Source organism: Gammaproteobacteria bacterium, assembly GCA_013214945.1.
Classification (GTDB): domain Bacteria; phylum Pseudomonadota; class Gammaproteobacteria; order Enterobacterales; family Psychrobiaceae; genus Psychrobium.
Map to the genome: position 1 here is coordinate 1 of JABSRT010000029.1, position 52,132 is coordinate 52,132.

Annotated in this window: 49 protein-coding genes and 1 tRNA gene; 24 read left to right on the top strand and 26 right to left on the bottom strand. The window is 42.8% G+C overall.

Annotation, left to right across the window (positions count from 1 at the left end):
* Window positions 1-777: 777 nt before the first annotated feature.
* Together HRU23_17825 and HRU23_17830 are read left to right on the top strand one after the other, a co-directional pair.
* Complete coding sequence (locus HRU23_17825) at window positions 778-1,755, top strand: rhodanese-related sulfurtransferase (GenBank protein ID NRA56001.1); 978 nt, start codon at window positions 778-780, stop codon at window positions 1,753-1,755.
* Window positions 1,756-1,987: 232 nt separating this feature from the next.
* On the top strand, window positions 1,988-2,878 hold the full coding sequence (locus tag HRU23_17830) for a DMT family transporter (protein ID NRA56002.1): 891 nt from the start codon (window positions 1,988-1,990) through the stop codon (window positions 2,876-2,878).
* Here the strand turns inward: HRU23_17830 and HRU23_17835 are convergent.
* The gene (locus HRU23_17835) at window positions 2,868-3,272 is read right to left on the bottom strand and encodes an STAS/SEC14 domain-containing protein (protein ID NRA56003.1); all 405 of its coding nucleotides are present in this window, start codon (window positions 3,270-3,272) and stop codon (window positions 2,868-2,870) included. The two genes, HRU23_17830 and HRU23_17835, sit on opposite strands and share 11 nt — an antisense overlap.
* A gap of 99 nt (window positions 3,273-3,371) precedes the next feature.
* Here HRU23_17835 and HRU23_17840 point away from each other — a divergent pair, with 99 nt between their 5' ends.
* Together HRU23_17840 and HRU23_17845 are read left to right on the top strand one after the other, a co-directional pair.
* Window positions 3,372-4,091 (top strand): sirtuin, encoded by a 720-nt coding sequence (locus tag HRU23_17840; GenBank protein ID NRA56004.1) that lies wholly within the window; start codon window positions 3,372-3,374, stop codon window positions 4,089-4,091.
* A 245-nt stretch (window positions 4,092-4,336) separates the two neighbouring features.
* Window positions 4,337-5,638, top strand: a complete 1,302-nt coding sequence (locus HRU23_17845; GenBank protein NRA56005.1) for an NAD(P)/FAD-dependent oxidoreductase — start codon at window positions 4,337-4,339, stop codon at window positions 5,636-5,638.
* Between the two features lie 15 nt (window positions 5,639-5,653).
* Here HRU23_17845 and HRU23_17850 read toward each other — a convergent pair whose 3' ends face one another.
* A complete protein-coding gene (locus HRU23_17850) occupies window positions 5,654-6,028 on the bottom strand; it encodes a DUF393 domain-containing protein (GenBank protein NRA56006.1) in 375 nt (124 codons plus the stop codon).
* Between the two features lie 198 nt (window positions 6,029-6,226).
* Between HRU23_17850 and HRU23_17855 the strand changes: the two genes are divergently transcribed.
* From HRU23_17855 to rlmF, 3 genes are read left to right on the top strand one after another with little or no spacing between them, the layout of a single operon-like run.
* A complete protein-coding gene (locus HRU23_17855) occupies window positions 6,227-6,823 on the top strand; it encodes a lytic transglycosylase domain-containing protein (protein NRA56007.1) in 597 nt (198 codons plus the stop codon).
* Between the two features lie 50 nt (window positions 6,824-6,873).
* Window positions 6,874-7,344, top strand: coding sequence for a DUF2947 domain-containing protein (locus HRU23_17860; protein NRA56008.1), 471 nt, complete (start codon window positions 6,874-6,876; stop codon window positions 7,342-7,344).
* Window positions 7,344-8,279, top strand: coding sequence for a 23S rRNA (adenine(1618)-N(6))-methyltransferase RlmF (rlmF, locus tag HRU23_17865; protein NRA56009.1), 936 nt, complete (start codon window positions 7,344-7,346; stop codon window positions 8,277-8,279). Before HRU23_17860 ends, rlmF begins: the two co-directional genes overlap by 1 nt.
* Window positions 8,280-8,603: 324 nt before the next feature.
* Here rlmF and tkt read toward each other — a convergent pair whose 3' ends face one another.
* The 8 genes from tkt to HRU23_17905 all read right to left on the bottom strand — a co-directional run bounded on the left by tkt (window position 8,604) and on the right by HRU23_17905 (window position 19,521).
* Window positions 8,604-10,613: a transketolase gene (gene tkt / locus HRU23_17870; protein ID NRA56010.1), complete on the bottom strand. Its 2,010-nt coding sequence runs from the start codon at window positions 10,611-10,613 to the stop codon at window positions 8,604-8,606.
* Window positions 10,614-10,741: 128 nt separating this feature from the next.
* Window positions 10,742-11,701 (bottom strand): transaldolase, encoded by a 960-nt coding sequence (gene tal, locus HRU23_17875; protein ID NRA56011.1) that lies wholly within the window; start codon window positions 11,699-11,701, stop codon window positions 10,742-10,744.
* 163 nt (window positions 11,702-11,864) lie between these two features.
* Window positions 11,865-13,322 (bottom strand): xylulokinase, encoded by a 1,458-nt coding sequence (xylB, locus tag HRU23_17880; protein ID NRA56012.1) that lies wholly within the window; start codon window positions 13,320-13,322, stop codon window positions 11,865-11,867.
* 125 nt (window positions 13,323-13,447) lie between these two features.
* Complete coding sequence (hxpB, locus tag HRU23_17885) at window positions 13,448-14,101, bottom strand: hexitol phosphatase HxpB (protein NRA56013.1); 654 nt, start codon at window positions 14,099-14,101, stop codon at window positions 13,448-13,450.
* A gap of 420 nt (window positions 14,102-14,521) precedes the next feature.
* The gene (locus tag HRU23_17890; GenBank protein ID NRA56014.1) at window positions 14,522-15,451 is read right to left on the bottom strand and encodes an ABC transporter permease; all 930 of its coding nucleotides are present in this window, start codon (window positions 15,449-15,451) and stop codon (window positions 14,522-14,524) included.
* Between the two features lie 59 nt (window positions 15,452-15,510).
* Window positions 15,511-17,013: a sugar ABC transporter ATP-binding protein gene (locus HRU23_17895; GenBank protein NRA56015.1), complete on the bottom strand. Its 1,503-nt coding sequence runs from the start codon at window positions 17,011-17,013 to the stop codon at window positions 15,511-15,513.
* Window positions 17,014-17,102: 89 nt separating this feature from the next.
* Window positions 17,103-18,059 (bottom strand): substrate-binding domain-containing protein, encoded by a 957-nt coding sequence (locus HRU23_17900; GenBank protein ID NRA56016.1) that lies wholly within the window; start codon window positions 18,057-18,059, stop codon window positions 17,103-17,105.
* Window positions 18,060-18,108: 49 nt separating this feature from the next.
* Window positions 18,109-19,521, bottom strand: coding sequence for a mannitol dehydrogenase family protein (locus HRU23_17905; GenBank protein NRA56017.1), 1,413 nt, complete (start codon window positions 19,519-19,521; stop codon window positions 18,109-18,111).
* 458 nt (window positions 19,522-19,979) lie between these two features.
* Between HRU23_17905 and HRU23_17910 the strand changes: the two genes are divergently transcribed.
* From HRU23_17910 to HRU23_17930, 5 genes are all read left to right on the top strand, one after another.
* On the top strand, window positions 19,980-20,927 hold the full coding sequence (locus HRU23_17910; GenBank protein NRA56018.1) for a sugar-binding transcriptional regulator: 948 nt from the start codon (window positions 19,980-19,982) through the stop codon (window positions 20,925-20,927).
* Between the two features lie 156 nt (window positions 20,928-21,083).
* Entirely contained in the window at window positions 21,084-22,148 is a 1,065-nt protein-coding gene (locus HRU23_17915) for a TRAP transporter substrate-binding protein (protein ID NRA56019.1), read from the top strand.
* 116 nt (window positions 22,149-22,264) lie between these two features.
* Window positions 22,265-23,686, top strand: a complete 1,422-nt coding sequence (locus HRU23_17920) for a cache domain-containing protein (protein ID NRA56020.1) — start codon at window positions 22,265-22,267, stop codon at window positions 23,684-23,686.
* Window positions 23,676-24,308, top strand: a complete 633-nt coding sequence (locus tag HRU23_17925) for a response regulator transcription factor (GenBank protein NRA56021.1) — start codon at window positions 23,676-23,678, stop codon at window positions 24,306-24,308. The genes HRU23_17920 and HRU23_17925 overlap by 11 nt, the downstream gene beginning before the upstream one ends.
* Before the next feature lie 160 nt (window positions 24,309-24,468).
* Window positions 24,469-25,125: a response regulator transcription factor gene (locus HRU23_17930; protein NRA56022.1), complete on the top strand. Its 657-nt coding sequence runs from the start codon at window positions 24,469-24,471 to the stop codon at window positions 25,123-25,125.
* Between the two features lie 40 nt (window positions 25,126-25,165).
* On the opposite strand, the gene HRU23_17935 is transcribed toward HRU23_17930, so the two are convergent.
* The 5 genes from HRU23_17935 to rplU all read right to left on the bottom strand — a co-directional run bounded on the left by HRU23_17935 (window position 25,166) and on the right by rplU (window position 28,750).
* Window positions 25,166-26,041 carry an acyltransferase gene (locus tag HRU23_17935; protein NRA56023.1) on the bottom strand — a complete coding sequence of 292 codons (876 nt, stop codon included), beginning with the start codon at window positions 26,039-26,041 and terminating at the stop codon, window positions 25,166-25,168.
* Window positions 26,042-26,134: 93 nt separating this feature from the next.
* A complete protein-coding gene (folA, locus tag HRU23_17940; GenBank protein ID NRA56024.1) occupies window positions 26,135-26,617 on the bottom strand; it encodes a type 3 dihydrofolate reductase in 483 nt (160 codons plus the stop codon).
* A gap of 72 nt (window positions 26,618-26,689) precedes the next feature.
* Window positions 26,690-27,862: an Obg family GTPase CgtA gene (cgtA, locus tag HRU23_17945; protein NRA56025.1), complete on the bottom strand. Its 1,173-nt coding sequence runs from the start codon at window positions 27,860-27,862 to the stop codon at window positions 26,690-26,692.
* 306 nt (window positions 27,863-28,168) lie between these two features.
* Complete coding sequence (gene rpmA, locus HRU23_17950) at window positions 28,169-28,426, bottom strand: 50S ribosomal protein L27 (GenBank protein ID NRA56026.1); 258 nt, start codon at window positions 28,424-28,426, stop codon at window positions 28,169-28,171.
* 12 nt (window positions 28,427-28,438) lie between these two features.
* Window positions 28,439-28,750, bottom strand: coding sequence for a 50S ribosomal protein L21 (rplU, locus tag HRU23_17955; GenBank protein ID NRA56027.1), 312 nt, complete (start codon window positions 28,748-28,750; stop codon window positions 28,439-28,441).
* A gap of 292 nt (window positions 28,751-29,042) precedes the next feature.
* Between rplU and ispB the strand changes: the two genes are divergently transcribed.
* The gene (gene ispB / locus HRU23_17960) at window positions 29,043-30,014 is read left to right on the top strand and encodes an octaprenyl diphosphate synthase (protein ID NRA56028.1); all 972 of its coding nucleotides are present in this window, start codon (window positions 29,043-29,045) and stop codon (window positions 30,012-30,014) included.
* 145 nt (window positions 30,015-30,159) lie between these two features.
* Here the strand turns inward: ispB and mdh are convergent, their stop codons facing one another.
* Entirely contained in the window at window positions 30,160-31,095 is a 936-nt protein-coding gene (gene mdh, locus HRU23_17965) for a malate dehydrogenase (protein NRA56029.1), read from the bottom strand.
* Window positions 31,096-31,447: 352 nt separating this feature from the next.
* On the opposite strand from mdh, the gene argR reads away from it, so the two are divergent.
* Window positions 31,448-31,918 carry a transcriptional regulator ArgR gene (gene argR / locus HRU23_17970; protein ID NRA56030.1) on the top strand — a complete coding sequence of 157 codons (471 nt, stop codon included), beginning with the start codon at window positions 31,448-31,450 and terminating at the stop codon, window positions 31,916-31,918.
* 16 nt (window positions 31,919-31,934) lie between these two features.
* On the opposite strand, the gene HRU23_17975 is transcribed toward argR, so the two are convergent.
* The 5 genes from HRU23_17975 to HRU23_17995 all read right to left on the bottom strand — a co-directional run bounded on the left by HRU23_17975 (window position 31,935) and on the right by HRU23_17995 (window position 39,197).
* Window positions 31,935-32,858: a Dyp-type peroxidase gene (locus HRU23_17975; protein ID NRA56031.1), complete on the bottom strand. Its 924-nt coding sequence runs from the start codon at window positions 32,856-32,858 to the stop codon at window positions 31,935-31,937.
* Window positions 32,859-33,059: 201 nt separating this feature from the next.
* Window positions 33,060-34,094, bottom strand: a complete 1,035-nt coding sequence (locus tag HRU23_17980; protein NRA56032.1) for an ABC transporter ATP-binding protein — start codon at window positions 34,092-34,094, stop codon at window positions 33,060-33,062.
* Window position 34,095: 1 nt separating this feature from the next.
* Complete coding sequence (locus HRU23_17985) at window positions 34,096-35,727, bottom strand: iron ABC transporter permease (GenBank protein ID NRA56033.1); 1,632 nt, start codon at window positions 35,725-35,727, stop codon at window positions 34,096-34,098.
* A 47-nt stretch (window positions 35,728-35,774) separates the two neighbouring features.
* Window positions 35,775-36,785, bottom strand: coding sequence for a Fe(3+) ABC transporter substrate-binding protein (locus HRU23_17990; protein NRA56034.1), 1,011 nt, complete (start codon window positions 36,783-36,785; stop codon window positions 35,775-35,777).
* A 168-nt stretch (window positions 36,786-36,953) separates the two neighbouring features.
* Window positions 36,954-39,197, bottom strand: coding sequence for an AAA family ATPase (locus tag HRU23_17995; GenBank protein NRA56035.1), 2,244 nt, complete (start codon window positions 39,195-39,197; stop codon window positions 36,954-36,956).
* A gap of 140 nt (window positions 39,198-39,337) precedes the next feature.
* On the opposite strand from HRU23_17995, the gene HRU23_18000 reads away from it, so the two are divergent.
* A complete protein-coding gene (locus HRU23_18000) occupies window positions 39,338-40,543 on the top strand; it encodes a multifunctional CCA addition/repair protein (protein ID NRA56036.1) in 1,206 nt (401 codons plus the stop codon).
* A 43-nt stretch (window positions 40,544-40,586) separates the two neighbouring features.
* Here HRU23_18000 and HRU23_18005 read toward each other — a convergent pair whose 3' ends face one another.
* Genes HRU23_18005 through folB form a run of 3 tightly spaced genes read right to left on the bottom strand, consistent with a single transcriptional unit; the run spans window position 40,587 to window position 42,241 of the window.
* Window positions 40,587-41,384, bottom strand: coding sequence for an undecaprenyl-diphosphate phosphatase (locus HRU23_18005; protein NRA56037.1), 798 nt, complete (start codon window positions 41,382-41,384; stop codon window positions 40,587-40,589).
* A complete protein-coding gene (gene folK / locus HRU23_18010) occupies window positions 41,385-41,885 on the bottom strand; it encodes a 2-amino-4-hydroxy-6-hydroxymethyldihydropteridine diphosphokinase (protein ID NRA56038.1) in 501 nt (166 codons plus the stop codon).
* The gene (gene folB, locus HRU23_18015) at window positions 41,885-42,241 is read right to left on the bottom strand and encodes a dihydroneopterin aldolase (protein NRA56039.1); all 357 of its coding nucleotides are present in this window, start codon (window positions 42,239-42,241) and stop codon (window positions 41,885-41,887) included. The genes folK and folB overlap by 1 nt, the downstream gene beginning before the upstream one ends.
* Before the next feature lie 223 nt (window positions 42,242-42,464).
* Here folB and plsY point away from each other — a divergent pair, with 223 nt between their 5' ends.
* Window positions 42,465-43,067 carry a glycerol-3-phosphate 1-O-acyltransferase PlsY gene (gene plsY, locus HRU23_18020; protein ID NRA56040.1) on the top strand — a complete coding sequence of 201 codons (603 nt, stop codon included), beginning with the start codon at window positions 42,465-42,467 and terminating at the stop codon, window positions 43,065-43,067.
* Between the two features lie 43 nt (window positions 43,068-43,110).
* On the opposite strand, the gene tsaD is transcribed toward plsY, so the two are convergent.
* Complete coding sequence (gene tsaD / locus HRU23_18025) at window positions 43,111-44,139, bottom strand: tRNA (adenosine(37)-N6)-threonylcarbamoyltransferase complex transferase subunit TsaD (protein NRA56041.1); 1,029 nt, start codon at window positions 44,137-44,139, stop codon at window positions 43,111-43,113.
* A 192-nt stretch (window positions 44,140-44,331) separates the two neighbouring features.
* On the opposite strand from tsaD, the gene rpsU reads away from it, so the two are divergent.
* From rpsU to rpoD, 4 genes are all read left to right on the top strand, one after another.
* Entirely contained in the window at window positions 44,332-44,547 is a 216-nt protein-coding gene (gene rpsU / locus HRU23_18030) for a 30S ribosomal protein S21 (GenBank protein ID NRA56042.1), read from the top strand.
* A 14-nt stretch (window positions 44,548-44,561) separates the two neighbouring features.
* Entirely contained in the window at window positions 44,562-45,008 is a 447-nt protein-coding gene (locus HRU23_18035; GenBank protein NRA56043.1) for a GatB/YqeY domain-containing protein, read from the top strand.
* Window positions 45,009-45,204: 196 nt separating this feature from the next.
* On the top strand, window positions 45,205-46,965 hold the full coding sequence (gene dnaG, locus HRU23_18040; protein NRA56044.1) for a DNA primase: 1,761 nt from the start codon (window positions 45,205-45,207) through the stop codon (window positions 46,963-46,965).
* Between the two features lie 94 nt (window positions 46,966-47,059).
* Window positions 47,060-48,907, top strand: coding sequence for an RNA polymerase sigma factor RpoD (gene rpoD / locus HRU23_18045; protein NRA56045.1), 1,848 nt, complete (start codon window positions 47,060-47,062; stop codon window positions 48,905-48,907).
* Between the two features lie 57 nt (window positions 48,908-48,964).
* Here rpoD and soxR read toward each other — a convergent pair whose 3' ends face one another.
* Window positions 48,965-49,420, bottom strand: a complete 456-nt coding sequence (soxR, locus tag HRU23_18050; GenBank protein NRA56046.1) for a redox-sensitive transcriptional activator SoxR — start codon at window positions 49,418-49,420, stop codon at window positions 48,965-48,967.
* Between the two features lie 114 nt (window positions 49,421-49,534).
* On the opposite strand from soxR, the gene HRU23_18055 reads away from it, so the two are divergent.
* The 4 genes from HRU23_18055 (at window position 49,535) to HRU23_18070 (ending at window position 52,084) form a co-directional block, all read left to right on the top strand.
* A complete protein-coding gene (locus HRU23_18055; GenBank protein NRA56047.1) occupies window positions 49,535-49,954 on the top strand; it encodes a VOC family protein in 420 nt (139 codons plus the stop codon).
* A 170-nt stretch (window positions 49,955-50,124) separates the two neighbouring features.
* A tRNA-Ile gene (locus HRU23_18060) sits at window positions 50,125-50,201 on the top strand.
* A 178-nt stretch (window positions 50,202-50,379) separates the two neighbouring features.
* Window positions 50,380-51,630, top strand: a complete 1,251-nt coding sequence (locus HRU23_18065; protein ID NRA56048.1) for a tyrosine-type recombinase/integrase — start codon at window positions 50,380-50,382, stop codon at window positions 51,628-51,630.
* A gap of 262 nt (window positions 51,631-51,892) precedes the next feature.
* Window positions 51,893-52,084, top strand: coding sequence for an AlpA family phage regulatory protein (locus HRU23_18070; protein ID NRA56049.1), 192 nt, complete (start codon window positions 51,893-51,895; stop codon window positions 52,082-52,084).
* The last annotated feature ends 48 nt before the right edge of the window (window positions 52,085-52,132 follow it).

The window sequence follows — 52,132 nt, forward strand, 5'->3', positions numbered from 1 at the left end:
CGTTCGTTAGAACGACTCAATGAATACTAGCTTAACCTCTCATTACCCGAAGATAACAAGTGTTACGCTTTTCATAACTTCAAACTATTTCTAGTTTGTTGCATGAGCATATCCATAAAGTATTTTTCGATACTTACGTCAAATGCCCACACAGTTTATTTGAATACTAATTGTTAAAGAACGTTTTAGCTCAACTAACTCGATGGTTAGGAGCAGCGCTTGGAACCCTGTGGTTCGTTGCGTTGGGAGGCATATAATACGCTTTCCCGATTCGAAGTCAACACTTAATTTCAAACTCTTTTTAAACAACGTTTTAAAAGAAAGTGAAGAAGTTGTTTTCTTCTCTAACCCGCTTCAGCGCTTGCTTTCGTAAGCTGCTTCTCCGTGTCAGTGAGGCAGCATTATAGAGATCATTTACATCTTGGCAAGGGCTTTTTTACAGATCAATTCTGTTTGGTTACTTATAATACAACCCAAAAGTTAACTGTGATGAATATCACTAAATATATCGACTTTAGCTACTATAAATAGCCATCTCGTCCTTATTATTAGTCGTTAGGCTTTATTTTTAGTGAAATGGCTCGCAGCTCCGTACTTACGTGCTTCAAAGAATTCTGATCTTTGGTGGTTTCTGCTATGATGCGCTTCTAATTCCTTAGCTACTTATATAGTAGTTATCTATTAGTAGTTATCTATTAGTAGTTAACTAATAGTCGCTAGGGGCAATCTAAAGCACCGGGTTTACGATTCGGCCAGTTCAATGGGTAATTTTGAAATATGAGTAATATCACTGTTTGTGCAATGTATAAGTTCGTTCGTCTTGAAAATTTCGAGAAGCTACAGCAACCTCTACTAGATGTCATGAAAGAACATGATGTTTACGGCACCTTACTATTAGCTTACGAAGGCATTAACGGTACTATTGCAGGAACACAGCAAGCAATTGAAGCAATATTGAGTTTTCTTGCTCAAGACGAACGTCTAAATAGCATCTCTTATAAAGTATCCTTTAATAGTGAAAACCCATTCCAACGGACTAAGGTTAAATTAAAGAAAGAGATCGTAACAATGGGCGTTGAGGGTGTTGATCCTAACCAAGTCGTTGGGACCTACGTTAAACCACAAGATTGGAATGCGCTAATTTCTGATCCCGATGTGATCTTGGTCGATACTCGTAATGATTATGAAGTGGAAATTGGCACATTCAAAAATGCTATCAACCCTAACACCAAAACCTTCCGTGAATTCCCACAATATGTTGCTGACAACTTAGATAAAACTAAGCATAAGAAAGTGGCGATGTATTGTACTGGCGGCATTCGCTGTGAAAAGTCGACTGCTTATCTTAAAGACCAAGGTTTTGAAGAGGTTTACCATCTTGAAGGTGGCATTTTAAAATATCTCGAGGAAGTACCTGCGACAGAATCAATGTGGGAAGGTGAATGTTTCGTGTTTGACAGCCGAGTAGCAGTAAACCACGATTTAGAGCAAGGTCAATACGACCAGTGTTTCGCGTGCCGTTTCCCGCTGACCGAACCAGAAAAGCAAAGCCCTCACTATGTAAAAGGCGTTAGCTGTCATCGCTGTATTGATAAATTCACTGATGAGCAACGTAGTCGTTTTGAAGAACGCGAACGCCAAATGATGCTAGCGCAAGCGCGTGGTGAAGATCATATTGGTGGTAACGTTGAGCAATTAATTGGTGAACGCCGCCAACAGAAAATCGATCGTAAAAATGTTGATAAAGTGAGTTAAGCTCTTTTAATACAACATGACGATTTAATAAAGCGACTAATTGTAACCACGATTAGTCGCTTTTTGTTATCCCTGCTTTAAATGTTGTGTTATCAACTTGATAAAAATACTCCCGCCAATACTATCGGGTTATTGACTTGGTAGCGCCAAGTCAACACTATGTCATTACCAAGCCACTATATTGATTTTTCGGCTTTTTTGTAAACTACTAGCTATAAATTTGGAGTAAAAGATGTCTGTGGTCATTGCCTACCTAATCGTTGTGTTAATTTGGTCAACAACACCATTGGGTATTGTTTGGAGCAGTGAGTCGGTTAGCCCAACACTGGCGGTATTAAGTCGAATGGTGATTGGCGTTATTATTGGCTGCACTATTTTGGCTATCACCAAAACCAAACTCCCCCGCAACCGGCAGGCCTTACGTTTATATGCTTACTCAGGCGGCGGGATTTTCACGGGCATGTTGTTCGCTTACCAAGCTTCGAGCCATATCGCCTCTGGCATGATGTCGTTAATTTTTGGCTTGGCTCCTATTATTTCAGGTTTGCTCGGCCAAAAAATTCTTAACGAAGCTAAGTTTAGTAAGATCAAAAAAATAGCACTGGTATTATCATTGTTAGGATTAGCGTTTGTCTGCTCAGATAGTTTGTCACTGAGCGGTGATAACGCCATTGGGCTACTGCTGGTGATGGTTTCGGTGTGTTGTTTTAGCTTTAGTGCAGTCATGGTTAAGAGCATTGATATTTGCATTAACCCAATGGCGACCACGCTCGGCGCTTTATTATTTGCGACCCCGTTATTTTTGCTATCGTGGTTACTCAGCGACGGCACGCTGCCAATTCAAGATTGGCAACCGAGATCTTTGTGGGCTATTTTGTATTTGGGGATATTTGGCTCGTTAATTGGGTTTATTGCGTATTATTATGTGTTACAAAAACTTACTGCGAGCACGGTTTCATTAATTACCTTAATTACGCCGATCTTTGCCTTAACATTGGGGGCTTATCTCAATAACGAGACGATCAGTGTCAACTTAGTAATGGGTGCAGTATTAGTACTGGCGGGCTTAACCTCATTCATCTGGGGTGATAAGTTTGTTAAACGGATGCAACTCAACAACTAATATAACGTACAAGTGACTTCATTGAGCCAAACTGTTGCGACGTCTTTATTTTCGAAATAATGCACGTCGCCAGTGATAAACCAATCTCCAACTTTACTGAACATTTGTTGCCAACTTTGATTGCCAATAATCGCAATTTTTTAAATTCGCGCCGATGCTGAAGCCCTAATTGAAAATCATCCCACGCGGTATCTATAATCCAGCTTTCCAAATCAGTAATATCAACTAATACATTAATTGGACGATGGTCGGCCTGCTCTAAAATCGCGTCTAACATAGGGATTAATTGCACGTAATCTTGGTGGCATAAATTGCCGTGGATTGTTAATGACAGAAAAACGTCACTACCACTAGGTTCAACTAAAACTGCAATATTATTTAGCTCGGTTGACATTAACGGCCTCTTGCTGAGTCTGGTGATATATTTATATAACGCTAATATCCTGATAAGATCATCATTAATATTAATATAAATATAAGAGAAATTATCTTAATGAATACACTCTATATTACCGGAGCAGGCGTTAGCGTTCAGAGCGGCATTCCAACCTTTCGCGGCGAAGATGGTTTGTGGACGATAGGCAGTAAAAACTATACACCGCAGCAAATGGCCACTCGGGGGATGTATCACAATAATCCCGAACAATTTTTACGCTGGTATTATTCACGCTTTGCCACTTACCGTAATCACGGGCCGAACGATGTTCATTACTGGCTGAGTAATAAAAATTTAATCACTCAAAACATCGATGGTCTCGACGGTAAAGCTGGCAACAAAAACTATATTGCAATTCATGGCCGTCTTGACCAAATGACCCCCTATCATCAGCAAAGTGATGATGTTGTTGTGCCAGTCTCCACACCGTGGGACGAGGTCGATCCCGACAATTTAACCAACTCATTATTAGCTATCTTTAAAATTAAAGACAAACCGCAGTTCAACTATTCATTAAAACCTTATGTATTACTTTTTGATGAGTATTACACCGAGCTTTATCGAATTAGCGAAGCGCAACAACGGATGCTCAACGCTGATCGCATTATATTTATCGGCACTTCATTTAGCGTCAACATTACCCAAATGGCACTAGATATAGCTCAATCGCAAGCGACCCCGATTGAAATAGTCGACCCTAATCCAGTGTTAATCGATTACGCTCTAGTGACTTACCACAAAATGACTGCTTTAGAATATATTAAGCAGTTTTCTTAACCTGCTGAGCTATATATTATTTTGTTAGCTCCGCGGGTTAATTACCTGCAGCGATAACGGAGAATTAAACTCTACAACCCACAATAGGCCGTTATTTTGTCATGCGATATCAATAAATAATTGTCCGCTGTTGTCAGTTTATTGATGACATAAATCCTTATCTATATCACTATGGATTAGCGATGTAATAGGGCTAGGCACTTGGTTGTCGTACCTAGCCCTATTATATTATTAAGGATTTTACCATGACAACAACGATACCTAACATCGTCATTATCGGTGGAGGAGCCGGTGGTTTAGAACTAGCAACGCAATTAGGCCATCAACTAGGACGAAAAAATCGCGCCAATATATTACTAATAGATAAAAATCGCAGTCACATATGGAAACCGCTATTACATGAAGTAGCGACAGGCTCGCTTGACTCCAACCTTGACGGCGTTGTGTACTCTGCTCATGCTGCTAAACATGGTTACCAATTCCAACTCGGTACCTTCTGTGGTTTAAATCCTGATACAAAACAGCTCACTGTTGCCGCCCAGCTCGATGATGAGGACCGCCAAATATTGCCGCAGCGCCAGATAAACTATGACACTTTAGTTATCGCCATTGGCAGCATCAGCAATGACTTTAATACCCCAGGGGTTAAAGAGCATTGCTATTTTCTTGATTCCCACAAGCAAGCCGACCGTTTTCACCACGCGCTGTTAGACAGCTTTACTCGGGTTCATCAATCGGACAACGACAAGCCACTGGATATTTCAATTGTCGGCGCAGGGGCAACCGGCGTTGAATTATCAGCAGAGCTTTATCATGTGGCTGATTTATTAAAGATATATGGCCTAAGCAACATGACCTCAAAAAAATTAAATATCAATTTAATTGAGGCTGGACCAAATATTTTACCGGCTTTACCACTGCGGATATCACAATCAGCCCGACGAGAGTTAATAGCACTTGGGGTTAATGTTTGCGAAAACACTCGTATAGACCAAGCAACAACAGCTGGGTTTGTCACTGCCAAGGGCGACATAATTGAGTCGGATTTAATGTTATGGGCCGCCGGAGTAAAGGCGCCAGACTTTATCAAAGATCTTAATGTCTTTGAGCTTAACCGAGCCAATCAAATATTAGTAAAACCAACATTACAAAGTAACCAGCACGACAATATCTATGTCATTGGTGACTGCTGCGCCTGCAAATTAGGTGAAGATAAGTGGGTACCGCCACGTGCGCAATCAGCTCATCAAATGGCTAAAGCAGTGCAGCACAATATTATCCGTGGCCTTAATCAACAACCTTTGCGAGATTATCAATATGTTGATTACGGTTCTTTAGTCAATTTGTCGCGGTTTAGTACGGTTGGAAGTTTAATGGGTAATCTGACTAAAAACAGCATGTTTATTGAAGGACGGATCGCCAAATTAGTGTATATCTCGCTGTATCGCATGCACCAGCGCGCGATACATGGCACCGCAAAAACACTGGCACTATGGTTTGCAGAAAAAGTAATGAAAATTGTCAGACCACGAATGAAGCTACACTAGAGGTTACCAGAAAATCTACTTAAGCCGGTCTTGTTTAGCCAAGCGCCGAGTAACCAGTTTGTGATAACAAAACGCCAAAATTGGTCGAATAACGGGTAAGCCGATCAACCAAGCGACCGGCTTAAGGACTGCAACGGGTTGCATCAAGGCAATATAAGCATCGAGCTCTGAGATAATCTGCCCAGTGGCAGTTTTAAGATGGAGCTCGGTTAATGCTTTCGCAGGATCAATGCCCAAGCGCCGTAATTCTTGTTCTTGATCTGTTATGTCAAACCAGCAGACATTATCTGCCGCCGCACCAGCCATTTTTTGATAATTGGCGCGATCTTTAATGCAGCTAGGACAGGCACCATCGTAATAGACGGTGATTTTATCGTTGTGATCTTGCATGCTTAGCTCCTCTACTCAATTCCTCTACTCGATCTTAATGCCAGTGTTACAAGTAACCTATGTACCGAATAAGTATACTGCGCTAATCACCGCAATTAAAATAACCAACCACGACGCAATTCAACAAAGCATATACAATGGTTTTATCGCGGTACAATATCCGCTAAGCTTAATAAAACCAGTCAGCGATGGGCGATTATGTTCAAATTAATGATGTTCTTGATGTTACTTTGTTATCACCTAACACTTGAAGCAGCAACAACCACAGTATTCCAATATATAAATGCCAATGGTTCGGTGACCTATTCGGATCAAAAACCGGCCACTAAGCGCTATAAAACGTTGCATTTCACTTGTTTTGCCTGCGAAGTTAATTCCTCGGTTAATTGGCATAACATCCCGTTATTTCATAAAAAATATCAAACAGAAATCGTCGCAGCGAGCCAGTCTCATCAGGTATCAGCGGCATTAATCCGTGCGGTCATTCATGCTGAATCAGCTTTCAAAGCCAACGCTATTTCAAAAAAAGGCGCGGTTGGTTTAATGCAGCTAATGCCGGCCACAGCCAAACAGCTTGGGGTAGAAAAACCACAGCAAGTCGCTGCTAATATTAATGGTGGCACCTTATATTTAGCCAAAATGCTCAAACGTTTTAATGGCAATATCAGCTTAGCAACCGCCGCCTATAATTCAGGCCCTAGTACCGTTGAAAAATATAATGGCGTTCCCCCTTATCCTGAAACCAAAGCTTATGTCGAACGGGTAAGAATTCTCCATCAGCGTTATCGCCTGTAAGTAAATCTTGCTATAATCACCGCCATTAATTAATAGTTGGCCGCACAGTCATGTCATATATCCCATTAGAACAACACCCAAAATCTTGGATCTTTCGTCACCAGAGCTTGCCGATCAATGAACTCGACAGTGTTCAAATAAAGCCAATGACCTCTCCCCGCGCCATCACGTTATGGGGCGGCTTCATCAGCAACCAAGTTGATCATCCTGACTTTTTCAAAAAAGGTGATTGGGCTTTTGATCCAAATACTTGGTCAAATCAGGGACCATGGGAAGCAACCTGGGACAGTGAAGAACCAGACTTACCAGCGCAAATTCTTGAACATTTAGATTGGGCCAACAACACCACCGTTTATTACTGCAACGATCGCCACCATGTGATCGAAACAAACTGGGGTGTATTTAAACGTTGCTGGAAAAACTTTTTGTTTATGGATGATGGCTCGTTATTAATCGGTAAAAAACGCGACCAAGTCGTGCAATTTCTGTCTAATGGCACTTACCGTATTGGCACCAAATAATGTCAAAGCAACAGCTGCATCCACGAAATCGTCATAACCAAGGTTATGACTTTGATAACTTATGCCAGATCCATCCACCCCTAGCTGAATTTGTCAGTGTGAATCAATATGACAATAAGTCGATTGATTTTGCTAATGCGAACGCGGTAAAGCAACTCAACCTGGCCTTATTAAAGCAAGATTATCGGATTGATTTTTGGGATATTCCCGATAATTATCTGTGCCCGCCTATTCCGGGGCGCGTCGACTATATTCATTATCTGGCTGACTTATTAACCCAAACCAATAATGGCAAACCGCCAGCGGGCCAAAAAGTTTCAGTGCTCGACATCGGCACTGGTGCCAGCTGCATTTACCCCATTTTAGGCCAGCGCAGTTATCGCTGGAATTTCGTGGCCTCTGATATAGATCCTGTTTCAATCAAAACAGCCAACCACATTATCGACGCAAACAAAGGGTTAAAATCAGCGATTGATTGTCGTTTACAAAATAATCCGAAAAAGATCTTCGATGGTATTATTAAAGCCAATGAATATTTTGATTTAACCATGTCCAATCCACCATTTCATCAGTCGCAGGCCGAAGCAACTAAAGGCTCGCAACGCAAATGGCGCAATTTGGGTAAACAAGTTACAGATAAAGACATGCTCAACTTCGGTGGTCAAAAAGCCGAGTTATGGTGCCCCGGTGGCGAACTTAGTTTCATCCGTAATATGATTAAAGAAAGTCAGGACTATCGCTTTCAGGTATTGTGGTTTAGTTCATTGGTCTCTAAAAAAGCAAACCTCAGCGCATTGCAACAGAGCCTAACTCAAGCAAACGCCGCGCAAGTAAAAGTTGTGACGATGAGCCAAGGCAACAAAGTAAGTCATTTTATTGCTTGGAGCTTTTTGACCGACAGCCAACAAAATAACTGGTGTAAAACCCGCTATTAATAATCGGCAATATCGAGCTGATTGGTTATGTTCATCTTAACTGTAGTTATGCTTCGAATTAATTGAAAGGGTTGGTATTTGATAAAGCAAGCTTGAGCAGCATGTTCTTACACGGATGTAAGATATTAGGACAATACAGGAGCAATTGTCGAGATGCTGCTCCAGAGCCCCCATGGACGGGTTTACGGCGACTTGCTGTTCAAATGGCAACTCTTTAGCACAACAAAGCCAAGCTTATTACTATTAAACTGCCGAATCAGCAAGTGCAATGACAGATCGTAGCGCACCATTGCCTACGATCTACCTTCTCACAAAAATTGTGGGTTAAGCATTTACTCTTAACAATGTTTTCGCCGTATCAACTACATTGGCGACCGTAAACCCAAAGTAGTTAAGTAGTTCGCCACCCGGAGCTGACTCGCCAAAGCTGTTCATACCTATAATCTTGCCATGACGTCCAACATACTTATGCCAAAAATCGACATGGGCTGCTTCAATAGCGATAACCGATTTCACATCACTAGGTAACACCAATTCTTGATATTGAATATCTTGGCTGTCGAATAAGTTAGTACAAGGCATAGAGACAACGCGCACCAACAGTCCAGAGTCCGTTAATTTGGCCGCAGCATCAATCGCCAAAGCTACTTCAGAGCCCGTTGCAATTAGGATCAATTGGGGCTGACCGACACAGTCCTTTAATATATAACCGCCTTTCGCAATATCAGGCAGTTGCTTATTATCTCGTGGTTGATGCGGTAAATTTTGGCGACTAAAAATTAATGCTGACGGGCCGTCTTGCCTGATAATGGCAGCTTTCCAAGCGACCGCAGTTTCTACTGCATCACACGGGCGCCAAGTCTGTAAATTTGGGGTCATTCTTAGGTTAGCGATCTGCTCGATAGGTTGATGTGTCGGACCATCTTCGCCCTGACCAATTGAGTCATGGGTATACACAAAAATGTTTTGAATCGACATCAACGCCGACATTCTGACAGCGTTACGGGCGTATTCCATAAACATTAGAAAAGTAGCTCCATAGTTAATAAAACCATCGTGTAACGAAATACCGTTCATAATGCCGCTCATGCCAAATTCACGAACGCCATAAAACAAGTAGTTACCGTCTGGATCCTCAGCAGTAATTCCCTTTGATCCTGACCATAAGGTTAAGTTTGATCCCGCAAGATCGGCCGAGCCACCCAGTAATTCAGGTAGCAACTTACCAAAGGCTTCAATGCTGTTTTGAGACGCTTTACGACTCGCAATATTTGCTGCGTCATTGTGACATTGCAAGATAAATGAGTCAGCGTTCTCAGCAAAAGATTTAGGTAACTCTTTATCAATCACCCGGCGCTGATATTCATCGGCCAGTTCTGGGTAGGCGAGTTGATAAGCGCTAAAACGTTGATGCCACTTCAGCTCTTGATTTTGCCCTTTTGCTTTGGCGTCCCAACCGGCATAAACATCAGCTGGTATTTCAAAGGGTGGGTGCGACCAATTTAAAAATTGTCGAGCCGCGGCTATTTCAGCATCGCCTAGCGGTGAACCGTGGCACTGATGAGAGTTCGATTTGTTCGGTGAGCCAAATCCTATAATCGTTTTACAACAAATCATGGTTGGCTTATCAATCACTAACTTTGCCTGCTCAATCGCCTGCTGGATCTGGATTGGATCGTGGCCGTCGACATCAGCAATAACGTGCCAATTATAGGCTTTAAAGCGAGCAGGCGTATCATCGGTAAACCAGCCTTGAACCTCGCCATCAATCGAAATGCCATTGTCATCCCAAAACGCAATTAGCTTGCCGAGCCCTAAAGTGCCCGCCAACGAACTCACTTCATGTGATAGACCTTCCATTAAGCAGCCATCACCTAAAAAACAATACGTATAGTGATCAACAATATCGAAACCTTTACGGTTAAAACGTGCAGCCAAACTTTTTTCAGCAATCGCCATACCGACCGCGTTAGACAATCCGGCACCTAACGGCCCCGTGGTCGTTTCTACTCCTGGGGTATATCCGTATTCAGGATGGCCGGGGGTTTTCGAGTGCAGTTGTCTAAATTGCTTGAGTTGATCAATGGGTAAATCGTAACCAGACAAATGCAGTAAAGAATAAATTAACATCGAACCATGACCGTTGCTTAATACAAATCTGTCTCGGTCGCACCAGTTGGGATTAGTCGGGTTGTGTTTTAAAAAATCATGCCATAACACCTGTGCAATATCGGCCATCCCCATTGGGGCACCCGGGTGACCTGACTGTGCTTGTTGTACCGCGTCCATGCTTAAAGCGCGGATAGCATTTGCTAATTGTTTTCTGCTGGTCATGTTTTATTCCTATTTGATCATCTTAATTAAAAATTACCATCAGGCAGGCAAGCACCTGCCGTGAAAGATGGCATTAAAAGGGCAAGCTAAAAAAAATTGAAAACGGAGGCGTTACCGCCCCCTATAAATCATTGTTGAAGTGTTTCTTGCTGTGGGATTAGTGATAAAACTAGATCTTCTAACGATTGCTGATCACTGGCAAATTGCTCAATGCCGCTAGCAAGCTTTTCGGTTGCCATCAGATCTGCAGCGTGCTGCTCGTTAAAATTAGCTTCATTTAATGGCACAATCTCAGCTGATGATTTGACTGCAATGTTATCAGCACATAATTTCACGTCTAGCTGCCCAGTCGTTTGCTGTAATTGCGTTAGTAACGCCGGCGATATAGTTAACAGATCACAGCCAGCAAGCTCAATTATTTCGCTGGTATTTCTGAAGCTAGCGCCCATAATCACCGTGTTGTAACCATATGATTTGTAATAATTGTAGATCTTAGTTACCGATTGCACACCAGGATCATCGGCACCTTCATATTCTTTATTTTCGTGTTGTTTGTACCAATCTAGGATCCGGCCAACAAAAGGCGAGATCAACGTGACGTTTGCTTCGGCACATGCAACAGCTTGAGCCATGCTAAACAACAACGTTAGGTTACAGGCGATGCCTTCTTTTTCTAATTGTTCGGCGGCTTTAATACCCTGCCAAGTCGCAGCGAGCTTAATTAAAATTCGTTCTTTGGCAATACCCTGCGCCTGATACAAGCTAATTAATTTTCGACCTTTTTCGATACTGGCCTGAGTATCATAAGAAAGACGAGCGTCGACTTCACTAGAGATTCGACCAGGGATAACTTTAAGAATTTCGCAACCAAAATTAACGATCAGTTGGTCGCAAACATCTTGGGTACTACCCGTTGTTTGGACAATCGCGTTATAGATCAAATGTTGATATTGCGGTAACTTAGCCGCTTGTAGAATTAGCGATGGGTTAGTTGTGGCGTCAATCGGGCTTAATGCTTTAATTGAATCAACATCACCACTGTCGGCAACTACCACTGTTACTTGTTTTAATTGTGCTAATAAATTCATGTTCGTCCTATTACAGAGTTTATTGATTGAGTAAACAAGCGATAGCTTTTTTCCCAATCACGGCGATTAACGTTAAGCCCAGTTCGTTGATAACTTAACGTTAAACAATGCATGCGGTTTATATTACTGTGTCGAATTTAACGACTGTTACTGGCTTACTTTGCTAAAAGTGTGGCGCCAAACAGCTGTATAACTGCCGGTACTTTTGGTATTGCGGCTGATAATAGTCAGACATCGCGTTGTTGCTTTCGATAATAGAAGTGACCTTGCCCGGCTGACAAACGCTTTGCGCTGACAGTCCCGACACGGCGATCCGTGCTAAGCGGGCAGCACCAAATGCTGGACCAACTTCCCCACCTTCACGATAAATCAGCGGCTGATTAAGCACACTAGCAATAATTTTTCCCCATAATTGACTGCGAGCACCGCCACCAATCACCGAGACTTGGGCAATTTGGGTTCCCGAATCGAGCAATACTTGCTGCCCGTCGGCAAAGGCAAAAGCGACGCCTTCTAAAACGGCACGGCCTAAGGTACTGCGAGAGGTATTGTGGGATAACCCAAAAAACACCCCTTTGGCATTAGGGTTATTATGTGGCGTACGTTCGCCCGATAAGTAGGGTAAAAAAGTCACCGGACAAGGCTGGCTAAAATCTTCAGTGTCTACTTCGTCTAACAATGCTTTTTCGTTTGCCGCGCCAGTCAATTTAGTGACCCAACTTAAACAGCTTGCTGCACTGAGGATCACCGACATCTGATGCCAAGTATCAGGAATGCAATGACAGAAAGTGTGTACTCCACCATTAGCGTTGGGTTGGTAGTTTTTGTTCGCGACAAAATAAACACCGGAAGTGCCCAAGGACAAAAAAGCCTCGTTGGGGTTTATCACACCAATGCCTACAGCTCCGGCGGCGTTATCACCGGCTCCGGCGGCGACAGGAACTTGTTTTAGCCCCCAGTTCGATGCTATTTCAGCGCGTAAGGTGCCAGTAATTTCGGTACCTTCGAACAATTTAGGCATATGAGACTGGGTCAGATCGGTAGCCGCGAGCATATCGTCTGACCATTGGCGCTTTGCCACATCAAGCCATAATGTTCCGGCACTATCAGACATATCAGAAGCATAATCTCCCGTCATCAGCAGCCGTAAATAATCTTTTGGCAACAAGACCTTGTTGATTTTAGCAAACTGATTTGGCTCATTTTTCTTAAGCCAAGCGAGTTTAGGTGCGGTAAAACCTGGCACTGCGACATTACCGGTTATTTGACGGCTCGTCACAATCCGTTGTTCGATTTCACCACATTCAATATGGCTGCGTCCGTCATTCCATAATATCGCAGGACGAATAACCTGATCGTTTTGATCAAGCAAGGTCGCGCCATGCATTTGACCAGATAAGCCAATTCCCTTTATTTCGCCAAACACGCTGCCGTGTTGCGCTTTTAATTGGGCCATCGCTTCATTAGTTGCCTGCCACCAAGCATGTGGATCTTGTTCAGACCACAAATTTTCTGGACGAGAGATTGTTAATGGGGCAGACGCTTGACCAATTAGGCCTTCATCCTCCCCCAATATAATAATCTTTACCCCAGAGGTTCCTAAATCAATTCCTAAATACATAAGCCTGTTTCATTTAATTATTTGATCGGTAGTATGAATCATCGAGCTGCATCTTGATGCTTAGATTTCAAGCAAAAGCCCAAAATCAACACGTAGAGCGCATTTTAAAGTCGAGATAGATACCGTTAAGATTGCTTGCTAGCCAAGTAATGCTCAATTTTTTCTAGCGAACTAAAAATACCATCGGCGATGCTAAATTTAGGATCGTTAATATCTTCTGGCATCACGTAGGTCGTTATCGCCGCCGCTTTTGCCGAAATCATGCCAGTCACGCTATCTTCAATAATCACGCACTGCTGCCGAGTCACTTGCAACTGCTTAACGGCACTTAAATAAACGCCGGGATGAGGTTTGCCGTACTGTTCATTATCACCACTGCATATCACCTGAAAATACTCTGTGACCGACAGACGCGCTAATACCGCTTCAATAACCGGCAGACTAGACGATGTCGCAAGCGCAATATTAAAATTATTATTTTTTAAAAACTTAAGTAAATTATTCAAACCCGGCATCGCCGTGCCTTGCTCTTTGATTAAAGCAATGACTGAGTGCATAATATTAAGCTGTAATTCGCGCGGCTCGATCGATAGCTCAAAGCGTTGGCACCAAATATGAGCAATTTCTTCCAGTTTGCGGCCCATCGTATGTTTAATGCAGTCATCAGCAGTTACTGTCACATTGTACTTAGCAAGCTCTGCGATTTGGGCCTGACGCCAAAATGGTTCAGAGTCGATCAAGACTCCATCCATATCAAAAATAACGGTATTTTTAGTCATTGGTTGTAATATCCATAATAATTATCAAAAACACACTCGACCAATCAATATCAGTCAAACGACCTCACACCAGCCTAGCGTGGCACGGCAAGAGCGTATTAATTTAATTTCAGCTGCTCCACCGAAATATTCCTTTGAATTACGAAAAACGCATGAATACGTCCATGTAGCTCTGATTTTCGTCCTTGAAAATAGGTTTTCTCCATATTCAAAGCAATATGTCGTCAATAAAGTGCTCAGAAACTTTGAAATTTACAGCGCCTAAAAAAGGCTAAATTGCCAGTGTCCGTGCATGTGAAGAAAAACATCTTTTTCATGGACGAAAAATAAGCCTCCACGGACGGATTTACGGCGGTTTTTCGTAATATGTATGGATTTTGGCTTGCGATATTTATAATGCGCTTGCCGTGCCTAGCATGGTTAATGTTTTGATTTAAAACTTTCTAGCACTACGGCCAACACAATAATCACACCTTTAACCACTTGTTGCAGGTAACCAGAAATATTCATTAAATTCATAATGTTTGAAATAACACTTAAAATTAAAACGCCGATAACCGTCTTAAATACCGTGCCCCGTCCGCCGGCCAAACTCGCCCCGCCGACCACAACAGCGGCAATCGCGTCTAGTTCAAATGATAATGCTAACACCGGAGACCCAACACCAGTTCGAGTTGCTGCAATCACCCCAGCTACTCCACATGCCATGCCGCTTAGGGCATATACTGCAAACTTAAAACGCTCAACCGGAATACCGGCAAAACGGGTAGCGGTTTCATTAGAACCAATCGAGATAACCAAGCGACCAAATGCTGTCTTTTTGTAAACAAAATGAGCGAGCATTGAAAAGCCCAAAAACACATAAACAGGTAAAGGTAAGCCCATAAAATACCCGGTACCAAAGTCAACAAACGCGACGTCGTCAACAAAAATTGGTTGGCCTTTAGACACAATTAACGCCAAGCCACGCGCAATTGTCATCATGGCTAAAGTAGCAATAAACGGCGCAATTTTAAAATACGAGACCAAACCACCGGCACAAGAACCAACCAAGGTAGCGACCACCATCCCTGCAAATATCGCAATCCATAAACCATATTCAGGGATCATCAATGCAACGACCACAGACACTAAGGCCATGATCGAGCCAACGGATAAATCAATACCACCGGTTAAAATGACATACAACATACCCAAAGATACAATGCCAAGCGGCACGCTTTGGCGCAATACATTGGTAATATTAGTTACAGAATAAAATTTGTCAGATAAAAAATATCCGGCGATCATCATGGCAACAAACACCACCACGGTTGAATGCTCAGCAAGCAGAGCGAAGCCCTTTTTCATTGAAAAGCTATTTGTTGGTAGCCCTTGTTCTGTCACGATTGAATTCATTATATTTTTCCTTAAATTACGGCTCTTTTCGGTAGAGCCATCCTCATAATATTTTCTTCGGTCATTTCATCGGCAATCAACTCACCAGATATTTCACCCTCACTCATCACATAAGTGCGATGACACAGGCCAATGATTTCCATCAGCTCTGACGAAATAACTAAAATGGCATAACCTTTTTGAGTTAGCTCAACAATAATGTTATAAATTTCCGACTTAGCGCCAACATCCACGCCACGGGTTGGCTCATCCAAAATCAAAACATCACAGTCAGTATTGAGCCACTTGGCTATCACAACCTTTTGCTGGTTGCCGCCACTTAAGCTTGAGATTGGGTCCTCAATTGAGCCTAATTTTATCGCTAAACTTTTTTGTAATTTATGACTGACCGTTGTTTCTTTTAGACGATTAATCAAGCCAAAAAATGAACTTGAACCCTTGAGGTTTGATAACGTCATATTTTCGCGAATAGAACGTGACAGTATTGCGCCCTGCTCTTTTCTACTTTCAGGTACCAAGCCAATCCCTAATTTAACCGCATCGGCCGGGTGATTAATCTGTAAGGCTTGACCATTTTTTTTGATAATCCCAGATGCCATTAAATCAATGCCAAATAAGCAACGCGCTATCTCGGTGCGACCAGAGCCAATTAATCCAGCGAGCCCGACAATCTCGCCTTTTTTGATATTAAGATTAATATTACGCAGCAATCTGGCGGTATTAAGATCAATAACTTCTAATACCGTTTCATTTGATGGTGTCAGTTTCGGTGGAAATAACTTTTCAAATGTTCGGCCCACCATGGCGTTAATAATGTCACTTTCGGTACAAGTTTTAGGATCGAGCTCGGTAACAGTGGTGCCATCTTTAATAATGGTTATCGCATCGGTTAACCTAAAGATCTCTTCTAACCGATGAGAAATATAAATAATGGTGACACCCTTTTCTTTTAACTCTCTGAGTTTTTCAAAAAGGACCGAAATTTCTTTATCGGACAAGATCGCTGACGGCTCATCTAAGATCAATATATTGACATTTTTTGCCAACGACTTAGCAATCTCAACCATCTGTTGATAAGCAATACTTAAATCGCCTAAGCGGGTTGTTGGATCAATTTCAAACCCAAGCTGATCAAGTGCCAACTTAGCTAAACTGTTTATTTGGTTGGTATTAATTAACTGACTACCAAACCCTAAATCAGCCAAGAATATATTTTCAGCCACCGTTAAATCGGGAGAAAGCGCTAACTCTTGGTGAATAATGCCAATGTTATGTGCTTGGCTTTGCTTTGGGCTAGTGAAGTGAACGTCCTGACCATCGATGTTAATCGTGCCACCATCTTTGATATGGATGCCTGAAAGGATCTTCATTAAGGTCGACTTGCCCGCCCCATTCTCTCCCACTAGCGCATGAATAGAGCCTTTTTTAACTTTAAGATCGACGCTCTTTAAGGCACGGATACCACCAAAATTTTTCTGAACATTATTAATAACGATCGAATATTCACTGTTAATTTTATCCAACTGATCCCCCTGTTTATTTTTATATTAATTAAGCCCTTTAGCGGCCCAGTGGGCGCTAAAGGGCAAGTGCGAGCAGTGGCTTAATAAAGTGACTTCGCGTCATAGACTTTATCGACATTCTCTTTAGTAATTAATACAGGTGGGATATAAACATAATCTGGAGATTCAGTTTCACCGGCATGATATTTTTCAATAATATCGAGGATTGTTTTGGTTAATGTATTTGGATTATTCGAAGCTGTTGCTTGGAGTTCACCGCGCTGAATAGCTTCAAGGCCTCTTTTATAACCATCGTGTGAATATACTTTGACTTGATCAAGTTTATTGGCTGCTTTTAATGCCCGAATCGCGCCTAAGCCCATATCGTCCATTTCACTATATACACAGTTAAGATCATCACCTTGGGCTACAATCAAATCTTCCATCGCTTTTAAACCACCTTGCTGATCCCAGTTACCCCAGGCTTGGCTCAAAATAGTTAAGTTAGTCGTGTTATATTTGCGAATTTGTGTTTCCATCACTCCTAATAAAAAGTTGTTGCTGCGCTTAGCGCCAACCAAGTTGCCTTGATTACCACTAATCAGTACACATTTCATTGGCTTATTACCAAATTGTTCGACTGCAAACTCACCAATTAGACGATTGTTTACCGCATTATTAGCCATTACCCGCGTTACCACGGGCGCTTCTAATGAAATATCGCTATCGAGAATAAACGTCGCGACACCGCGGCGTTTAGCTATTTCGGCAATTCTTTTTCCCGCAGCAGGATCTTGCGGGTTGAGGATCAGGTAATCGATATCTTGTGACAGCATGTCTTCAACGTCTGAAATTTGCTTATTCATATCGCTACGCGCATCAGTAATAATTAGTTCAAACCCTTTTTCTTTACCGTGAATTTTCATGTACTCAGTTAAGCCATTGAAAAAAGCACCATTTAAAGTTCGATTAGAAAAACCAATTTTAATTTTATCTGTCGCCATTGCTGGACTTATAGTAATCGCACTTAATAGCGCACCTATTATTAACTTTTTCATTAAAACATCTCCTTTTCTATATAGTTTAATATTATTGTTGTGAGTAGCTTTACGCTGAATATGTGTTAGATATAGATCCCTCCTGTTGTTGTGATAATTGCAAACTTAACTGACCAATTTTCTCGCGTAATAAACGCTCAAATTCAGGTTTAACGGCGAGCTCACCAAATAACATATTGTTACTGGCATAAACTTTAATCGGATCTTTGCTTTGGAACATCGCGGCCACAGCTTGTTTGTCAGCAATACCGTCGAGGTATTCATAAGGAAGGCTGTCTTGGTGCCATCTTTCCAAAAAGATAAAGAAGAAGGCCGGCAATACCGCCGTCGCTTCTGGAGAGTGATTTCTTTGGTAGCAATCGAGCAAAGTCGGCGTAATCATCGCCGGCATTTTAGAAAAACCATCAGCGGCTACGCGTTGGTTCGTGTCTTGAATATTAGGATTGGCAAAACGCTCTAGCACCACATCGCGATAATTTTCTAAATCAATATCAACATGGGCCAAACTAGGTATTACGTCATACGTGACATAATCAAATACTAAATTACGCACAAAATCTATTGCAACACTTTCATATATAAATGATTTACCAAGCAGCGTACCGGCCCAGGCAATGCAACTATGCGTGGCATTTAAAATTCTAATTTTAGCTTCTTCGTACGGCACTACACAATCGACCAACTCGACACCGACACTCGCCAAATCAGGGCGTGGACCACTAAAGTTATCTTGGATCACCCATTGAATATATGATTCAGCCATCACGGGTGCATTATCGATGATGCCAGTTTTATCTTTGATCCGTTGCGGTAATTCTGCGCTTGGACGCGGAGTAATACGATCCACCATGCTATTAGGGCAGGTAACATTGCTGGCTACCCATTCGAGTAATGCTTGATCTTGCTGCAGTGCTAGAAACTCAATTAAGCCGCCCTGAAAACGATCGCCGTTATGACGTAAATTATCGCAGTTAAGCAAGGTAACCGGGCCATGATTAGCCGCCATTCTACGGCGTAAAATTTGAGCCACCACGCCATAAATCGTTTGAGTGCCGCCGGCTAAATCGGCCTGAATATCGTCGCTATTTAGATCCAACTTATTATTAGGATCTAAATAATATCCTCCTTCGGTCACGGTAAAAGCAACCACCTTGGTTGATGCCAAGGCTCCAGTATTAATTAAAGGCGCTAAGCCTTCTTGCCAAGGGATAATGGTTTTTATTGAGCTGATCTTTTGATATTTGCATTCGCCTTGCGGAGAAATAGTCTCTAATACGTACTCCCCTTGTTGATCACGCAAGGTCAAGGCAATCGCTTCATCATTACACCGCATATTACCTGCGGTAATAGACCAACGATTGTCACCAGCCTCTATCAACTGTTGCAAATACCAAGCCTGATGTGAACGATGAAATCCGCCCAAACCGATGTGGAGCCATGTATAACAATGTGAATCACTCAAACTATTAACCTTTAATTAACCTTTCGTTAAAGTCACTATAAATCACAGCCGAATATTTGTCCACAACAAGATCAATTGTTCACATTCGAATATAAGACCAAGAATTCATCTTATGTTTCTACTTGGGTATTCAAAGCTTGGTGATGAGAACAAGTAGTTTTTTGGCCACCGCTATCTCTATACACATCAGCGATGTAAAATGACGAAAATAGACTCGTTTAACTTTTATTCGCAGCGCTTGCTTCGTAGTTCTTGCTTGCCATCTCTAATAAATATGGTGAATAAGGTGATGATTTCAATTGATTGCTATATTTCCTGAGCCATATATCAATGCCACAACGCTAGATACACCAGCATAAGAATCAAGGTATACTGCGACAGAAATCAGCATTAGAAGCTTAAATTTGTGTTGGGCTGGCGCAACCCAAAACATTTAAAATTACACTAGGGAATTACAGGTGAAAGCAGAACACAAATTAGATAGTCTGGTGAGAGCTGCATGGCTATATTACGTAGCAGGAAAAAACCAAAGCGAAATTGCAGTTATTTTAGGTGTATCACGCCCCGCGGTGCAGCGCATGATAGCTTCGGCCAATGAGGAAGGAATAATTTCGATCGATATTAAACACCCGGTTGCAATATGTCTTGAATACGAAAAAATGCTTCAGGAAAAGTTTAATTTATCACTGTGTCGAATTGTTCCTTACGAAAAAAATAGTGGTTCTGATCATAAAACATTAGTGTCTTATGGTGCCTCGCAAGTAATTTCACAGTATATAAAACAAGACGAGCCCTTAACCATTGGCCTTGGTTCAGGGTTAACCTTAAAACTCTCGATAAACAATCTAGAAAACATTAATAAAAGCCAACACCAATGTATCGCTCTCATTAGCCAGATGAATTCAGATGGCCTGTGTAATTATTACGATGACGTGCCGATGTTGTTTGCTGATAAAATTAAAGCGGGTTACTACCAATTGCCCGCTCCTTTGTACTCTACGAATGAGCAAAGTCATAAAGTATGGTGCAGCACCGACTTGTATCAACAAATGGCACTTAAAGCGAGCAATGCTGATGTGATTTTTATTGGTATAGGGTCAATTGGCGAGTCCAGCCCGATCGTATCGAACGGCTTTATCAATGACAAGGAATCGCAAGCACTGCAAAAGAAAGGTGCTGTCGGCGAACTTTTAGGTCGATTCTTTGACCATCAAGGGCAAGTAATCAAACATCCGATCAATACTCGGGTAACAAGTCATGACCTTCGTCAAAGCAACAAAGCGGCGATCATCGGAATTGCCTCTGGCTCAGAAAAACAAACCGCAATTTTAGCGTCGCTGCGAGGAAAATGGATTAACGGCTTAATTACCGACGAACAGACCGCAAGATGGTTACTTACCCAATAATTTTATATTGATTTGATCATTATCAAATGATTGATTTTGGTCGAATAAAAATTCAATATCACCATTTTTTCATGATTAAGCCATTGTGTGAATTTGCCTTTATTGAACAATTCTTATACATTTAACTTACTTTTACGACTAGGTCTTGAATGAAAAATGAATAGGTTTACGCTGGTGTTACTTACCTTTTGCGCGACGATATTTGTTACTCAACCAGTATTGGCAGCTAAAAAGGTTTTTCGCTGGCGTTTAGCTGAAAGCTGGCCAACCAATTTCCCGATCTTCGGCGATACCTCGAAACAAATGGTTAAGTTAGTCAAAGAAATGTCTAACGGGCGCCTAATCATTCAGATCCATTCAAAAAACAAACATAAAGCCCCGTTCGGAATTTTTGACATGGTTAAAACAGGCCAATATCAAATGGGTCATTCCGCGGCCTATTATTGGAAAAATATCGATACCAATACGATGTTTTTTACCACCATGCCTTTTGGTATGGTGGCATCCGAGAGCTACGCCTGGTTTTATTATGGCGGCGGCATGGCATTAATGAAAAAAGTTTTCTCACGTCATAATATGCTGTCATTTCCCGGTGGTAATACCGGCAATCAAATGGGTGGATGGTTTAAACGAGAAATTAATTCGATTGATGATTTGCAGGGATTGCGTATTCGTATTCCCGGCTTTGCCGGTGAGATTTTAGCTGAACTAGGGGCTAAACCAGTCAACATTCCAGCAGGTGAGTTATACACTGCATTAAAACGCAATACCATTGATGCCGTTGAGTGGGTCGGTCCTTCGCTTGATTTAAGGATGGGTTTTCACAAAATAGCGCCGTTCTATTATACCGGTTGGCATGAACCAGCGACCGAGTTACAGTTTATGGTCAACAGCCGCGCTTATCATTCGTTACCAAAAGATTTACAGCAGATCCTTACTACCGCCATGAAAGCTAGCGCTTTTGATATGTACGCAAGATCGATTCACGAATCGGGGAAAAATCTAGCAAAAATAAACAAAAACTACCCCGCAATTAAAATAAAAACGTTTCCGCGCGAGGTCATGTTGGCATTAAGAAAGAAAAACCAACAATTGCTCGATCAATTTGCTGAAAAAGATGCTCTGACCAAAGAAATTATTCAATCGCAACGTACTTATCAAAAACAAGTGCGAGCATGGACCAAAATTTCAGATCAAGCCTACCTCAATAGCGCCGACTAATACCGATAAGTTCGCTCAACTGCAACCATATTGCTCATAAATATAGCAATGGGGTTGCAGTTTTAGTCATGACTAGTAGTATTCAAACATGCCAAACGCAACCTAGTAATAACAACGTGAAACGAAAAATATCAGTTCAATTAAGTATTGTGATGCTATCGGTGATCCCGTTGGTCATTATGAGTTATTTTCTCACCAGCATCGTTAATAAACACACCAAACAGCTAGTTGATCAGGGACTTGATAGTTTTAATCGATTCTATATCGAGTCAAAAAAACAAGAATTAGTTAACTACTTAAATTTAACCTCGATTGCGGTTGAGCATTACGCAATGAAACCCGAGTTTTCGGAACAAGAGCAGCAACGAAGAACTATTGAACTGGTCAACAAACTGCGCTTTGGTAAAGACGGCTATTTCTTCATATATCAGTACGATGGGCTAAATTTAGTGCTGCCAGCTTGGCCTGATATTGTTGGAAAAAATTTATGGGGGCAAACTGATAGCCATGGTAAATTTCTGGTACAAGAATTAATAAAAACGGCCAAAGAGGGAGGCGGATTTTATCGTTATAACTGGCCTAAACCCAGTACAAAAATCGATGAAGAAAAAATATCATACGCAACCCAACTCGAACCATGGCCATGGATGATTGGTGCAGGGGTGTATCTTGATGATACCCAAGAGGTCAGCGAAGCCTTTTTAGCCGAATTACGCCAAAGTACCGAATCAACTTCGACCTTAATTTTAACCGTTACCATATCGTCGTTAGTACTTGTCGCTTGGATCGGTTTTGCAATTAATTTATCAGATAAACGTAATGCTGATACAAAACTGCAGCAGCTGATCCATAGTGTCATTCAATTTCAAGAAGATGAGCGCTCGCGGGTAGCACGCGAACTCCATGACGGTATTATTCAGCTGCTCGTGTCGGGTCGCTTTCAAGTACAAGCCGCCGAAATGCATTTGGCTCAGAACAGTGACGGCGCCCCAGAGCACCTAAAAAAAGGCGTAGCAACTATCCATGAAGCGATCATCGAAATAAAGCGGATATCCAAAGGACTTCGACCGGCTAGCCTTGATGATTTAGGGTTGGGAGCCGCTTTACAAATTTTGGTCGCCGACTATCAAGAACGCACGACCTTCACCACAGATCTGCAATACGCCGAAAATATCGATCGCCACGACAGCCGAATAGAAACAACCTTTTATCGAATAGCTCAAGAGGCACTAACCAACATCGATAAATATGCTAATGCTACTCATGTTATCATCCGGTTTAGCACCTCAGAACGTAGTATTATTATGACAATCAAAGATGACGGTGATGGCTTTAATGTTGAAAAAACCATAAAATTGAAGCACCTGGATGACTCCGGCACCGGCCTGCGTAATATGCAGGAACGGATAGAGTTTATTGGTGGCCAGTTCTCATTATTTAGCTCACCCAATAAAGGCACCATCATAAAAATTAGACTCGATTTTGATAATTTTATTTTCCAACAACCACCGATAGAGAGTAATCGTCATGACAATTAAAATAATGCTGGCCGACGATCACGCCCTAGTTCAAGAAGGCTTAGTAGCAATATTACAATTGGACCCAGAACTTGAGGTCATTGCCACAGCGAATGATGGTCAGCAAGCTCTCGATCAATTAGCCAGCTGCAAGCCTGATATTTTAGTGATGGATATTAGAATGCCGAACTTACACGGTATTGATGCAACTCGCCTAATCACCGAGCAATACCCGCTAGTTAAAGTATTAATTTTAAGCATGCATGAAAATAATAACTATATTCTTAATGCACTAAAAGCGGGTGCCAAAGGTTATCTGTTAAAAACCAGCTCAACCAGTGAGCTAATTAATGCGATAAAAACGATTAATAACGGCCAACGTTATGTAAGTCAGGAATTGTCCTTTAATTTGCTCGACGATATTGCCCCTGAGCCCGACACGACAAAAATATCAAACCGCGAACGCCAAGTCTTAGTCTGCATCGCACAAGGGCTGAGCAATAAAGAAATTGCCACCCAATTACATATCAGTGTCAGAACAGTTGAGGTTCATCGTTTGAACCTCAAGAAAAAATTAAAAATAGACAATTCAGCTCGCCTGATCTGCTACGCTATTGAGCAAGGCTTTGTTCAACAGAAATAAATAGCATAAAACATACCTGATTTTTTATCTTTAACTATTATAAATACAGTGCTAAGTTAAGGTAAGTGGTTAAACTTTTTCTTAATGTAGCAGTCTTGATATTTGCAGAATTTCACTTAATTCTACCCACCAATAATTTAACTAAGAACATTAGGTAATAATGAATAAAACTCCTATTTATATAATATCTAACTCTTCTGATACTGTCTTAACAAAGCTTACTATTATTTTGCAGTCACTCGATATGAAGATAAAGACTATTAGCTTAGATAAAATCAATCTAGAGCCTGAAGGCATTGTTTTAATTGACACCCGTAAGCAAGAGGTCACTACACACGGCGTACCTGTATGCTGTGCTGAAATTAGCCGCAAACACCAACTGGCCTTAATCCAAGTAGAAAAAAATTCAGTTAATGAATACATCTGTGTTCAAATGGGAATAAAAGCAGTATTTTACGCTGATATTGAAACTGATCAGTTCTTAAAAGGTCTGCGCTGCCTGTTTAATGGTGAGTGGTGGTTCTCGCGTAAAGTGCTTAGCCAAACTCTCGCGACTTTGTTTGAAAATATGTCTGAAGATGTTCCGGCAATTGCATCAACCCCATTAACCGAACAGTTAACCAAACGTGAAAAAACAATTATAAAACTCGTTTGCCAAGGGGCCAAGAATCAAGAAGTTGCAGATTCACTCAACATCAGCCCACATACTGTGAAAACACACCTTTATTCCATTTTTAGAAAAACCAGCTCCCGTAATCGAGTTGAATTACTTAACTGGGCCAAGCAGCATACTTTAGCCTATCAACTACTGGTATAACCCTAGGCTGTTCTGAGCTGTTAATTTGGCTCAGGGCTTGCTAATCATCCACTGTTAACTGCTTAATTCTTTGCTCTTTTCGTTGCCATAATTCATTTAACCATTGCTGAAATTTTTCTTTAAATTCAGGATTATCTTGATAGTCTCCAATATGTTCTTGGGTTATCGATACCTCTGAAATACTAACTTTGACTCGTTTAACGTCGCCTCGCAATAACATCCAGAACGATGGGATGCCCTGTGGATAGACAATGGTGACATCGAGTAAGGTATCAATTGAATCAGCCATCGCATTAATGGCAAAGGATAAACCACCGGCCCGAGGCAGCAGCAAATTGTCAAATTTCGATTTTTGGTGCTGGTGTTTAATCGGGCTATAGCGGGTACCTTCGACAAAGTTCATTACGCTGACCGGTTTATGCTTAAACTTTTGGCAGGCTTTCCGAGTTGCGGTAATATCTTTACCCTTGAATTGGGGATGCTTAACTAAGAACTCACGGCTGTAGCGCTTCATAAACGGAAAATCGAGCGCCCACCACGCCAAACCAATTACCGGAACAAAGATCAATTGCTGCTTAAGAAAGAACTTTAAGAATGGGATTTTTCCCGAAAACAGCCGCTGCAACACAAGAATATCAACCCATGATTGATGATTCGAAATCACGATATACCATTGCTCATTTGATAGTTCTGGCCTATCAACAATTTCAATCTGCAACGGGCTGAACAGGTTTTGGTTAATGGTGTTAACGTTGACCCAACAACTGGCGCAACCGTCAAGCAAATAACTGGTGGCTTTTTGCAGCAAGCCAATTGGAATTAACTTAACCAGTGCCAAAATCACAATAGGCACGGTCCAAACAAGGGTATTTATTGCGTACAACAAAAACGAAATACAAGCGACCACTGACTTCATTACTTAGTCCTTTAATATCATAAATGGGGGCTAACATTTAACAATATTAAATCATTTGACGAGTAATTAGCCAGAGCTAAAGTAAGTTCATTCTCATTTTATTTTTGCTAATGAATAAGTTACAAACTCAATGCCTGTTTTTGAACGATGTTGTTCGACATTATTTTTAATCCACAGCTCGGCTTTATAGTCGGGAAAAAAAGCATCACCAGCGACATCAAGCTTAATATCGGTAATATAAAGCGTATCGGCTAAATCGATCATTTGCTGATACAGACGAGCACCGCCGATCACCATCAGTTCTTCACAGTCACCCGCGACGCTAAGCGCTTGCTCGATGTTATTGACGACATCGACTCCAGCTATTACCAAATCTGGGTTAGTACTTATAACAATGTTTTGGCGCCCTGGTAATGGTCGGCCAATTGACTCATAGGTATTACGACCCATTAAAATCGGCTTACCGAGAGTAACACGTTTAAAATACTGTAATTCTTCAGGCAGATGCCATGGCATTTTATTGTCTTTGCCAATTACCCGATTTTGGGCCATCGCCGCGATCATTGATATTTTCATTAAAAAAGTTCCATTATTTTTTAGCAAAAAAAAACGGCTGACCAAGGCCAACCGTTTTATTACTATCTGTGATTAAGGACGATATTCAACTTCAACATCGTAATCGTCTTCGTTCCAGTCATCCCAATCATCGTCATCACCTTCAGTAATAACGTTCTTGCCGCCAATTTGCTCTTTGTGGTAATCGTCCCACTTAAAGTCAACTTCAGCGCCAACATCAACCTTAATTTCTTCCAGTGGATTTGCTTCAATGTAATCCATCAGCTTATAAGAAAGTGTTTTTGTACCTTCCTTTGAGATGCCTGAAATACAATGATAATCACCATCCCAACACAAGGCGTCTAACACAGAATCAATGCGATCCTGCAGCTCCTCTTCTGGCACAATGTCGATCTTATTAAACACTAACCAGCGTGGCTTTTTAGCTAACTCGGGGTTATGCTTCTCAAGTTCAGCAATCAATGTCAACGCGCTTTGACCAAGATCACCCTCTTCATACGGCATTAAATCAATAACGTGCATGATAATACGACAACGCTCAAGGTGCTTTAAGAAACGCGTCCCTAAACCAGCGCCTTCGGCCGCACCTTCAATGATCCCAGGGATATCAGCAATAACAAAACTGCGTTCAGAATCTAAACCAACCACACCCAGATTTGGTACCAAGGTCGTAAATGGGTAATCAGCCACTTTAGGTTTTGCTGCTGATACCGCACGAATTAACGTTGACTTACCTGCATTCGGATAACCAAGTAAACCAACATCAGCCAACAACATCAGTTCAAGCTTAAGGCTACGAACTTCGCCTTCAGTGCCCAAGGTCTTTTGACGTGGTGCACGGTTAGTACTGGTTTTAAAACGGGCATTGCCCAAACCATGGAAACCACCTTTAGCGACCATGATCTTTTGACCGATATAAGTCAAATCACCAACAAATTCGCCAGTGCCTTCATCGGTGACCCGAGTGCCGACCGGTACTTTTAACGTTAAGTCTTCACCACGTTTACCGGTACAGTCACGGCTTTGACCATTGGTGCCACGCTCTGCGCGAGGGAATCGCTCATAGCGAAAATCAATTAGCGTATTTAGACTTGGATCTGCGATCATATAAATATCGCCGCCATCGCCGCCATCGCCGCCATCAGGCCCGCCATCAGGTACACATTTTTCACGACGGAAACTTACCGTTCCGGCCCCACCATCACCCGCTTCGACGCGAATGATCGCTTCATCAACAAATTTCATTTGTTTTCTCCGCACTGAACATGTGCATTAAGTATACTCTGTTCCTAACTGATAGAAAGAAACAGTCATTTTGCACGTCCAGTGCATAGTTTTAACGTTATCCATTAGCCAGTAAATATCACAGGTTTAACCTATTAATATCAACGGGTATATAACGTTATTTTTGGCGGTAGATGCGATAAGAAACGTAACAGCCAGCCAGTGGCCATAATAAAGGTTCAACCGCGACCATACTGTGAAGTATCCGCCAAAAAGCTAAAAAAAAACCCCGCAGAAGCGGGGTTTTAGAATCCTGTTTTAAATCGTTTACTCAGCGATGATGCTGATGTATTTACGATTTAAAGAACCTTTCTGTTCAAATTGAACTTTACCTTCAACTTTAGCAAAAAGGGTGTGGTCTTTACCCATACCTACGTTAGTACCAGCGTGGAATTTAGTACCACGTTGACGAACTAGGATGTTACCAGCAAGAACCGATTCACCGCCGTAGCGCTTAACACCTAGGCGTTTACTTTCTGAATCGCGACCGTTGCGAGTACTACCAGCAGCTTTCTTATGTGCCATTTCAGTTTCCCCTTAAGCGTTAATAGCAGTGATCTTCACTTCAGTGAACCACTGACGATGACCTTGTGATTTACGAGAGTGCTTACGACGACGGAATTTAACGATTTTTACTTTCTCGCCACGACCGTGTGTAATTACTTCAGCAACAACCTTGCCACCCGCAATGTATGGGGCACCAATGTTAATTTCTTCGCCATTGGCGATCATTAGAACCTTATCGAAATCGATGCTAGCACCGGCTTCTAGGTCTATTTTTTCCAGGCGCAACGTCTGACCTTCGGTCACACGGTGTTGTTTACCGCCACTTTGGAAAACAGCGTACATGTTTATCTCCGCTATGACATAAGTTGCGTTTATAATGTGCGCAAGTTATGCCTAATCTAGTTTCTTAATAGGGCGCAAATTCTACGCAATCGCCCTCGCTTACGCAAGTCCTAATTAACGAAAAAAACATATATCTAGAAATAAATGCTCAATTTCTCTACAGTCACACGCACTAACAATATGGTCTTACTTTAAATAATGTTAAATCTCAATTTTTAGGGTACAATCTGACAAATTTTTTAGAGAGCTTAGCTCTCCCTAAAAATACCCCCATCGAACTACTGGAAACACTATGGATTTTAACGAGATTAGCGATTTATCAAAGTCAGATATGGCGTTAGTCAATCAACTGATCCAAGAGCAGTTATCCTCTGACGTGGCGCTAATAAATCAGTTAGGTTTTTATATTATCAACAGTGGTGGCAAGCGAATGCGTCCACTATTAACTGTTTTAGCTGCTCGCGCTTTAAATTATCAAGGTCAAGAACATCTCGCTATTGCCGCGATTATTGAATTTATCCATACATCAACCTTGCTCCATGATGATGTTGTCGATGAATCAACCATGCGTCGGGGCCGAGAAACAGCCAATGCACTATTTGGCAATCAGGCTAGCGTTTTGGTTGGTGACTTTTTATATTCTCGTTCATTCCAAATGATGACCAATTTAAAGAACCTCACCATAATGGAAGTACTGGCCGATGCAACTAACATTATTGCCGAAGGTGAGGTTTTACAGCTGATAAATGTCAACGATCCTGATACCACAGAAGAAAGTTACATGCGGGTTATTTACTGCAAAACAGCCAAACTATTTGAAGCCTCAACTCATTTGGCAGCAGTAATTACCAACCAACAGCCAGCAATCATTGAAGCGATGAAGCTTTACGGTATGCATTTAGGTACCGCATTCCAGTTAGTTGATGACCATCTCGATTATACTGCCGACGCAGAACAGCTAGGCAAGAACATTGGTGATGATCTGGCCGAAGGTAAACCAACCCTACCTTTAATCCATGCAATTACCCATGGTACGCCAGAGCAAGTCAGCATGATTAGAAGCGCTATTGTTGATGGCAACGGCCTAACGATGCTTGAACCCATCTTGCAGGCGCTAACCGATACTGGTGCATTAGACTACACCCTGGCTCAAGCTCAACACGAAGCTGACAAAGCAATAAAGGCCCTGGCACCGCTCGACGACAGCCCGTACAAGGATGCATTAATCGCGTTAGCGCATATTGCAGCCAACCGTAAAGCCTAATCAGCACATCGCAAAAAAAGGCCGAGGATTTAAACCCTCGGCCTTTTTTTGTTTATAGATCACTGCTACAAGATAGCAATGTTCTAGGCATAAAAAAGCCAGTCTCTAGGACTGGCTTTTTTCATCACGACTAAGCACTAAGCGATTAAGCTTTGATGAAGTCTTCACCTAGTGTGATATCGCCTTTAAGCGTATCAAGTGCGCCGTTAAGTGCGTCAGCTTCGAAAGCAGTTAGCTCACCGTAACCTAGTACTTTTTCAACGCCGTTCTTACCTAAAAGAACTGGCTGAGCGAAGAAACGTGCTTTATCGCCAGGGCCTTCAACATAAGTACATTCAACAACGTTTTCTTCGCCGTTAAGTGCACGTACTAAAGATAGACCAAAACGTGCAGCAGCTTGTCCCATCGACAACGTAGCAGAGCCGCCGCCAGCTTTAGCTTCAACAACTTCAGTACCAGCATTCTGGATACGAGTCGTTAGTGCCGCTGTTTCTTCAGCCGTAAATTCACAACCAGACTGAGAAAGCAATGGTAAAATAGTTACGCCTGAGTGACCGCCGATAACAGGAACGTTAACATCAGCAGGGTTTAGACCCTTAGCTTGAGCAACGAAAGTATTTGAACGGATAATGTCTAAAGTAGTAACACCAAATAAACGAGCAGGATCATAAACACCCTTCTCTTTTAGTACTTCAGCTGCGATAGCAACCGTAGTATTAACTGGGTTAGTGATAATAGCAATTAATGCTTTTGGACAAGTGTCGGCACAAACAGCAACTAGATTCTTAACGATCCCAGCGTTGATGTTGAAAAGATCAGAACGATCCATGCCTGGCTTACGAGCAACACCAGCAGAAATTAAAACAACGTCAGCGCCTTCAAGTGCAGCGGCTGAGTTATCACCAGCAAAGCCAGTTACTTTTACGTCAGTTGGGATGTGACTAAGATCTGCAGCAACACCTGGAGTTACCGGCGCAATATCATACAAAGATAACTCAGAACCCGCAGGTAATTGTGTTTTTAATAATAAACCTAGTGCTTGGCCAATACCGCCAGCAGCGCCTAATACTGCAACTTTCATAACGTTCTCCCTCAGAGATTAAAATAGAATATGAGTCATCTAAAGCAAGTAAAGAGCTTAATGGCATTAATGTCTTATCACCATCCGACCAAAGCAGATGATGATAAGGCACCACTAAAGCACTACTTTCGTGACAGCCTCAAAATTTCGCCCTGAGTATACCTTAATTTTCGTTAAAACTAAGTATCACTGCGGTGAATAAACACAATAAATTAACAAATATAGCGAAGCAATTAAAAAACATGTGATTTTTATTCAAAAAACGGAATATAAAGTTAATTTTTGTAGCGTTTTATGCAAAAAGGTGCATAATTATCATTGGTAATTATAAAAAGATAACAAAACCATGCCTATCAAAAGTAACGACAAACAAGAACAATTAACAAAAGCGTTTAAAGCCTTATTAAAAGAAGAAAATTTTGGCTCGCAAGGCGATATTGTGGTGGCATTGCAAGCGGTTGGATTTGAGAATATTAATCAATCAAAAGTATCTCGAATGCTCAGCAAATTTGGTGCAGTTCGCACCCGCAACGCCAAACATGAAATGGTATATTGCTTACCCGCCGAACTTGGCGTACCCAATACCAGTAGCCCGCTAAAAAACCTGGTGATCGATCTCGATCATAACGACAGCCTTATCGTGATTAGAACGAGTCCCGGAGCCGCCCAACTGATTGCTCGTCTGCTTGACTCAATAGGTAAAACCGAAGGGATTTTAGGAACCATTGCCGGTGATGATACCATTTTCATTGCACCTGCAAAAGTGACCGACATCGACAAAGCGCTAAATACTATTAAAGAATTATTTAACGTTAGCTTGTAAGCCAACGCCGCAAATACTAAATACGCCCTTGTGACATTAAAAATGTCGTCGAGGGCGCAAAAAAAGCGGCGCCAGTCATCGCCTGCGTATAATCGAGTAAATGATCGTAATGCCCTTTATGGTCACTCACCATCATACTGCGCAGCATCAATTCAAAATGCAGCGGGGTCGCGCAGCACGAAATGAAAAACAGCCCTTGCTCTTGCATATCACCATAAGGCATCGACTGCCGTAATATTTCCAGCGCATTACCCTTAGCATCTTTAATCGCAGCTCGGCGAATATGAGACGTTTGCGGCTGATTAAATGAAGTATATTCTTGATTGTCTTCTTTGGTTCGACCGATGATATCTTCTTGCTGCTTAACCCTTAAGCCATTCCAACGTTTTAGATCATGGCGATAACGTTGAATATGAATATAACTGCCGCCCCTAAATTGATTATCTTCGCGGCCAACTAACGCTACGTCATGGCGGCGCAATCCTTTAGGATTTTCAGTGCCATCAACAAAACCAGTCAAATCGCGATTATCAAAATAACGAAAGCCATTAATTTGTTCGACCAAGGCCGCAAGATCTTCCAACATTAAACAAATTTCACGACCAATCAAATGATTTATATCGGCCCGATCGCAACGAATATGAATAAAGAGATCGTAAGGGTTAGCAGGCGCTGCACGATCGTCACTGCTCAGCGATGGAAAAGGCCGTAATAATGCCGGAGCTGATTCGCCATACAGCGCTGACCAATAATTAGCGCCTATCGCGATAAAGCCAGAAAAAGCGACATCACAATACAGTTCAGAGGATTCATCTAAGTACGTCGACATTTCAGCCAACTGCGAACGAATAGCGGCTTCGTTGCCTTCATGACAATCAAATAGTAGGTAGAGCCCATGCAAATTTCCTTCTGCACACACCCCCATTTGTTCCCGAGCCATACAACCTCCAACATTAGATATTGGCTTGAGTTTACATTAAAAAAGTCATATGAAAACAAATCGATAACATTTTAATTAAGCCAAGTTCTGGAGCAGCGTTTGCTAACTCGTTGAAAACCGACCGATGCTAATCTTTAACCGCCGCGGACATAATGCCAGAGACGTTACAACAGCGCTATTGAGGCCTATCCGCGACTTAAGTTAGTTAAAGGTCACTAGCTCATGGGTTAATACACCAATGTCAACGCAGGTATCGACAGCCCATTGCTCAGGCGCGTGCGCTTCAAGCATGAACTCAGGATCGCGACTATCAGACACTTGATACACCCAATGGCTGCCGCCAAAAAAGCAGTGTTTAATAAAAAATGGGCTATCAGCGTCAAGGGTTAAGCAAATTTTCTCAGGCCGTAACATCACCTGTGAATGACTCTGATTAACCGGCGTACCGTTCGCAGGCTTAATCAGCCCCAACCGGGTTGTAATGCCCTGCTCACCGCGATCAGTAATCGCCAGATAATTGGTCTTACCCATGAAATTTGCGACATACGGACTGCGTGGTCGTAAATATAAATCTTGCGCATTACCTATTTGTTCAATTTTTCCTTGATTGAAAATAGCCAACCTATCAGCAAAAGCAAAAGCTTCGTCTTTGCTGTGTGTCACAAAGACCGCGGGCACCCCATGCTCTTTAAGAATTTGGCGAATTTCAAGCATAATGCTAAAACGCGACTGACTATCGATATTAGAAAACGGCTCATCAAGCAACATAATATCGGGTTGATAAGCCAGCGCACGCGCAATGGCGACTCGCTGCTGCTGACCGCCCGAAAGTTCGTGCGGAAAACGCGCACTAAAAGGCTGCAACTTAACCAATTCAAGCATCGACTCAACCCGACTCGCCTGCTCGATTTTGCTTTGCTTGCTAATGCCAAAAGCAATATTTTGGGCCACGGTCAAATGCGGAAATAACGCATAATCTTGAAAAATCATCCCGACATTGCGCTGTTCGCTGGCCAAAATCTTACCCGGCGTGCTCACCACCTTATCGCTAATGCTAATTTGGCCATGGCTAATATTTTGCAAGCCGGCAATGGTCCGTAATAGGGTTGTTTTGCCACAACCACTAGGCCCGAGCAAAGCAACAATTTCATTGTGCTCTAGCGTCAATGATAAGTCATCAATGACCGCCTTTCCGTTATAGCTGCACGCTAAGTTCTCAATAGCTAAGGTCGTCATACTAATGCTGTTGCTCCAACGAACGATTTAAAAATATTAATGGGATCAAACCAACCATCACAATCACAATGGCCGCTAATGCGCCTAGCTCAAGCTGCTCATCAGAAACATACTGATAAACATAGGTCGCGAGGGTTTCAAAATTAAACGGCCTTAATAACAAGGCGGCCGGCAGTTCTTTCATCGATTCAATAAACACCAGCAACGCCGCGGCGAAGCACCCTTTTCTAACCAAAGGTAAATGAACCCGAATCAACATTTGCAGCGGTGATAAGCCCAAAGTGGTGCTGACCATATCTAGCGAAGGCGTGATTTTATTAAAACTCGATTCAATGGAGCCAATTGCAATGGCGACAAAGCGCACCACATAACCAACGATTATCGCAAACAAACTGCCCGACAAAATTAATCCGGGCCCTTGGTGCCCAAACCATTCAAACAAATCATTAAGCTGGTGATCTAAAAACGACAGCGGGATCAACACCCCAATGGCCAACACAGTACCGGGCAAGGCATAACCGGTGCTAGATATTTTTGATGGGACATAGGCATAACGCTGGTTAGACAAACGCTTGTAAAAACTTAATAACAAACCAATGACGATGCAGCAAACACTGACAGTAGACGCCAGCATCAAGCTATTAATACTGTACTGGATAAACTGCTCATTCCACGACTGATCAAAATAATCAATCGCCAAATCAATCAAGGTTACAAACGGCAGTAAAAAGGCCAAGCCAAAGATCACACTGCAGAACAGTACAGTAATAAAGGCTTTAAAGCCGCGCAGCTCAAATCGCTCTTTGGTTTCTTGGCCGGTGGTTTTTTGATAAAGCTGTTGCTTATTACGACCAAGGCGTTCAATGCTAATTAACACAAATAATACTGCGATCATCATCGCTGACAATCGCGCGGCTGCCGCCAAACTGCCATAACCGAGCCAAGTATCGTAGACCGCAGTCGTTAACGTTGGCACCGAAAAGTAATTAACCACTGCAAAATCGGCCAGACTTTCCATCGCTACTAACGCGATAGCCACAGAGATAGCCGGGCGAGCCAGCGGTAATGAAATGCGGACAAAGCTTTGCCATGCTGAGCAGCCCAGCATCCGCGACGAATGCAACAATGAGGTCGACTGCTCTAAAAAGGCGGTACGTGCTAACAAATAGACATAGGGAAACAGCACCAACGTCAACATCGCTATCGCGCCACTGACTGAGCGTATTTCAAAAAACCAATAATCTTGCGGTGACTGCCAACTGAAAAACTCACGCAGCCAACGCTGTACTGGGCCGGCATATTCAAATAAATCAGTATAGATATAAGCAACAACGTACGACGGCATCGCTAATGGCAATAACAGTGCCCAGACAAAAAATCCGCGCATAGGAAACTGACACATCGCAATTAGCCAGGCTAGTGGCACGCCGATCACCATTGAGGACACAGCAACACCAATCACGACCAGTAAAGTATTTAACAGATAATCAGGCAGCACGGTTTGCCACAGATGAGAGAATATATTCTGATCGTCACCAAAAGATTGCCAGATAATAGCCAGCAATGGTGAGAACAATAACAATGACAAAAGCCAGCTAAAAGCTGGCCATTTAATATTTAGATTTATAAACATTTACACTTCTAAATTCACTAACTGGCGCTAATATTAGCGCCGAATTTCTACAAATCGAATTTTACTTCATCTAGCATTTTTAACGCCAGCTGACGATTACCCGCAATGGCTGACATTGCTAAATTATCGGCTTTAAATTCGCCCCAAGAAGCCACAAGTTTAGAGACTCTCACGCCTTTTTTCACTGGGTATTCTAGGTTAATTTCAGAATAAAAGTTTTGCGCAGAATTACCTGTCAGGTATTCCATTAACTTAATCGCCGATTTTTTGTTTTTAGCATATTTGGTTAATGCCATGCCACTGACGTTAACGTGAGCGCCACGATCTTGCTGGTTAGGGAACGTAATTTTAACTGACTCGGCCCATACTTTTTGCAAGTCATTCATCAAAATTTTGCCAAAATAGTAGCTATTACCCAATGCAATATCACACTGACCTTCGGCGATAGCCTTGATTTGAGCGCGATCATTACCTTGAGGACGGCGCGCTAGGTTATCTTTAAAACCTTCAAGCCATACTTTAGCGTCGTCATAACCATGATGAGCAATCATTGAAGAAATTAATGCCACTGAATAAGGATGCTTACCACTGCGAGTACAAATTTTACCGTGGTACTTAGGGTCGCTTAAGTCTTCATAACGCAGTGTTACCCCGGCCATCCGCTCTTTTGATAGATACAAGTTACGAACACGAGTCGTTAATGCAAACCACTCGTTGTCTTCGTCACGTAAGTGCGCAGGAACATTTCTTTTGATAACCAAGCTATTGACCGGCTGAGTCAGACCTTTATCGGTCAATTCCATTAAGCGGCTAATATCTGTTGTTAGCAACAAATCGGCTTTAGTATGCTTGCCTTCACGCTTTAAACGTTCAACCAGGCCTTTTTTAGCAAAAACAACATTTACCTTAATCCCGGTTTTTTGAGTAAACTCTTCAACCACTGGCTTAACCAAATATGGCTGACGGTACGAATAAATATTAACTTCTTGGGCAGCAATGGCTGCAAAAGATGACGCTAGCGATATTGCTAGAGCCGATAAAGCGACAACTGATTTCATATGAGTCTCTAAATGGTAACTATTATCATTAACGGCATTATAGTGTTCCCGCGCAGATTGGCAAGTTTTTAATCGCGCTTTGGCTTAAAATAATTACCATCATAACAATGACCTGCACAGCGACATTCCAGTTAATTAGCACCAACTGAGCCGGTCATTAAGGTTAAATTACCAATCGGTTAAGGCAGGCAACGTAAACTGCCGCTGCTGCATTTCGATAACCACCCGCTCAGGTGTTACTTTCACCAAACGCAAATCAGCATTAATTAACTCACCTTCTTTAACCACTTGGCGGTTTACTTTGACCCAACGCTCGGCGCGATCGCTCGAATAAATGTGCGAACTAAACTGCAAAGGCGGTACCAAATCTTGATACCACTGAGGAAAATAAACTAAGGCTTGCGGATGGAGCTTAGCGGGTAGCGGTTCACTGAGTTGCTCGGCTTCCATTGCGGCTAACGCCTGACTAAATCGCTGAGCTAAATCGGCTGAAATGCCATCTTGTGTTACCAATTGATCAAAATTGGCAGCAGTCGATTTCGGTGGTTCGCTAACTCGTTTGTTGATGGGCGCAGCAACGGCTGTTTTTTTAGCGAGCTTGGCCTGATAACGTGCAGGTTCTATATACACTGGCGGTAACGCAACTCTCTTAGCGATTAACGTTGAATTGGGCCCTGCATCGAACTGGGCCAGCTTAATATCATTGAGCAAGGTTTGCCCTTGGCGCGCGGTAGCAATTTGCAACTTAAGCAAGGTTTGCTCCCCAGCAATGCCATCAACCGTTAACTGATGTTCGGCCTGAAAACGCCTAACTAATTGCGCTAATACCTGGTCAAATGAATAACTTGCTGAATTGGGCAGTTGATAAAACTGATTTAACATCGATGCAAGCTCGGTCACCGCCCCTCCTTGCTGACCTAATTTCAAATAACGATTAAAGCCGGTCGGTGGTTGCCACAACACGGTAAAGGCACCCGTCCAGTGCTGTAACAACCAAGATTTATTAACCACTAACTGTTGATCAAATAACTGGATTAGCACCTTGTTATCACTATCAACTGCAACGGCTACTGCGAAATATGTTTGCCCAGCGACCCGAAAAGAGAACATTGCCGGATGATTATAACCGAGTAACTGATCCCAACCCGTGCCCTCAACACAGCGCAAACCATATTGTTTGGCCGAGTTACAGTGATCAACGCCGGCACCTTGCGCCGTGCCCCACAACCCCATTAACCCAGAAAAAGCCGACTGGCTTAACCGTGATTTAGCCAAATAAGGATTAATATGCTGGTTAATATCAATGGCAGTAGGCTGAATCACTACATTCGCCACAGGTGCTATTAGCAGATTATCTCTCGCTGTTGGTATCACTAAAGGCGCTGTTGAAGGTACGACTGATGATGCTGTTAATGGTGCTGTTAGTGGTAATTCTGCCGACTCAGCCACCGGTGTGGTCATAACCACACCGTGCTCATTTTGCGCTGACATAACACGGTAAAAATTGAGCCCGCCCCAGGCAATGCCAAGCACGCCAACAATAACAACTGTGCTGGATAACATCGGCTTTAACCACTGAGCATTCGACGTTGCTGGCATTTGATAGTCAACAAACAATACTTGTGAAGCCGCCCGGTTAACACTGCTGATATCAACCTCGGTTAACTGCTCGCCGTAGGCCAACAATAAAGCTTTGTCGCAAATTAAGTTAATAACCCGTGGAATTCCTTCGCTTAGTTCAAAAATACGGTTGCAAGATTTTTTGCTAAATAACACATGCTCACGCCCCGCTATCTTTAAGCGATGAGCGATGTAAGCACTAACTTCTGACGCCTCAAGCGGCATTAAATGATAACGTGCGGTGATGCGCTGCGCTAACTGGCGTAGGTGCTGCTGTTTCAGTTGCTGTTGCAGTTCCGGCTGGCCAATCAACATTACCTGCAGCAATTTATCATGATCGGTTTCGAGGTTAGTGAGCAATCGCAACTGCTCTAACACCTCGGCCCGTAAATGCTGCGCCTCATCAATAACCAACAAGGTTTTGCGACCATTGTTATGATTGTCGATTAAAAAGCCACTAATCGCATCAACCAGCTCTTTTAAGCTCGGGCTTGGCGAGTAAGTAATGGCTAACTCATCACATAAGGTTGCTAACAATTCAATTTCGGTCAAACTCGGATTTAAGATTGACGCAATGTCGGTATTGCTCGCAATTTTACTAAGCAGCGTTCGCGCTAAAGTAGTTTTTCCCGTACCGACCTCGCCGGTTAGCAGTAAAAAACCACCGCCACTGTCGAGACAGTATTGCAAATGACCTAACGCCTCTTGGTGACGCTCGCTTAAAAATAAGTACTTGGGATTAGGGGCAATAGAAAATGGAATTTCCTTCAGACCGTAAAACGCCTGATACATCAGCAATACCTTCAATGGTTATGTTATAGCCAGATCCTAGCAGACTTCGCCTGCGGCGGTAAGTCCGTAATGATAGTGAAAGTTTAAACCTGGCGACGGATTAGCTATAATTAACTATCTTTGTTTTGAGGGCAACCTTAGTGGAAATCTTTTTAGTCGGCGGCGCAGTACGCGATAATTTATTAAATATTAATGTAGTGGATCATGACTGGGTTGTCGTTGGTGCCACCCCGCAGCAATTGCTTGATCAAAATTATCAGCAAGTAGGCAAAGACTTTCCGGTGTTTCTCAACCCGACCACCAAAGAAGAATATGCACTCGCACGCACCGAGCGTAAGTCTGGCCACGGTTATACGGGCTTCGAATGTTATAGCGCGCCCGATGTGACCCTCGAGCAAGACCTCGTTAGGCGCGACCTGACCATTAACGCGATTGCCCAGCGCCCCGACGGCAGCTTGGTCGACCCTTATCATGGTCAGCAAGATATTAACGATCGGATACTGCGCCATATCTCGCCAGCTTTTAGTGAAGATCCATTACGCGTATTACGAGTGGCCCGATTTGCGGCTCGATTTGCCCATCTTGGTTTTACCATTGCTCCAGAAACCATGGCGCTGATGCAACAATTAGCCCTTAACGGCGAATTGGCACACTTAACCCCTGAACGGGTATGGGCCGAAATGGCCAAGGCGCTAAACTCTAAAAAACCACAGGTCTTTTTTGAAGTGCTGCGTCAATGTCAGGCACTGGCGGTATTATTACCCGAAATTGATAATTTATTTGGCGTGCCTAATCCCGCCAAATGGCACCCTGAAATCGACAGTGGCATTCATACCCTAATGGTGGTTGAGCAAGCAGCTAAGTTAACTCAAGATCCGGTGGTACGTTTTGCTGCCTTGGTCCATGATTTGGGCAAAGCGTTAACCCCACCAGACAAGTGGCCCTCACACCATGGCCATGGTCAAGCAGGTTTAACCCTGATTAAACAGCTGTGTTTGCGACTGCGAGTACCAAATCAACACAAAGAGTTAGCGCTGTTAGTAAGTGATCACCATTGTAAAATTCATCGCTGCGACGAATTACGCCGTGACACCGTTATTAAATTGTTTGACAGTCTTGATGTGTGGCGTAAACCAGAACGTTATTTGCAGTTTTTATTAACCTGCGAAGCCGATGCGCGCGGCAGAACGGGCTTTGAATTATCACCCTATCCGCAACATCATACGATGCTCAACTACTTTGAGCTGGCACGCACGGTCAATGTTCAGGAGATTATCAAGCAAGGGATTGTTGGAGCGGCGATCAAACCCGCACTGTTTAAAGCACGGGTCGCAGCGATTAGCTAACTAAGTTTAAGCTAATCGCTAGCTCAAGATGACGAGACAGCAGTTACCACAACAAGAAGGTAACAAGACCGGCACCTAGCAGTAAACGGTATATTACAAAAGGTAACATACCCATTTTACTGATTACGCTTAGGAAAAAGGTAATGCAAATATAGGCGCTGATAAAAGATAATACTAAGCCGTAACCCATCTCGGCCCAGTTAACGACTGCGCCATCGTCGAATAATCCTAGCGCGGTATAACCGCCGCTCATGATTATGACCGGAATTGACAACAAGAACGAAAACCGTGCAGCACTTTCACGCGTCAGGCCCAGCATCAAACCAGCGGTCATGGTAATACCCGAGCGCGAAGTACCAGGAATTAGCGCTAATGCCTGTGCCATGCCAATAAATATCGCATTAGACAACGTGAGTTTATACTCGTTAATCACCTGCTTAGCGCGGACATCAGCCCACCATAATAACAAGCCAAAACTAATCGTCGTGCCCGCAATCACCCAGGCCGAGCGCAAATACGTTTCAATTAAATCTTTGGCCAATAAACCAAATAATCCAGCGGGAATAGTGCCAATAATAATCCACCACGCCAACCGACTTTCACCGTTATGTTGGCCCTTAAATGAGCCAAACCAAGCTAGTAACAGGGTGACCACTTCGCGCCTAAAGTAAATCATGACCGCTAATAAGGTGCCAATATGCACCGCCACATCAAAGGCTAAGCCCTGATCGTTCCAACCCAATATTTTTGAAGGCAAAATTAAATGAGCAGAGCTCGATATTGGCAAAAACTCAGTAAACCCCTGAATTAACGACAATATAACAATTTCAAATGTCGACATTTATAAATCACTTCCTTGCCAATCAAATGGGATAGCCCACAATGACTGTTTATCTTTATCGAAACTATCCCATAAATCTTGATAGTTTTGCTGTAATAGCGGGTGGATTAAGTTAGGCGCTAACTCGGCTAAAGGCCATAACACAAAGGCATTTTTGTCAATTTCATCACGCGGCAATACCGTTGGCTCTGCAATAACCAAATCGTCATAAAGCAATAAATCGAGATCAAGGGTGCGAGAACTAAACTTTTTGGCGCTGCGATCACGCCCATTGGCCACTTCAATTTTACGCAGCAAAGCCGTCACTTCACTGACACTAAGACTGGTGGTTGCGGCACAAACCAAATTATAAAAATTACTGCCGTCAAAACCAACCGACTCACTTTCATACACTGAAGATATCTGTAATGGCCCAAACTGAGCCGTCAAGTCGGCTATGCCATTACGAATATAGCGCGCTTTATCGATATTACTGCCAATACTGATAAATAAGGTTGCCATTATGCCTTTTCGCCTCGTTCGATAATCACGCCAACGCCAGCGGCATTGCTCACCGCATCAGGCTTGTGCACCGTTAAACGCAACCAATTGATTGCAAATTCATTTAATAACAACTCGGCAATTTGTTCAGCCACAGTTTCAATCAGCTCAATCTGTTGCTGCTCTAACCAACTCGTAATACGCTGTGATACCGACGCATAATCAAGTGCTTTGGTTAAATCATCTTGCGCCGCTGGCGCCCGATTGTCCCACGCCATCTCAAGATCAAGCAGCAAGATTTGCTTAATGGTTTTTTCCCATTCGTAAGCGCCAATTGTGGTTTCAACTTTTAGTTGCTTAATAAAAACTATGTCCATTTTGGCTCTCAATTCTTGTATTTGATAAATGGTCGGATACCTTTATCCGATTTGCCAGCGTATGATGAGCAAATAATTTGAATTTTATAATATTATGCTGCGCCAGCGCCGCGCTAATATAGCTTATATCGCCTAAGGAAAACAGCCACTAAATGAGCAAGAATGTCCCTAATAGCCAATTACCCACGGTAAAACAATCAGTCAATCAAGAGATAAGCAAATCATGATTGCCTTGACGATATTAATGATTATTCTCGCCTATCTGGCTGGATCGCTGTCTAGTGCAATAATAATTGCGCGAATGTATCAACTGCCCGACCCGCGCATTAATGGCTCAGGCAACCCCGGTGCGACCAACATATTACGTATTGGCGGCGCGCGCCCTGCCATATTAGTGCTGATTGGTGATGTACTTAAAGGCACCATTACCGTGTGGTGTTCTTACTTTTTAGGGCTCGAGCCGTTAAATTTGGGCTTGGTCGCCGTCGCGGCCTGTTTGGGTCATATTTTCCCTATTTTCTTCGAATTTAAAGGCGGCAAGGGAGTAGCAACGGCCTTTGGTGCAATGTTGCCGATTGGTTTGGATTTAACCGGATTACTCTTGCTCAGTTGGTTAGCAGTGGTATTAGTCACTGGCTATTCATCGATTGCAGCACTTGCTGTATCACTGCTCGCGCCAGTGCTCACCTACCTGATAAAACCACAATATACCATTGCGGTAACCCTGCTGTGTTTATTAATACTGATCCGGCACCAACCCAATATGGTGCGGTTGCTTAACGGCGAGGAATCAAAAATATGGCAGAAATTCAAACGAAAAAAATAGCAGCCAAGGCTGCTATTTTTATCGCTCGATTTTTATCAACCGACTAAACCGCCGGCAAAGTATCCATTGGCCAGCGTGGCGTGGCTGATATCTCTAAACCAACTGTTTGCCCCGCTTTAAGACGCTGCATCCCAGCATAGGCGATCATCGCGCCGTTATCGGCACAAAACTCGTGCCGCGGATAAAACACCTCACCACCACGCGCTTTCATTAGCTGCTCTAATTGCGTACGCAGATGAGTATTGGCGCTAACACCGCCGGCAACCACTAAACGCTTAAGCCCGGTTTCTTTTAACGCTCGTTTACACTTTATCGCTAAGGTATCAACCACCGCATCTTCAAACGCACGCGCAATATCGGCCTGCGTTTGTGGGTCACATACCGATCCTTCAGGCGTATTAGCGGCAATCGTGTTAGCGGCAAAAGTTTTAAGGCCACTAAAACTAAAATCCAAACCCGGACGATTGGTCATTGGGCGAGGGAAAGTAAAACGAGCAGTGTCGCCACTTTGGGCCATTTTTGATAACCGTGGCCCGCCAGGATAATCCAAGCCAAGTAATTTAGCCGTTTTATCGAACGCTTCACCGGCCGCATCATCAACTGACTCGCCAAGTAACTGATACTGACCAATGCCATCAACTCGCACTAACTGGGTATGACCGCCAGAAACAAGCAAGGCAATAAAAGGAAAATCAGGCTTATTTTCTTCCAGCATCGGCGCGAGCAAATGGCCCTCCATGTGGTGAACCGCCACCGCAGGTTTGCCCCAAGCATAAGCCAGTGAACGCCCGACCGATGCGCCGACCAATAAAGCACCAACCAAGCCAGGACCCGCAGTAAACGCAATGCCGTCGATATCTTGCGCGGTGCAATTGGCTTCTTGCATGGTTTGCTTGATTAGCGGGATAATCTTGCGCGAATGATCGCGCGAGGCCAGCTCTGGCACGACACCACCATAGTCGGCATGTAGCTTAACTTGGCTATATAACTGATGTGCCAATAAGCCATCCTGATCATCATAGATCGCGATACCAGTTTCATCACAAGAAGTTTCTATTCCTAAAATACGCATTAATAGTTAAGTTCGTCGCTAAATAAGTTATAGTGATTGTACTATATTGCAGAAATAATTTGCAGCATGTTATGATCTTTCTTTACAAATAGGTCTGGTTCGGCTTAAAATGTCGCACCAAAATTTGATAGCCCTGCAACATTATTTATTGCAATTGGCTTATATGAAATCAACCTTCAAGGTGAAAGGCAAATGCCAATAGTTAAAGTTAGAGAAAACGAACCATTTGACGTAGCACTACGTCGCTTCAAGCGCTCTTGTGAGAAAGCAGGAATTTTATCTGAAGTACGTCGTCGTGAGCACTATGAAAAGCCAACGACTGCACGTAAGCGTGCTAAAGCTGCTGCTTCAAAGCGTCTGGCTAAGAAATTAAGCCGTGATAACGCACGTCGCGTTCGCATGTACTAAGAATTAGTCGACATATGAACCTACAAGAGCAACTAAGAGACCAGATGAAAGTCGCTATGCGCGCTAAAGATAAAGAGCGCTTAAAGACGATCAGAATGGCTATTGCTGCCGTTAAACAACGAGAAATCGATGAGCGTATTACCCTAACTGACCAAGATGTGTTAAACATTTTAGTTAAAATGGTAAAGCAGCGCCGCGATGCAGCAAAACAGTATGAAGACGCAAATCGTCAAGATTTGGCTGACATTGAATTGTATGAAATCACAGTGATTGAGGATTTTTTACCGCAACCACTGACTAGCGATGAAGTCGATAGTCTGATTAAAAGTGCAATTGAACAAACAGGTGCAACTTCAATGCAAGAGATGGGTAAGGTTATGGCTTTACTCAAACCTCAGGTTCAAGGTCGTGCTGATTTAGGCAAGATAAGTGGCTTAATTAAAGCAGCCTTTTCTGCCTAATAAGTATATGCGTTTAGTGCATGTGTAATGTGCTAGCGTCATAAAATAAATAAGCCGTGCCTAGCACGGCTTATTTGTTTCTGAGTCAAAAATTAATTCTATTGATATGATATCCTATTCATATCATCATCGCCCTAAGCTGTCGCACAACAGCGATTGACGACTATTTTTCAAGCATAATAACTGCGGAACAAGTATGGCTGGCCTAATCCCTCAACATTTTATTGATGATCTAATTTCCCGTACCGATATTGTGGATCTAATAGATGGCCGAGTTAAACTTAAAAAAGCCGGTAAAAGTTACGTTGCTTGCTGCCCATTTCACGGCGAAAAAAGCCCCTCGTTTCATGTCAGCCAAGACAAACAGTTTTATCACTGCTTTGGTTGTGGTGCCAGCGGCAACATTATTTCATTCATCATGGAATACGACCGCCTTGATTTTCCCGATGCTATCGACGAACTGGCGGGCATGTACAATCTTGAGGTGCCGCGAGAAGACTCAGGCACTGAAAAAAAGTCAGCCCAGCAATACTCAATCGACAAGCAAAAGAAACTCGATTATTACGAGTTAATGGAACAAGTAACCACTTACTTCTGTCAGCAGTTACAAAGTAATAAAAATAGCGCTCAGGTGATTGAATACCTGAAAATGCGCGGTTTAAGTGGTGAAATTGCCAAACGATTTAGCATTGGTTACGCCCCCGATGATTGGCAAGAAGTTAAAGATAAATTTGGTCGCGGTACCGAGCGTGAAAATCAACTGCTTGAAACCGGTGTCTTAATCAAAAATGAAAAAGGTCGCACCTACGATCGTTTTCGTAATCGGGTGATGTTCCCAATCCGTGATCGCCGCGGCCGAGTCATTGGTTTTGGTGGCCGTGTGCTTGATGATGCAACCCCTAAATATTTAAACTCACCTGAAACGCCAATCTTTCATAAAGGCTCTGAGCTTTATGGTTTTTTTGAAGCCAAACAAGCCAACCGTGACCTTAAGCGTTTATTGGTGGTTGAAGGGTATATGGACGTGGTGGCACTGGCACAAAACGGCATTAGCTGGGCTGTTGCTTCATTAGGCACCTCAACCACTACCGACCAAATTCAGCTGATGTTCCGTAACGCTGGTGAAATAATTTGCTGTTACGACGGTGACCGAGCAGGTCGTGACGCAGCCTGGCGCACCTTGCAAAATGCGCTACCGCAATTGCAAGATGGCCGCCAAATTAAGTTTATGTTTTTACCCGATGGTGAAGATCCAGACTCAATGGTGCGCGCGCTCGGTCAAGACAAATTTGTCGATTTGGTCAACGAAGCAATTCCTTTGTCGCAATATCTGTTTGATAACTTGCTAGCTCAAGTGGAAATGGACTCGGAAGATGGTCGCTCCAAATTAGCGCAATTAGCGCTGCCAATGGTTAACAGCATTGCCGATGGCGTCTTTCAACAAATGATGAAAGAAAGACTGGCCAAGTACCTTGGCATAGAATCTGACGCGCTCAATCGCTTTGTCGAAACAGAAAAACCGGCGCAAAGTAAGGCCCAACGAAAAAAGGCTCACCGCGGTTCCATTGTGCGCCAAGCTATCGGCTTATTGGTTCAGCACCCTGAACTGGTGCAATCAATCAGTAATATCCCGCAACTTGGCCAAATAAAAATTAAAGGCACTGGCTTGCTGCAAACATTGATTAATCAAGTCAGGCAGCAACCAACGATTACCTCGGCCCAACTGCTTGAACGCTGGCGCGGCGAACCAGAGTACCCTTCGTTGCTCAAGCTCGCGGCCTGGCAGCACGATGTTGAAAGTGACAATCTTGAACAACAGTTTGTCGATACCATTATTCAAATTATAAATAAGCATTTAGAATTACGGTTGGAACAACTTGCTCATAAGTCACGTGTCGCTCATTTAACGAGTGAGGAGCGTCAAGAATATGCGCAATTAATCCAAAATGAGCTATAACATAACTAGCCGCTTGCAAGCAAACACGTTATAATCCATCCTTTGCAACTTTTATTAGTTGTTATTTTTGTCGTCATTACAGTGGGTAAGATCTATGGAGCAAAACTCTCAGTCTCGTTTGAAACTTTTAGTCGCCAAAGGTAAAGAACAAGGCTACTTAACCTATGCAGAGGTTAATGACCACTTACCTTCGGATATGGTCGATTCTGACCAAATCGAAGACATCATCCAGATGCTCAATGATATGGGTATCCAAGTATTTGAGTCAGCACCTGACCAAGATACCCTAATGATGTCTGAAAATAGCACCGATGAAGACGCAGCCGAAGCTGCAGCACAGGTACTTGCAACAGTAGAAAGCGAAATTGGCCGCACCACTGACCCAGTCCGCATGTACATGCGTGAAATGGGTACCGTTGAGCTGCTAACCCGCGAAGGCGAAATTGTTATCGCTAAGCGGATTGAAGAAGGCATTAAACAAGTTCAGGTTGCTGTTTCAGATTATCCGGCAGCCATTAGCTCGTTACTCGATCAATACGATCGTTTTGAAGCTGAAGAAATTCGTTTAAGTGACATCATCACAAAATTCATTGATCCTAATGAAGAAGAGTTCATGGCTAATGCTGGCTCGCATATTGGTTCGGCGTTAACTGATGAGCAGCAAACTAAAAATAGTAATGACCCTAAAAATAACACTGACGATGATGAAGACGAAGAAGAAATCGATCACGGTCCAGATCCAGAAGAAGCACGCGAGAAATTCGGCGAGCTTCGAGTAGCTTTCGACAAGGTTAAAGATCTTGCAAGCACTAAAGGTCGTGATCACGCTGACACTAAAGCTGCAACCAAAGATCTTGGTGAAGTATTCCGTCAATTCCGCCTAGTGCCTAAGCAATTTGATCGCATGGTTAAAAACATGCGCGACGTAATGGACCGTATTCGTGTTCAAGAACGTCTTATCTTAAAGTTTGCTTGTACGCGTTCTAAAATGCCAAAACGTGATTTTACCAAGGTATTCCCTGGTAACGAATCTGATCCAACCTGGTTTACTGACGCGTTAAAATCTGGCGAACCTTATGTAGCAGCGTTAGAAGATAACAAAGTTGATATCGTCCGCGCAATTAAAAAGCTTAAAGCGATTGAAGTTGAAACTGATTTAACCATCAGCTCTATTAAAGACATCAACCGCCGCATGTCGATTGGCGAAGCTAAAGCACGTCGCGCTAAGAAAGAAATGGTTGAAGCTAACTTACGTCTGGTTATCTCGATTGCTAAAAAATACACCAACCGTGGTTTACAGTTCTTGGATCTAATCCAAGAAGGTAATATCGGCTTGATGAAAGCGGTTGATAAATTTGAATACCGTCGTGGTTACAAGTTCTCAACTTATGCGACTTGGTGGATCCGTCAGGCGATCACTCGCTCGATTGCCGATCAGGCACGAACCATCCGTATTCCGGTGCACATGATTGAAACCATTAACAAGCTAAACCGTGTTTCACGTCAAATGCTACAAGAAATGGGTCGCGAGCCACAACCAGAAGAACTTGCCGAACGCATGCAAATGCCTGAAGACAAGATCCGTAAGGTACTTAAGATTGCTAAAGAGCCAATCTCAATGGAAACACCAATCGGTGATGATGACGATTCGCACCTTGGTGACTTCATTGAAGATACCACGCTGGAGCTACCGCTACAGTCAGCAACTTCTGAAGGCCTTAAACTGGCAACTAACGACGTACTTGCAGGCTTAACAGCCCGTGAAGCGAAAGTACTGAGAATGCGTTTTGGTATCGACATGAATACCGATCACACGTTAGAAGAAGTGGGCAAGCAGTTTGACGTAACGCGTGAGCGTATTCGTCAAATCGAAGCGAAGGCACTGCGTAAACTACGTCATCCTTCTCGCTCAGAACAGCTTAAGAGCTTCTTAGACGAGTAATTCACTCGCGCTAGAGCCTAAGCTAAGCCGTTACCTTTAATCAGGGTAGCGGCTTTTTTATGCCTGATTGTTTTTACGCTCAAGCAATACAGCGCCACTATTACCACCATCACCCAAGTAGTCATCCTTATTATATAAGGGACACTTGGTAAATGATAAACACCCACAACCGATACAATTTGAAAGGCTATCACGCAAATTTTCTAACCGGCGTATGCGGTCATTAAGCAATTGATGCCATTGGGTTGATAACCCAGCCCAATCGGCTTGATTTGGCGTTCTATTGTCCGGTAACCCAGCCAATGCCTGCTTAATTTCATCGAGGGTAATGCCGAGCCGTTGCGCCGCTTTAATCACCGAAACACGCCGCAACGTTTCAGGTTTATAACGGCGCTGATTACCGTCGTTTCTTACGCTATGAATAAGCTCTTTTTGTTCATAAAAATGCAAGGTCGACACCTTAACGCCGCAGCGCTTAGCGACTTGACCAACACTTAATGGTGAATGTGGCATGGTAACTCCTACAAAAGTGATTTTTTATCTTAATTAAAAAAACGCTTTACCTCAAGTTAACCTTAGGTTTTAAGGTGGCAACAGTTAATCAACTTTCAACGTAAGGAGCTAGCCATGCTAACTATTGAACATTTAAACCTAGTAGTAAAAGACATCGATGCCACTCTCGCCTTCTACCAAGCCTTAGCGCCGCACTGGCGTGTTCGCACCAAAGGCCGATCCGACTGGCATGGCACCCTACGAAACTGGGTTCACTTTGGCGACGATTATCAGTTTTTAACCTTTAATGACAGTGGCACTGGCGAAAACAGAGTGCTGCAAGGCAACACACTCGGCTTGACTCACTTTGCGCTGAGCACCAACAATTTAGCCGCGACGGTAACCCGTTTAATCAACGCTGGCTTTGCACCACGCACCGAGTTAAACGTAGAGGCCCACCGCCAAAACATATATTTTATCGATCCTAATGGCTACGAGGTTGAGTTAGTCCAATACTTTTCAGACATCCCAGCTGAACGCAATCTAACGACGTAAAAATGAATAAAGGTGCACTCAAGGCAGGTAATTAAGTCTTTAAGCCGATAAAAAACAAGCTTTTGCGGAATAATTAAGCGATTAACACAAATTATCTCGCAAGTAGGTGACGCAGCCAAAAAAAATGCTTATACTTATCGCCGCTTAAACATCTCTGTTTAGCATCTAATGGCCCCTTAGCTCAGTTGGTTAGAGCATACGACTCATAATCGTCAGGTCCCCTGTTCGAGTCAGGGAGGGGCCACCACTTATACTTCCAAGCAAGTCCCAAAAAGCCTTACAACTCTTTAAAATCATAGTGTTTAATATAATTAGCGTCCTATAGCGTTTATTAATACCTTGTATAATCCGAGTGTTTTAGTAACATTCATAGTAACACCAGCGCGATGTTACTAAACTCAGTGTTACTAAAAAAGGATGTTACTATGGCTAGAACCACCAAACCGCTAACTAACACGGAAATAAAGCAGGCTAAGCCGAGAGACAAAGATTATCCTCTTTCTGATGGTAACGGCTTACAATTAAGAGTTAAATCAAATGGCTCTAAGCTATGGCTATTCAACTATTACCGCCCTTACACAAAGAAACGAGCCAATCTAAGTTTAGGCCGCTACCCTGATGTTACTTTGGCTAAAGCCAGAGAAAAAACAAAAGAGGCTCGCGAATTAGTCGCCCTAGATATTGACCCCCAAACACACAAGCAAGAACTTAGCGCACAAAAGAAAGAAGCTTTAAGCAATACTTTTGGTGTAATTGCTAACAAGTGGCTGTTATTAAAACGGGAACAAGTAAAGCTAGAGACAGCAGAAAAGGCATGGGCGACTTTGAGTAAGCATGTATTGCCCGAATTAGCTAATGTACCGATCAATCAAATCAAGCCTAAAACCGTATTAACTATTTTAAACCCTATTGCCGCTAAAGGTAGTTTAGAAACCGTCAAACGCCTTTGCCGAAATATAAACGAAGTCATGCGGCTAGCTGTAGCGTTAGGTTTGATTGAAGTAAATTATTTAACTGACATAACGAAAACATTTCCTGCGCCCAAAAAACAAAACATGCCTACGATAAAGCCAGAAGAACTACCCGAGCTAATGACAGCTTTGGGCAATGCCAACTTAATGAGAACTACAAGGTGTTTGGTCGCTTGGCAGCTACACACAATGACTAGACCTACTGAGGCCGTAACAGCTAGGTGGGTCGATATAGACTTAGATAAAGAAGTATGGGTAATCCCAGCTGAACGAATGAAGATGGGAAAGGCGCATACTATCCCATTAACACCACAGGCAATTGCTTTACTTGAAATATTAAAGGCAATGAATGGCCAACGAGAATATGTTTTCGCTGGTCATAGGAACCCAAAAACTCATGCTAGCGAAAGCGGCGTAAATATGGCGCTAAAAAGAATGGGATTTAAAGATAGGTTAGTGGCTCATGGCATGAGAGCGTTAGCCAGCACCACTCTAAACGAGCAGGGCTTTGATCCTGATGTAGTTGAAGCAGCTTTGTCTCACATAGATAAAAATGAAGTGAGACGCGCCTATAATCGCGCCGAATATATAGAACGCAGGCGTGTAATGATGCTTTGGTGGTCTGAGCGTATAGAGCAAGCAGCAACAGGACAACCAATGAAGCCCATAAGTAACATCACACAATTTAAAGTGATAAACAGCTGATTAGTAGTCCGTTACAGCAGCATGCCTTGGATTAGGGTATTTTAAGATATTGAAACCCCCCAATAATAGTGGTACATTTCCCATGTTGAAGAAATCCGCTCATTTATTTGAAGCGGATTTTTTTATGCCTAAAATTCGCTTAATCCTAAGTGAGTTTTTTAATAAAAAATTAGCACTAATCATTAACCAGCCTTCGAGCTGGTTTTTTTGTGCCTAAATTTCACCATTTTGAATTGCCATATATTAATTATTGGAGAAATACATGAAAAAAATAATTCGCTTACCTGAGTTTATGGATTGTTACGGCTTATCTAAATCAACGATATACAAGCGTATTTCTGACGGCTTACTACCAAAGCCAATTAGCTTAGGTGCTAGAGCTGTTGGCTGGCCTGCGAACGAAGTGGGGCTGATATCTGACGCGCTTGCGTATTCCGGCGAACGTGAACACTGATTCCGGTTCATCGTGAACACCTAATCATTCAATGCATTGCCCGACCTC

What these genes read in the sequence shown, in the direction of transcription:
- HRU23_17825 (NRA56001.1), top strand. Translation starts at nt 778, where the DNA reads ATGAGTAATATCACTGTTTGTGCAATGTATAAGTTCGTTCGTCTTGAA.
- HRU23_17830 (NRA56002.1), top strand. Translation starts at nt 1,988, where the DNA reads ATGTCTGTGGTCATTGCCTACCTAATCGTTGTGTTAATTTGGTCAACA.
- HRU23_17835 (NRA56003.1), bottom strand. Translation starts at nt 3,272, where the DNA reads ATGTCAACCGAGCTAAATAATATTGCAGTTTTAGTTGAACCTAGTGGT.
- HRU23_17840 (NRA56004.1), top strand. Translation starts at nt 3,372, where the DNA reads ATGAATACACTCTATATTACCGGAGCAGGCGTTAGCGTTCAGAGCGGC.
- HRU23_17845 (NRA56005.1), top strand. Translation starts at nt 4,337, where the DNA reads ATGACAACAACGATACCTAACATCGTCATTATCGGTGGAGGAGCCGGT.
- HRU23_17850 (NRA56006.1), bottom strand. Translation starts at nt 6,028, where the DNA reads ATGCAAGATCACAACGATAAAATCACCGTCTATTACGATGGTGCCTGT.
- HRU23_17855 (NRA56007.1), top strand. Translation starts at nt 6,227, where the DNA reads ATGTTCAAATTAATGATGTTCTTGATGTTACTTTGTTATCACCTAACA.
- HRU23_17860 (NRA56008.1), top strand. Translation starts at nt 6,874, where the DNA reads ATGTCATATATCCCATTAGAACAACACCCAAAATCTTGGATCTTTCGT.
- rlmF (NRA56009.1), top strand. Translation starts at nt 7,344, where the DNA reads ATGTCAAAGCAACAGCTGCATCCACGAAATCGTCATAACCAAGGTTAT.
- tkt (NRA56010.1), bottom strand. Translation starts at nt 10,613, where the DNA reads ATGACCAGCAGAAAACAATTAGCAAATGCTATCCGCGCTTTAAGCATG.
- tal (NRA56011.1), bottom strand. Translation starts at nt 11,701, where the DNA reads ATGAATTTATTAGCACAATTAAAACAAGTAACAGTGGTAGTTGCCGAC.
- xylB (NRA56012.1), bottom strand. Translation starts at nt 13,322, where the DNA reads ATGTATTTAGGAATTGATTTAGGAACCTCTGGGGTAAAGATTATTATA.
- hxpB (NRA56013.1), bottom strand. Translation starts at nt 14,101, where the DNA reads ATGACTAAAAATACCGTTATTTTTGATATGGATGGAGTCTTGATCGAC.
- HRU23_17890 (NRA56014.1), bottom strand. Translation starts at nt 15,451, where the DNA reads ATGAAAAAGGGCTTCGCTCTGCTTGCTGAGCATTCAACCGTGGTGGTG.
- HRU23_17900 (NRA56016.1), bottom strand. Translation starts at nt 18,059, where the DNA reads ATGAAAAAGTTAATAATAGGTGCGCTATTAAGTGCGATTACTATAAGT.
- HRU23_17915 (NRA56019.1), top strand. Translation starts at nt 21,084, where the DNA reads ATGAATAGGTTTACGCTGGTGTTACTTACCTTTTGCGCGACGATATTT.
- HRU23_17925 (NRA56021.1), top strand. Translation starts at nt 23,676, where the DNA reads ATGACAATTAAAATAATGCTGGCCGACGATCACGCCCTAGTTCAAGAA.
- HRU23_17930 (NRA56022.1), top strand. Translation starts at nt 24,469, where the DNA reads ATGAATAAAACTCCTATTTATATAATATCTAACTCTTCTGATACTGTC.
- HRU23_17935 (NRA56023.1), bottom strand. Translation starts at nt 26,041, where the DNA reads ATGAAGTCAGTGGTCGCTTGTATTTCGTTTTTGTTGTACGCAATAAAT.
- folA (NRA56024.1), bottom strand. Translation starts at nt 26,617, where the DNA reads ATGAAAATATCAATGATCGCGGCGATGGCCCAAAATCGGGTAATTGGC.
- cgtA (NRA56025.1), bottom strand. Translation starts at nt 27,862, where the DNA reads ATGAAATTTGTTGATGAAGCGATCATTCGCGTCGAAGCGGGTGATGGT.
- rpmA (NRA56026.1), bottom strand. Translation starts at nt 28,426, where the DNA reads ATGGCACATAAGAAAGCTGCTGGTAGTACTCGCAACGGTCGCGATTCA.
- rplU (NRA56027.1), bottom strand. Translation starts at nt 28,750, where the DNA reads ATGTACGCTGTTTTCCAAAGTGGCGGTAAACAACACCGTGTGACCGAA.
- ispB (NRA56028.1), top strand. Translation starts at nt 29,043, where the DNA reads ATGGATTTTAACGAGATTAGCGATTTATCAAAGTCAGATATGGCGTTA.
- mdh (NRA56029.1), bottom strand. Translation starts at nt 31,095, where the DNA reads ATGAAAGTTGCAGTATTAGGCGCTGCTGGCGGTATTGGCCAAGCACTA.
- HRU23_17975 (NRA56031.1), bottom strand. Translation starts at nt 32,858, where the DNA reads ATGGCTCGGGAACAAATGGGGGTGTGTGCAGAAGGAAATTTGCATGGG.
- HRU23_17980 (NRA56032.1), bottom strand. Translation starts at nt 34,094, where the DNA reads ATGACGACCTTAGCTATTGAGAACTTAGCGTGCAGCTATAACGGAAAG.
- HRU23_17985 (NRA56033.1), bottom strand. Translation starts at nt 35,727, where the DNA reads ATGTTTATAAATCTAAATATTAAATGGCCAGCTTTTAGCTGGCTTTTG.
- HRU23_17990 (NRA56034.1), bottom strand. Translation starts at nt 36,785, where the DNA reads ATGAAATCAGTTGTCGCTTTATCGGCTCTAGCAATATCGCTAGCGTCA.
- HRU23_17995 (NRA56035.1), bottom strand. Translation starts at nt 39,197, where the DNA reads ATGTATCAGGCGTTTTACGGTCTGAAGGAAATTCCATTTTCTATTGCC.
- HRU23_18005 (NRA56037.1), bottom strand. Translation starts at nt 41,384, where the DNA reads ATGTCGACATTTGAAATTGTTATATTGTCGTTAATTCAGGGGTTTACT.
- folK (NRA56038.1), bottom strand. Translation starts at nt 41,885, where the DNA reads ATGGCAACCTTATTTATCAGTATTGGCAGTAATATCGATAAAGCGCGC.
- folB (NRA56039.1), bottom strand. Translation starts at nt 42,241, where the DNA reads ATGGACATAGTTTTTATTAAGCAACTAAAAGTTGAAACCACAATTGGC.
- plsY (NRA56040.1), top strand. Translation starts at nt 42,465, where the DNA reads ATGATTGCCTTGACGATATTAATGATTATTCTCGCCTATCTGGCTGGA.
- tsaD (NRA56041.1), bottom strand. Translation starts at nt 44,139, where the DNA reads ATGCGTATTTTAGGAATAGAAACTTCTTGTGATGAAACTGGTATCGCG.
- rpsU (NRA56042.1), top strand. Translation starts at nt 44,332, where the DNA reads ATGCCAATAGTTAAAGTTAGAGAAAACGAACCATTTGACGTAGCACTA.
- HRU23_18035 (NRA56043.1), top strand. Translation starts at nt 44,562, where the DNA reads ATGAACCTACAAGAGCAACTAAGAGACCAGATGAAAGTCGCTATGCGC.
- dnaG (NRA56044.1), top strand. Translation starts at nt 45,205, where the DNA reads ATGGCTGGCCTAATCCCTCAACATTTTATTGATGATCTAATTTCCCGT.
- rpoD (NRA56045.1), top strand. Translation starts at nt 47,060, where the DNA reads ATGGAGCAAAACTCTCAGTCTCGTTTGAAACTTTTAGTCGCCAAAGGT.
- soxR (NRA56046.1), bottom strand. Translation starts at nt 49,420, where the DNA reads ATGCCACATTCACCATTAAGTGTTGGTCAAGTCGCTAAGCGCTGCGGC.
- HRU23_18055 (NRA56047.1), top strand. Translation starts at nt 49,535, where the DNA reads ATGCTAACTATTGAACATTTAAACCTAGTAGTAAAAGACATCGATGCC.
- HRU23_18065 (NRA56048.1), top strand. Translation starts at nt 50,380, where the DNA reads ATGGCTAGAACCACCAAACCGCTAACTAACACGGAAATAAAGCAGGCT.
- HRU23_18070 (NRA56049.1), top strand. Translation starts at nt 51,893, where the DNA reads ATGAAAAAAATAATTCGCTTACCTGAGTTTATGGATTGTTACGGCTTA.